The organism is Cryobacterium luteum, from assembly GCF_900110125.1.
GTDB lineage: Bacteria > Actinomycetota > Actinomycetes > Actinomycetales > Microbacteriaceae > Cryobacterium > Cryobacterium luteum.
This window is the reverse complement of sequence record NZ_FOCN01000007.1, coordinates 114040-170990: the sequence shown is the minus strand read 5'-3', so window position 1 is coordinate 170990 and position 56951 is coordinate 114040. Positions and strand designations below refer to the sequence as shown.

Below are 56951 nucleotides of genomic sequence, written 5' to 3'. Positions count from 1 at the left end.
GCGGCAGCGCGCTGGGCCGGACGGGCCTGGCCGAGTGCCCGGTTGCACGCCCACGTGCTGTCGCCGTTGCCGTCTGGCACCTTTCCGGGGGTTGACGACTCCGAGGTGTATGCCTTTCTGGAGGCGCACGCAGCCGAGTAGCTCGCTGACGCTTTCGTTTGCTGCGCGCGCCCGCCGCCGCTGCCCGCGCGCGTGGCAGGCCAGCCGCGTGAGCAGGTTTCGGCCGCGCGAATGCCCCCACTGCCTATAGTGGGGGTCCGGGTTGTGCAATACGAGGAGAACACTATGCGCCTGATCCAGGCACCAGCCAGCCCAGCCTCCCCCACCCGGGTGCGCCAGCCCGATCGCGGCCCCCTGCGCGTCGGCCTCGTGCAGCATCGCTGGCACGGCAACGACGCGACGCTTCGCGCCGAGTTGGCCGAGGGCATCCTTTTGGCGGCCGAGGCCGGCGCGCGCATCGTCTTTCTGCCGGAGCTGACCCTCAGCAGATACCCCGGAAACGTGCGCGCCACCGGTACACCGAAAGCGGATGCCGAGCCGCTCCGGGACGGCCCGACCTTCGCCTTCGCGGCCGCCCAGGCCCGGCAGCACGAGGTAATCGTGCACGCGTCACTGTTCGAACAGCCCGCTGAAACCGACGAACCGAACGACCCGCGCGGCTACAACACGGCCATTCTGGTGTCGCCGAGCGGTGATCTGCTCGGCCGCACCCGCAAGACGCATATCCCGGTCACCGCCGGCTACTACGAAGACACCTACTTTCGGCCTGGTGCGGCCGACGACGCCTACCCGGTCTACGAGGTGGCAGGCGCCCGCCTCGGCCTGCCCACCTGCTGGGACGAATGGTTTCCCGAAGTCTCCCGGCTGTACGGTCTCGGCGGCGCCGAGATTCTCGCCTACCCCACCGCGATCGGGTCGGAACCGTTGTTTCCCGACTTCGACACCCAGCCGATCTGGCAACAGGTCATCGTGGCCAACGGCATCACAAGCGGCCTGTTCATGGTCGTGCCGAACCGGCACGGTCACGAGGGCGACCTCACGTTCTACGGCTCGTCGTTCATCTCCGACCCGTTCGGACGCGTGCTCGTGCAAGCGCCGCGCGGCGAGTCCGTGGCGCTCGTGGCCGATCTCGACCTGGCGCAGCGCGAAGAGTGGCTCAGCCTGTTCCCGTTCCTGGCCACCCGCCGGCCCGACAGCTACGGCCGGCTGACGGCGGCGGTCGACCCGGCGCATCCGTTCGGCGCGGCCGACACCGGGGCGACGGCATGACCTGGCGCATGCCGGCCGAGACGGCGCCGCAAGACCGCGTCTGGATGGCGTTTCCGGCCGGCGGTTACACCCTGGGCGACACCGCGGCCGAGGCCGACGAGGCCCGCCGCACGTGGGCCGCCGTCGCGCACGCGATCGTCGACTTCGAGCCGGTGACCATGGTCGTCGACCCGTCGGCCCAAGCCGACGCGACGCGCTACCTGTCGGCCGCCATCGAGATACTCGAGGCTCCGCTCAACGACAGCTGGATGCGCGACATCGGCCCGAGCTTCGTGCACGACGCAGACGGCCGCCTCGGCGCCGTCGACTGGACCTTCAACGGCTGGGGCGACCAGGAGTGGGCCAGCTGGGACCTCGACGCCTCGATCGGCCGGTTCGTTGCGGAGGCCGCCGGTGCAGCCGTTGTCGGGTCGTCGCTCGTGAACGAGGGCGGCGGAATCCACGTCGACGGCGAGGGCACCGTGCTGGCGACAACGAGCGTGCAACTCGACCCCGCACGCAACCCCGGCGCCACGCACGCCTCTGTCGAGGCCGAACTACGGCGCACGATCGGCGCCGAGCACGTGGTCTGGCTGCCGCGCGGCCTCACCCGCGACCACACCCGCTTCGGTACCCGCGGGCACATTGACATGGTCGCCGCGCTGCCGTCGCCGGGCACAATCCTGCTGCACGCGCAAAACGATCCGGCGCACCCCGACTACCCGCTCACCCGCGAATTGCGCGCCCTGCTGGCCGACGCGCACGATGCGGCCGGGCGCTCATTCACCATCATCGACCTGCCGGCGCCGGCCGTAGTGCGCGACGACGAGGGCTTCGTGGACTACAACTACGTCAATCATCTCGTGGTCAACGGCGGTGTCATTGCCTGCGGTTTCGGCGAGGATCGGGCCGATGCCCAGGCTCGCGACGTGCTGGCCGCCACCTATCCGGGTCGGCGGGTGGTGTCGGTCGAGGCGCGGCCGCTGTTTACGCGCGGCGGCGGCATCCACTGCATCACGCAGCAGCAGCCGTCACAGCGGGCCTAGCCGATTAGGCCCGCGCGGCGACCCGCCGGTTGTGCCAGGTGCGAATGACAATGAACGGAACCAGTACGGCCGCGATGAGCAGCACGAAAGCCCAGGCGCCAATGTCGGGCGTCATGAGGTTGGCTCCCCAGATGACCAGCGCGACGGCTCCGACGTTCAGCAGAACGGATGCCCGCGGCCGGCTGGGCGGGCTGGTGAACAGGGGCAGCGAAGCCGTTGGGTTTGCCCAGGCCACGGACAGAACACCGAAGATGCCGCAGGCGAACCCGGCCAGAACAAGGATCGTACCGAAGATGACTGCCATACCTCGACCCTACAGTCCTACTTCGGCTGCATTCGAATCGCCCCGTCCAGACGGATAGTTTCCCCATTGAGCATGGGATTCTCGACTATATGCCGCACCAGGAATGCGAATTCCTCGGGGTCGCCCAAGCGGGACGGATGCGGCACCTGGCCGCCCAGCGAATCGCGCACCGGCTGCGGCAGGCCCTGCAACATGGGAGTGTCAAAGATTCCGGGCGCAATCGACACCACCCGAATCAGGCTCTGCGCGAATTCGCGGGCGAGCGGCAGGGTCATCGCGGCCACGCCGCCCTTGGACGCGGCGTACGCTGCCTGCCCGATCTGCCCGTCGAACGCGGCGACCGAGGCGGTATTGACGATGACGCCGCGTTCGGCGCCGCCGTGCCGACCCGGGTCACCGCGGGGTTCGGTGCGCTGCATCGCCGCAGCGGCCAGGCGCACGACGTTGAAGGTGCCCACGAGGTTGATGCGTATGGCCCGTTCGAAATCTTCAAGCGGCAGCGGGCCGTCGCGGCCGATCGTGCGGGCGCCGGGCGCAATGCCGGCGCAATTGACCACGATACGCAGCGGCGCCAATGCCACCGCGGCGTCGACGGCGGTTTGCACGTCGCCGGCGCTTGTCACATCGCCGGCCACGTACCGGGCCCGGTCGCCGAGCGCTGCGGCGATCAGCTCGCCGGGAGCGCCCGGCAGGTCGAGGAGCACGACGGAGGCCCCGGCCTCGTGCAGCGTGCGAACGCAGGCCAGGCCGAGGCCGGAGGCGCCTCCGGTAATGAGCGCGGAGCATCCGTCTATGTTCATCAGAGCCTCTCGATCAATGTGGCGTTGGCCATGCCGCCGCCCTCACACATGGCTTGCAGGCCCCACCGGCCGCCGGTCATCTCGAGGTGATTGAGCAGGGTGCCGAGCAGTCGGGTACCCGAGGAACCGAGCGCGTGGCCGAGGGCGATGGCGCCGCCGCGCGGGTTGAGGCAGTCGGGGTCGGCATGCAGCTCGCGCAGCCAGGCCAGCGGCACGCTCGCGAACGCTTCGTTGATCTCGTAGGCGTCGATGTCGTCGATGCCGAGCCCGGCCCGCGAGAGGATGCGCTGGGTCGCCGGAATAACACCGGTCAGCATGAGCAGCGGGTCGCTGCCCACCACGGTGAAGCTGTGAAAACGGGCCCGCGGGTTGAGGCCGAGCTGCGCGGCCCGCCCGGCGCTCATGATCAGGGTGGCCGAGGCGCCGTCGGTCAGCGGTGACGAGTTGCCGGCAGTGACGTGCCAGCCGAGTTTCGGAAACCGGGCTGCGAGGGCGTCGGTGCGAAACGCGGGGCGCAGGCCGGCGAGTGAGGCATGCGAGGTGCCGGCGCGGATGGTCTCGTCCTCACTCACGACGGTGCCGTCCGTTCGGGTGACGGCCACGATTTCGCCACCGAAGTCGTCGCGGTCGGCCGCCGCCGCGGCGAGCCGGTGCGAGCGGGCCGCATAGTTGTCGAGAGCGTCGCGGCCGAGGTTCCATTTCTGGTTAATGAGTTCGGCGGAGACGCCCTGGTTGACGAGGCCGTCGGGGTAGCGCTCGTGCATGAGGGTGCCGAATGGGTCCTGGGTGCCGGTCGATGACCCGAGCGGCACCCGACTCATCGACTCGACGCCGCACGCGATAACCACGTCGGCGCTGCCGCTCATCACGGCCTGGGCGGCGAAGGCGGTGGCCTGCTGGCTGGAGCCGCACTGCCGATCGATCGTGGTGCCGGGAACGGTGTCCGGGAATCCGGCGCTCAGCAGGGCGGTACGCGTCACGTTGTTGCTCTGCTCGCCGACCTGGCTGACGCAGCCGCCGATCACGTCGTCAACGAGCGCCGGATCGAGGTTGTTGCGGCTGACCAGTTCGCGCAGCACGGTGGCCAGCAGGTCGGCCGGATGGATGCCGTCGAGGGCTCCGCCAGGCTTACCGCGGCCCGACGGGGTGCGCAGAACGTCGATGATGACAGCTTCATTGCTCATGACCCCAGCCTAGGCCCGCGGGGTCGGGGTGTCAGAAAGCGCTACCCGGACAGCGCCCACATCGCGACGGCACTCGCCGCGGCAACGTTGAGCGAGTCGATGCCGTGCTTCATCGGAATCTGCACCACACTGTCCGACGCGGCGAGCGCCTCCGGAGTGAGCCCCTCACCCTCGGCGCCGAGCAAAAGGGCCAGGCGCTCATGCCGGGTGCCGTCGAAGTCGCGCAGGCTGACCGCGTCGGGCGTTAGAGCGAGGGCGGCCACCTGGAATCCGTGCCGGGTGAGCAGGGCGCGGGTCTCGGTCCAGTCGCCGACCCGGGTCCACGGCACCTGCAGCACGGTCCCCATCGACACCCGGATGGCCCGGCGGTAGAACGGGTCGGAGCAGCGCGGCGTGATCAGGATCGCATCCGCTCCGATGGCGCCGGCCGAGCGAAAAATGGCGCCGACATTGGTAGGGTCGGCCACGTTTTCAAGGATGACGATGCGGCTGGCACCGGCCAGCAGGGCGTCCGCGTCGGGCAGCTCTGGCCGGTTCATTGAGGCGATGAGGCCGCGGTGCAGAATGTAGCCGGTGAGGTCGGCCAGCAGCTCGCCGGGACCGACGAACACCGGCACTGCGGCCGCGTAATCGCCGAGCACCGCGAGCGCCTCATCGGCGGTATTGCCGAGAGCGAGCACCGACCGCGGAATATGACCGGCGCGCAGGGCCCGCTCCAGCACGAGGGCCGATTCGGCGATGTACAGCCCGTGTTCGGTGCCGCGGGCCTTCTTGAGGGCCACATCGGTGAGGTGGGCGTAGTCGACCAGTCGGGCATCGCTCAGGTCGTCGATCGCGATCAGGGGCATCCGCAAAGTCTAGCCAGCGCCCCGCCGCCTGCCTCCCGCGCGTCCCCCTGCCTCCCCCGCGTCCCCCGGCCTCCCCCGGCTCCCCCGGCTCCCCCGGCTCAGTGTGGGGGCTAATTCAGGAAAACTTCCGGCGCCGGCAGCCGCCGCGCCCGGAAACACGCGGCACGGCGGATGCACACAGCGGGATTTCCTGAATTAGCCACTGGAGCGGGCGGGTAAACACAGACCCGAACGGCTCTAGCGGCCGAGTGTGGGTCGTGTCACGAACTCCGTCATCCGGCCCATCGGGGGCCAATTCAGGAAAACTGGCGGCGCCGGCATCCGACACGCCCGGAAACACCCGGCACGACAGATGCACCCAGCTGGATTTCCTGAATTAGTCCCCGGCGAGTGTCATGTGACCCGACTTCGGGGGCTGAAGCTACCGGGTGGGCACCGTCTGCACGGCCAGCGCCAGGGTTCCGTCGGCAAGGCTGCCCCAGGCATACACGATCGTGTTGGTGCTCGCGGCGATGGCCACGTCGGCCGGGCCGATGAGCGCCGCCGTGGTACCGGCAGCGGCAACCGCGGCCGAGATGGTACCGACCGGCAGCACGAGCACGGACTCGTTCGGGTTGGTCAGGCCGGTGATGGCCGGCACGCCGTCAGCGAGCACGTCAACGGCCGGCGCTGCTGCCACGTGGCGCACCGTCAGGCGGCCCTGCCCGTCGCCGGGTGCCGACGTGTCGTTCGTGAACAAGGCGGCGGTCGGAGCTCCCGCCTCGCTCAGGTGGGCCACCGCGGTGTAGTTCAGGCCGGACGCGACCGCGAGGTCGACCGGACCGATCACGGGGGCGCTCGCGTCGGCGGCATCCGCTGCGGTGATGGCGAGGGAATAGCTGCCGGCCGGAATGCGGAACGTCTTCGTGAGGGTGCCGGGTTCAAAGTCGTTGATGACCAACGTGCCGTCGACGTACACGTCGACCATGACGCCCGGAATGGCGTGCAGCACCGAAACGGATGCCGGCGCAGCGGCCCGCGTGCGCACCGTCTGCACGAACAGGGCGAGGTTGCCGTCGGCGAGGCTGCCCCAGGCGTAGACGACCGTGTTGGTGCGCGGTGCGATCGTGACGTCGGCCGGGCCGAGCAACGGCGCGGTGGTTCCGGCGGCGGCCACAACGGCGCTGATCGTACCGACCGGCAGGTCGAGCACCGCCTCCGACGGGTTGGTCAGGCCGGCGACGGCGCCGGCGCCGTTCGCGAGAACGTCGACGGCGGGTGCCGCCGCTACGTGACGCACCGTGAGGCGGCCCTGCCCTGCAGCCAGCGGCGTGGTGTCATCGTTGAACAGGGTGGCGGTGGGCACGCCGGCGTCGGTGAGGTGGGCGACGGCCGTGAAGCTGCGCCCGGCCGTGACGGTCACGGTGGCCCCGCCGTTCAGGGCGATGCTCGCCGTCGGGGATCCGTTGGCGCTACCGCCGATCTCGAGGGGGTTGGAAGCCGAGATGTCGACGGTGTGGGTGCCGGCCGCGATTTTCAGCGGGCCGAGCAGGGTGCCCGGCTCGAAGTCGTCGATGACGACGCGGCCGTCGATCGAGATGTCGAGGGTCAGGCCGGGAATGGCGTGCAGCACGGACACCGACGCGGTACCCGGCGCAGCGGATGCCGCGGGTACGGCCGCCTGCGCCGGCGCGAGCCCGGCGAGAGCGATGAGGAGACCGGCGGATACTCCGACGGCGATGGACTTGCGCATTGCTACCTCCATGGGTCGTTACGGAAGGCCGCTTTGCCTCCCTCGGTAACAACTTCCCCGGCCTGGCGGGTTACGGATGCACCGTCCGGAAATATTTGTCAGGTATCCGGGTGCAGTTCGCCGCGCACGATGGAGTCACCGGAGTGCGCCGGGTCGCCGTCGGCGGGTTCGGCCGACACGTCCACGAGGGGGTACTGGGCCAGATCGACGGACGCGGGGAGGGCGAAGCGGCCGGTGGAGCCGTCGAGGAATCCGATGCTGACCAGGCCGGACGCATCCGCTTTCAACAGCCAGACCTCGCGCAGGCTCGTGTCGGCCGGCGCATCGAGGTCGACGACGACGACGCGACGGCCGTCGGGAGTCTGCTCGACCCGGGCCGATCCGCTTGCGGTCCACCCGGGCAGGGCGTCGAGGGCAGCTTCGGCCACGATCTGCTCCCGGGGCACGCCTCCGGTCGTGGTCGCGACGCCGATGGCAATGCCGCCGAGCAGCCCGACCACGCCGGCGGCTGCCGCGATGGACACCCAGCGTCGGCGGGGCCGGGACGACAGGCCGCCCGCGACTGGCTCCAGGCCGTCGATAGCGGATGCCTGCGGCCGGGTTGCGGCATCCGTCTCGGTCGGGGTGGGGGCGCTGGGCGCACGGCCTCGCTCAGTCCGAGTGCTGCGTGGATGCCGGCCCAGACTCCCCCGGGCGGCGTGAGCAATCGTTCAGGCCCGGCCGCGCGGCCGAGGTACACGACGTTTCGCAGTGCGCGGTATTCCTCGGTGCACGCAGCACAGGAGTCGAGGTGGGTGCACTCCCGGGCGCTCGCGCCCTGTTCGGCCAGCGCCAGCAGGTGCAGATCGTCGGCTCCGATGTGGGCACCGTCAATGTGCGCGACCTCGAGGTGGGCGGCCTCAGTAGGAGTCATCAGACACCTCCAGTCGGGTGCGCAGGCGGGTCAGGCTGCGCCGCATGTGGCTCTTGACCGTGCCCAGCGGCAGACCGAGGTTGTCGGCGATCTGCACCTGGGTGAGGTCGTCGAAGAGGGCCAGGCGCATCACCTGACGCGGTACCGGCTCGAGCCGGTCGATTTCGTCGCCGACCAGCACCCGATTGACCACGCTGATGCTGTCGTCAACATGCTGGGTCGGAATGGTCGCCGCGAGCGCTTGCTCCAGCCGCCGCCGTCGGCTTCGCGCTTCATGGGTGTCGGCAATCACGTGCCGGGTGATGCCAATCAGCCACGCCGGCAGCTGGGAGCGGCCCGAATCGAACCCGGCACGACCGCGCCACGCCGCAATGAACACTTTCTGGGTGACGTCTTCAGCATCGGCCGCGTTGGCGAGCGAGCGCACCGCGATCGTGAAGACCAGCGGACCCCAGCGCGCGTAGGCCGCAGCCAGGGCGCGCTCGTCACCCTCCCGAAAGGCGCCGGCCAGCGCCGCGTCATCGTCGGTGAATGCACTCACGTGGGGGTGGGTCCTTCGGGCCGAAACACGAACCGGGCAGGGTGGCGGCGTCCACACCCCTCGAGTGTTTACCTCCGCGCGCACCAGCATAGTGAGTTTCCTTCGACTCGGTGGCGGGTTCCCGCCCGCGAAAGGCCACAGCACAAACCCGACGTCGCCTGCCGTGACCTCCGAGCGCGAACCACTTACCTGTTAGTTCTCCCGTCGACAGCGAAACGGATGCACCCGGCCGCGATTCACCGCGCGGTCACGGACCAACTCCCTCTGTCGTGTTGGCTAGGACACCGGCGTGAGCGTGTACTTCGTCGAGAGATATTCCTGGATGCCCTCGAGCCCGCCCTCGCGGCCCAGGCCGGACTGCTTGACGCCGCCGAACGGGGCGGCTGCATTGGAGACGACGCCCGTATTCAGGCCCATCATGCCGGTCTGCAGTTTCTCGATCATGCGCTGGCCGCGCGCGAGGTCGGTCGTGAACACATAGCTGATCAGGCCGAACTCGGTGTCGTTGGCGAGGCGGACGGCATCCGCTTCGTCGGAGAAGGTGCTGATTGCGAGCACCGGTCCGAAGATCTCGTCGCGCAGGATGTCGCTGCCCGGCCTGACGTCGGTGAGTACGGTCGGCGCGTAGAAGGTGCCCTCGCGCTCGATCGCGTTGCCGCCGGTGAGCAGGGTCGCGCCGCGGGAAACCGCGTCTTGTACGAGGGAATCCGCCTTGGCGACGGCTTTGCCGTCGATCAGCGGGCCGATGGTGATGCCGGCTTCGGTGCCGCGCCCAATCTGGAATGCCTCGACCTTTTCGGTGACGCGGCGGGCGAACTCCACGGCGACGGACTCGTGCACGATGAAGCGGTTGGCCGCGGTGCAGGCCTGGCCGATGTTGCGGAATTTGGCGATGATGGCACCGTCGACGGCCTTGTCGAGGTCGGCGTCGGCGAAGACGACGAACGGGGCGTTGCCGCCGAGTTCCATCGAGGTGCGCAGCACGTTCTCGGCGGAGAGCTTGATGAGCGACTTGCCGACTGCGGTCGACCCGGTGAAGCTGAGCTTGCGGAGGCGGGGGTCGGCGATGATCGGTTCGGAGACCGCACCGGACTGCGATGTCGTGATGACGTTGACGACGCCGGCAGGCAGGCCGGCCTCTTCGAGCAGGGCCACGAAGTGCAGTGTGGTCAGCGGGGTGAGCGCGGCAGGTTTGACGACGACGGTGCAGCCGGCGGCGAGCGCGGGGGCGATCTTGCGGGTCGCCATGGCGAGCGGAAAGTTCCACGGGGTGATCAGAAAGCAGGGGCCGACCGGGTGTTGGGTGACGATCATGCGACCGGTACCCTCGGGGTTGGCACCGTAGCGGCCGCTGATGCGCACGGCTTCTTCACTGAACCAGCGCAGGAATTCGCCGCCGTAGGCGACCTCACCGAGCGCCTCGGGTAGCGGTTTGCCCATTTCAATGGTCATGAGCAGGGCGAATTCCTGCTTGCGTTCCTGCAGCAGGTCGAAGGCTCGGCGCAGAATTTCGCCTCGCACGCGGGCTGGGGTCGCGGCCCAGTCGGCTTGCGCTGCGTCGGCGGCGTCGAGGGCGGCAGCGCCGTCCGCCACGGTCGCGTCGGCGATGGTCTTAATGACCTTTCCGGTGGCCGGATCGGTGACATCGAGGGTGCGGCCGCCGGTTGCGGCAATCCATTGGCCATTGATGTAAAGCTGGCCGGGCACTCGAGCGAGCAACTCGGATTCGTGCGTGCGCGCGTCGGTAATTACTGTCATTGCATCTCCCATGCTTATGTCTGCCCGTCGATCTGACGGTAATAGCCTATCTGCGCCCACCGACACGGTCGCTGGACGCGCATGTTTCTTGGCTTCGACGAGTGTGGGGCGAGGAACCGGTCTACATCTCACCTCATGGTGTCGTTCGACATAACCGGGTCTATCGACTCAGGCGTCGTTTCGTGCGGGAGATTTGAGGAATGCGGCCACGGCGAGGGCGGTGATGAGGCATAGTCCGGCATTGACCAGAATGGCAGTGGAGACTCCGTCGAGCACCGTCAGGGATGTTTCGGCCCCCAGCCGGTGAACCCGGGCTGCGACGATGGCACTCATAATCGGAATACCCATTGTGATGCCGATTTGCTGGCTCATGGTCGCCAACCCCGTAGCCAAACCTTGTTCGTGATCCGACAAACCCGATGTCGCGGTGACCATAAAACCGACGATTGCCACAAGGTTCGCCACCCCTCCCACGAAGGTGGCGATGAGCAGCAGGATGATGGACTCGCCATTGGTCCCGAGCAACACCAGCGATCCGGTGGCAGCGGCCTGCACGGTGAAACCGACGATGATGGTCTTCTTGGTGCCCCACCGACCGATGAGGCGGGGCCCGACGATGCCGCCGAGAACCGTTCCCAGCCCCAGAACGGCGAAGGACAACCCGGCACCAAGGGGAGTGTAGCCAAGGGTCTTTTGCAGATAGAGGGTCAACAGGAAAACCAGGGATGTTTCGGTGACGAAGGCCAGAGCCCCGGCGATGTTTCCCCAAGCAATGGTGCTGCGTCGCAGAATAGCCACTGGAACGAGGGGGTGAGCTGTATTGCGTTCAACGAACCAGAAAACGACGAGCAGGAGCGCGCCAAAGAGGAGTGGTCCCAGCGTCATCGGGTGGACCCATGAGGTTTCCGCTGCTGAGGACAGGCCGTAAACGATGGCGAGCAGACCAAGGGTGACCGTGATAGCACCGGGCACGTCCAGTCTCGTTTTCTGCGCAGGACGGGATTCAGCCAGGATGGCCGGTGCAAGCATGACGACGGCTATCGCTATAGGTACGTTGATAAAGAATGCCCAACGCCAAGACAATAGATCGGTCAATACGCCGCCGAGGATGGCACCCGTGGTGAACCCGGCTGCCATCAGGGCGCCATTGAGTCCCAGCGCTTTCTCGCGAAGTTTCCCTTCAGGGAAGGATGTAGTCAGCAGGGACAACGCTGCGGGTACGACGGCTGCGGTTGCCAGTCCCTGAGCGACCCGGGCAATGAGCAACAGCGCCGGTGTGGTGGCGAGTCCGCCTACCAGGGAAGCGATCCCGAGCACGGCCATCCCGAGGATGAATAGCCGACGCCGGCCGAACAGGTCCGCGACCCGGCCGAAGAGCAGAGTGAACCCGGCCGCGCACAACGCAAACGCGGTGATGATCCACTGCAGGGTGTCCAGCCCAAAGCCGATCTCAGATCCGATTACGGGTAGCGCAACGTTGAGGATGGAAAAATCGACGGCGAGGGTGAAACTTGCCGTCAGCAGAAGAACGAGGATCAGTCGTTGCTTGCCGGTCATTGTTGCTGATGACGTGGCCGGGGGTGAAACTGTTCCCGGCGGTATTGATGGCGTCTCCTGGACGTCATTGGTGCTGGCCATGGCGGTGGTCCTTCCGTAAGCCCGAAACGGGATGTGTACCCTCAGCCTGCGATCTTCGCTCAAGCACAACCAGACCGTGCTGTGGGTAGCACTGGCGGGGTTAGGCAGGTGCAGTCCCGATAAGCCAGACTTAAGAGCATGAGTAGCCCCACAGAACTTGGTGAGTTCCTGCGTAACCGACGGTCCGGACTGCAGCCAGAAGATGTTGGTTTGCGCAACTATGGCGTGCGGAGAGTACCTGGGCTGCGTCGGGAGGAACTGGCCATGCTCGCGGGGGTCAGCAACACCTACTACACCCGACTCGAGCAGGGTCTAAGCAGCAACGCGTCCGAATCAGTCCTCGAAGCCATCGCCCGCGCGCTCGACCTTGACGATGCAGAACGCGCCCACCTGATGGACCTCGCGAAGCCGGTGAAAACGAAGCGTCGTGCGAACGTGAAGCCTGATCATGCGCGTCCGGGAACCCTGCGCCTCATCGAATCGATGTCAACCACTCCAGCGGTGGTGTTAGGTCGTCGCAGTGAAGTACTCGCTTGGAATGCCCTTGGACACAAACTCGTTGCGTCGCAGCTGGCCTTTGACAGTCCGTCCTGCTTGGCGGAGCGTCCCAACATGACGCACATGTTGTTCCTGGATGCTCATACTCGCGAGCTGTATGAGCGGTGGACCGAAGAAGCCAACCGCGCCGTCGCTTCGTTACGGCTGCTGACCGGTCGTTTCTCCGACGACCAGGAGCTGACTGCCCTGGTCGGTGAATTGACCATGAAGAGTCCGGAATTTGCCTCGATCTGGTCGAAGCATCCGGTGGAGAACTGCATATCTGGCTTGAAGTATTTCAGGCACCCGTTTGTCGGCTCCCTGGAGCTGAACTTCGAGGTTTTGTCCTCTCCAGATGACTCGGGCCACCGGATCCTGCTCTATACGGCTGATCCGGGCTCACCCAGCTCCGAAGCGCTGCAGCTGTTGACCTCCGCGAACACCGTCGGCCAGTTCGACCACGACTGGGCACGTCCGTAAGAACCGCCACCGGGATAAGAGAAGAGGGTGGCCCCACGCAATCCGTGGAGCCCCCTCCGTGAGGGCGAGGATCTTTCTCCAGGTTTGATCGGGGAGTCACGCCGCCGGTTCTTTCCGTCTGGGGCGGGCCCACCTGTCCATAGCCGGTTTTTCCACCAGCGCGTAGAGAGCCCATCCGCCCAAGATCGCTGCGATGAGAAACCCGACGATCATCAGGAAAGCAACCGGCGTCGGATAGGTCGCGTTTCCCATGAGAATGCGTCCGTAGAAGATAACGATTCCCTGGCAGAGGTAGAACCCAAAGGATATGTTTCCGAGCCACAACATGATGCGGCTTCCCAGAAACCGATTTGCACCGCGCATATCGGCGGTAGCAACGGTGCAGATCAAAGCAGAAATTGGAATGATCATCGCGACATTGAACGACCACACGAAAGGTACAGTCAGGGCAATACCGTAGCCCGCCGCGCAGAGGATCAGTGCCTGATAGGTCTTCATCGGGATCCAGCGTCCCGACAGAACGATAAGAGCCAGAATTGATCCGAGGACGAATTCGAAAAGCCGAGTCGGCGGAAAAATGTAACCAAACCAGAATTGTGTCGCGGAAACCGGAGTCAGTGCCGAAACCGGCGTATCCGGGATTAGGTATAGCGTGATGAGCTGCACGACGACCATGCACAGGCCCATCACTCCCGCCCACCCCCAGAGCCAGTTCCGGGGAATTTGCCGCAGGAGGTGCATGATGAACGGGAAGAGCAGATAGAAAAGCAGTTCGCTGCACAGCGTCCACGCTGGGGGATTGACCGCGACGTACACGGATTCGTCCGGCGAGTAGGAGTTCACCAGAAAGAAGCTGGTGATGGATGCCACCGGGCTGGTGATCGCCGCTGCGAACAGCACCATAGACAGCACCCACATTACGATGTGGTTGGGAAAGATCTTCACTATCCGGCGACGCCAGAAGCTGACCAGCCGCTCCCCTGGTTTCGACGCCCAGGCCAGGACGAAGCCGCTGAGCACGAAGAAGAACGACACTCCCACGTATCCGGTCTTGTTGAAGGCCGCCTCCAGGGTTCCTCCCAGCTGTACATCCTGGAAAGGGTTGACAGCGTTGTTTGGTGGGATGGGAGAGTTGAACAGCGTGATGTGGAAGAAGAAAACGAGCAGCGCGGCAAAGAAACGCAGCCCCGTCAGCGACGGCAATTTGCTGCGAACGGACACCTCGACCCGATCTGGGGTCAACGTCGTCGGCATAGTCATCACTGGACCGACTCACTGTTCGCGGGTTCGCGGGGAAGTTCGATACTCAGTTTGTGACGAAAGAAATCAGTCGGGTCCCAGGCAAGCTTGGCCTTTTGCAGACGAGGATAGTTGTCCTTGAAATACAGCTGCTGCCAGCCGATGCCGGAACGGTTATGCGCTCTTTCTGCAACGTCGGTGTCCGGATAATTGATGTAACAACCATCCGTGTCTTCGCCGGGGACGGGAACTCCCCCGGTTGCGGCGAACATCCCCTCGAAGGTTTCGCGCTCCCACCCCAGGTAGTAGGCGTCATCCTTGGCATCGGACCAGAACGTCTGCAAGCATAATTTGTAAGCGGAGCGGCGCTGTGCGTTGGCTGTTGAATGCTGTTCGACAGCGTTGACCTGGCCACCGAAGGAGAACAGCACCATCATCGTGTTCGGGTTAGCGAAACCAGGTTTAGTCATTTGTCCGTACAGGACGCCGATCTGGGCTGCAGAAAAGCGCTTGTTCATGTAGGCAGACTTGTGGGCTCCACGGCTTGTTGGATTGGTGATTGTGGGGTTGTCCGTTCCGACCAACCGAGTTGCTTGCAACCACGGAATGTCCTGCGGGGTGAAGAAGGCGGGAACGGCCGGTATCTCGCCGTTGGCGGTGGTCACCGGGGCAGGTTCGATGGCCACTCCTTCGAGAATGGATGCGATGTAGTCGTTTAGAATCCTGCGCGCCTGCGGGGCGGCGGCGTCAACCTGGGTGAACATCCCCAGACTTCCATGAGCCTTATGACTAACGTTGAAGAGGCTGCTCAGATTGGACTCCGCCGTGCCGGGGCCGCTGTGTTTCTCATGCCAGGCACCGAAGTTGGTGATGAGGCGGGCAAATTTTCGTTCATCCAACTGGTTCCAAGGCAAGCTGATCGCACTGACCAGGACCCTCGACGGAGCAGCGATGAGTTGATTCTTCGGCTCGGTTCCACTAGCGCCGGGTGATCGAAACCAGTATTTCGTGATGAGGCCGAAGTTACCACCCCCGCCACCGGTGTGGGCCCACCACAGGTCTTGCTTTTCGCCTGCGTCATCCCGGGTCGCAACTACGGTTCGGACCTTTCGGTCGGACGTGACGGTGACGACTTCGACCGCGTAAAGGTGATCTACCGTCAGCCCGTGGGCGCGGGAAAGTAGTCCGTATCCTCCCCCAGCGATGTGTCCGCCAATGCCGACGCTGTAGCAGATACCACCGGGAATCGTTACTCCCCAGTTCTTGTAGAGGGTTTCGTAGACGTTCATGATGCGCGCACCGGGCTCGATGGCGAAAGCGCGCATCTTCGGATCGTAATAGACAGCGGTCATGGGTGACAGATCCAAGATGACTCCGACGTCGGGGTTGCAAACGAAGTCGGCAAAGCAGTGGCCTCCGCTGCGGACCGACACCCGTTTCTTTTGGGATAGAGCATCCTGTAGGGCTGCTGCGGCATCCTCCGTGGTCGTGATCAGCCTGACGTAGTCGGGGTTCGCCACGAAGCGCTGATTGTTCCCCGTCATGAGATCGGCATATCTGCGGTCTTCTGGTTTGACGATGGATCCGGCTGGGACGACCGGCCCTGACCCGAAACCTGAATCGGAGCTGAAGCCCGTCGGCGACGTCCCCAGCGCTGCTGCAGGTGCCACTCCGTGCGCAGCCAGGAGCAGCGTTCCCGCCACCGTACCGGCGGAGCCAGTCATGAACAGACGTCGATTCACTGGGGAGTCTCTTTTTCGTGTCATGACTATTCCAACCTTCGTTTCTCGTGCGGCGTGAGGTTATGGTGCAGGGTGATCTGCGCTTTTGGCGCAACGAAGTAGTGCTCGACCGAGTAGGAAATGGTGGCAAAGTCCTGTATTCCGCGACCCGTAAAGTCACCGGCTACGATGCGAGCCACTGATTCGCCGGACACCCGCCACTTGAGAAACAGACCTCTGGCTGCGTCGACCGCCTTGTAGTAAATGGCCCCCTGCCACGGGTTCGGCCCGCGCAATCCGACAAGGAATTCGTCATCGCCGTCCCCATCAAAGTCGCCACACATAACCGTGTGACCAGGCCCCTCACCGCTGTCGTTCGGGTCGCCGTAAATGTCCAGGACATGCCTCGTCCACCTCGCCTGTTCGCCCGTCTCGGGTGTGGCATCGCGCACATACACGGCGACGGTATTTCCGTGAAAGGGTTCCACTGCGGCGACGTACGCCAGCGGGTCCTCGCCCAATCGGCCGCCGTCCAGGTCACCGCTTCCCTTGAACGTGGTTTGTTCGAACTGGGACTCCTCGCCGGTACCAATGTGCTCCCAGGTCCACGCACGAGCCGCCTCGTCAAAATAGAGCCAGTTAACCCCTTCATCCGAAGCCATCAGGATGGAATCAAGATTTGACCCCGGAACAATATTCTCTTTCCGTGCAACACCGTGAATCATGCGAAAATCGCGGTTCGTGATGACTTCCATCGGCCATTCCGTAGCGTTCCTGACGTCATCGGGCTGGGTAAAGATGACCACCGGGAGAACGGCGTGGACACCTTCCACTGCGACGATGGGGAAGCCGATGATTTGCATCACATCGGTGCGGGTGAAGTGCCCCACCCGCAAACGGTGCATACCGGTGGCGCGCCCAACGTAGTGACGCACCCACTGATCCGTGGTTTCTGCGGCGTTCCCCGGGTTTTCAAGCCAGTCGATCTTGCCGCCCTCCGGGTCTGCATGGTGAATCGTTCCGCCGGGACCATACAGCTGGTAGCAGACCGCAAGATCGGAGACCCCGTTGCCGGTGATATCCCCGAAATCCATGCCTACTGGTTCCTTGATCTTGTCCACCACCAGGCGCTTCTGCCAGCCCGGATTTTGATACCAATAGATTTCTCCGAGCGACAGTCCGTAGCCGACGAGATCGGGCTTGCCGGTCCCTGTTATGTCTGGAGCTTCGAGCCAGTATCCGTCCCGAAGGAAGTCGGTGACAGTTTCGGAGCCGAAGCTTGGTTCGGCGATTGCCAGAGAGTGTAAGGGCATGTGTATTCCTTTTCGATGACGGTGGAGTCAGTGTCGAATGGACAGATTTTTGGGAAGTGGCAGGGTTTCAGCGTGGGCACTGGTCGTGGCGCGACGGTTTTGCCTGCCCTCAAGCCGCGACGAGAGGAGCATCGTGACCACTGCCGCGCCCGCGAGGGCTGCTCCGACCCAACTCGGTGAGGTGTAGCCGAGTCCCGCTGCGATTGTCAGACCGCCCAGGTGGGCTCCGATCGCGTTGCCCAGGTTGAAGGCCGAGATATTCACACCGGAGGCGAGAGTCGGGGCCTCGGCAGCGAAGTGCAAAACACGCATCTGCATGCCCGGCACGGCTGCGAATCCGACGCCCCCGAGTAGGAACAGAGTGACAATGCTGGCCCACTGGTTGTGTGCGGTCAGCGTAAAAGCGGCGAGGATGACGGTGAGCGCGACGAGTAGGCCGATCAAAGTGCGATTAAGATTGTGGTCGGCCGCCCGGCCCCCGATGAGGTTGCCGACGAAGAGCCCGACGCCGAAGACCACGAGAAGCCAGCTGACCATTCCAGGCTGGAATCCCGCGACTTCGATCATCATTGGGGCGATGTACGTGAAGGCGCCGAACATTGCTCCGAAGCCGAAAATGGTGACCAGAACCGACAGCCATACCTGAGCATTCTTAAAGGCGCGCAACTCGCTTATCAGCCCAATTCGCGGACTGCTCGAGTCAACCTCCTTCGGCACAAAGAGCACCAGGCCGATCAGGGTGACGACCCCGATCGCGGAGATTGCCCAGAATGTTGTTCGCCACCCCGTTGACTGGCCCAAAAATGTTCCCAGCGGGACACCCAGAACGTTTGCCGTGGTTAGGCCGGCAAACATGACCGCAATGGCCCGGGCCTTTCGGTCCGGAGTAACGAGCTGGGAGGCCAACACGGCCCCGATTCCGAAGAACGCACCGTGACAGAGCGCGGCGATGATGCGGCCGGCCATCATGAGTGAATAGTCGATTGAAATGGCCGAGATGAAGTTTCCCGCGATGAAAAGGCACATCAGACCGACGAGTACCGTTTTGCGGTTCATCCGTGCCGTCGCCGCAGTCAGGATGACACCACCCACGGCCACGCTCAAGGCGTATATCGAGACCAAGTACCCGGCGACGGGAATACTGACGTTGAAGTCTGCTGCTACCTCGGGGAGCAGACCGAGTATGACAAATTCGGTCAACCCAATGCCGAATCCGCCGGCGGCAAGAGCTAAGAGGCCAAGAGGCATATCACAAGGTTCCTTTTAGGGAGTATGAACAGTCGCGCCGGGGAGTCTGTCTTCACGTCACTCTGCGCGACGGCGCCTGCACGCGAGACCACTATGCCGCGATGCCAACACGTTCTGCCCCGGGGACGAAAGGCGTGACCGCCGGCCCCATTCCGAAGAAATGAGCGACCGCGGCAATGGTGCGCTGGGTCGCACGGCCATCTCCGTATGGGTTTATGGCCGTGGCCATTTCCCGGTACACAACCTCGTCGTGAAGGAGCCGCATCACTTCGGCAACGATCACAGGCCGAGAACGACCAACCAGTTTCGAGCTGCCCGTCAGGATGGACTCGTGTCGTTCGGTGATGTCCCTCAGCACAAGCGTCGGTTTTCCCAGCGCAGGGCCCTCCTCCTCCGCGCCGGAGCTGTCCGAAAGGATGATGTCGCTGCGGACTAGCAGCCTGCAGAAGCTCAGGTATGGGAGCGGATCCACGAGGGTAACGTTTTCCAGCCCGGAAAGGACAGGAATCATAACGCCACGCACCAGCGGGTTCAGGTGCAGCGGGACAACGATCCGTACCTGGTCATTCTGGGCGATGTCGAAGAGGGCTCCAGCGATCTCCGCCATCGGCTGCCCCTGGGACTCACGGCGGTGGGTCGTGGCAACGATAACCTTCCGTGGATCCTGATCCAGGTCTTCCAAGGCTGGGTCACCGTAGCCTGCAAGATTGTTCATGCCCCATTCCAGGGCGTCGACGATGGTGTTACCGGTGACGACAATACAGCTTTCCCGGATTCCCTCACGAATAAGGTTGGCGCTGTTTCCGGGCGTGGGGGCCAGATGAAGTGAGGCGATCTGTGCAACCAGCTTCCGGTTGGCTTCCTCAGGATAGGGAGACTCGTTGTTTCCGCTACGCAGACCCGCTTCCACGTGGATGATCGGCACCTGGTTGTGCAGGCCAGCCAGGGCTCCGGCGAGAGTGGAGGCGGTGTCACCATGAACCATGACCGCATCCATGTCCCCCAAGTAGTCGCCGTCGCAAATGCCGGCCAGGATCCGGTGCGTAACCTGGCTGAGGGTCTGCTTGTCTCGCATGATCCTCAGCTCGACGTCCGGTTTGATACCGAATTCGTGCATCGTTGAATCCAGCATTTCGCGGTGCTGACCGGTTGAAATCAGAACCGGTCTGAACCGGCTGTCTTCCTGTAGGGCTTTGATGATCGGGGCGAATTTCACGGCCTCTGGCCGGGTACCAAAAACAAGTCCAATGGTTTTCATAACGCTCCCTGAGAGATCTTGATGGCTGATGTGTCGACACAATCGTCCGTGACGGTTTAATTCCGGTGGTATTCGATGGCCAGCCAGACACAGTCCGTGTCGGCTCGGTACTGGTGCCAGGGGTATTGGAACGCCCCCTCGGCCTCCCGGCAGAATGGAGTTGGGTTTGTATTTCCGGGGCTAAGCAGTTGGTCTTCGTACACGGTTTTTGCTTCGTTCTCCATGAACTTCTGCATGCGTCCGTATCCGTGTATCTGGGTGTGGACCTCAATGAAATCGTGTTCGTTATGGATCCCGCAGTCCGTGCCTTTCGGACTGAACCACAGGTTGGCCCGAACACCAAAGGTCGTCGATCCCCGTGAATCGCCCAGCTGCCCCGGGATCAGATTGCTATCGAACTCGACATATCCAAGTTCGTCCTGCGCGGACTTCAGTAACACTGGGGCATCAGGAGAGTCCCCGTAAAAGTTTGCCCAGCCCAGAGCGGCGATGCCGCTTTCGTCGACGCCGGTCTCTCCTAATTGCAGGACGATGAGCTTCTCCCCGGTGACCTTTCCCTGACGAAGAATCGTTGATGAGAGTGGGGGCAACGGACTGATCTGTGATCCCTCGATATAGGCCGCACTCGGGGCAGCGTTCACGATGATGGACGAATTGTGGAGGATTACTCCCACCGCGTCATCGAGCAGCTGCGCCTTGATCAACGTGCTGCTGAAATTTAGTATTGTGGATTCATCGATTTCATTCACATCCTCCAAGTCATTGAGACAGTAGGGATGCAAGCGCCACTTGTCGGCGCAATCTACAGCCCAAAGAGAAGTGGCTACCCGCATCGGATAACCACTCTGGCCCAACGCCACCAGCTTGGGGGATAGACCCTCTGACATCCATACCCTGTCAGGGATAGGCACGGCAGGGGCAGGCGACAACATGCGAACCTGAGCATGATGAAGGGATGAACACCGGATCAACGACCATGCGCAACGTCCGATGGGCTAAGTCCAGCGTGATGGCGGACGATGGCCATCGCATTCCGCTGAGGATCTATGAGACCGAGACGGCCGTTCGGAAAACCCTGGTTTGGGCCCACGGCGGTAGCTGGATCCGCGGTTCGCTCAACGACTGGCATGCTGCCTGTTTGTCCGTGGCCGCCCTGTGCGGGATGCGTGTTGTCAGCGTCGGGTATCGATTAGCCCCTGAATGGACCCACCCAACCGCCCTTCACGACCTTCTCGCTGCACTCGATTGGGCATCGTCGCTCCTCGATGATCCAGGGACCCAGCTATTCGTGGGCGGCGACAGCGCGGGCGGTACGCTCGCTGCATCCGCTTCTCTGTGGTGCCGAGATCATGGCAAGCCGCTGGCGGGGCAGGTATTGGCCTATCCGCCGCTGGACCCTGACTGCCGGGCTCCCTCGTACTTTAAACTCAGACCAGGATTTCCTGATCGTGTACAGCTCCAACAGTCATGGGCCCTGTATCGCGGAGCAGCGAAGCTGCCGGACGAGGAACGGTACCTCACCCCGCTGAATGTCGCCGACCTCTCCGGCGTGTGTGCCACCGCAATTCTCACCGGAAGTCTTGACCCGGTCGCAGACGACGTGCGGATCTACGCCGGCGAACTACGGCGGGCAGGAGTCCATGCGACGCTCCGCATCGACCCCACCGTTGGTCACGGCGACTTCCTTGCTCTGAGCGGAATGCGACCAAACCCCGTGCACGCATGGATTGCTTCCACACTGAAAACCGGATTCGACTCAACCAAAGACACCGAAAATCGGAGACACCAGAATGAATGAGAAAATCCACATTTCCCCCTCCGGAACCGGCTACGTTTCGGCCTTGCTCCGGCACTTCGCGGACCTGCGCGACGGAACCCACGGCGATGCTGTCAGCCGTTCCGAAAAAGAACATCTGTTCAGGAATACGGTCGCGCTCCTGGACCGACAGAGCCGATGCGCATTGCACGAGGTGAACGCAACACTACTGCTGGGCTCGGGCACGATCACCACCACCACCACGATCCGCACCCCAGACGGCGGGCTCAGCTGCTGCTGGATGCTCACCTGGCCCGGGCAATCGGCGGCAGGTATTCCGCCGATCACCCTTGAGGCGTACTACGGCCGCGGATTCCACCACCCGCATCTTCGAGGCGGAACAGTTCGGGACTGGCCCCTGAACGTGTTTACGCCGGAACAGGCTGCCGAGGAGCTTCCGACACTGCGGGCCATCGTGGCAGCCGAACTTCACAACCTCGTCTTTCTGGCCGATTTCAGCATTGTCCCCGCAACAGCAGCCAGGAACGACCGTGCGCACGAGGCCTTGAACCGGAAGTCATGAGGCTCTCCATCCCGGACCAGTCCTCGGTCGGTAGCACTTCAATAGACGATAGTTTCCGGCACACCGGCCCAGGTCCGGTGCCGATGGGAATTCCTCGCAGAACGCAACGTTGTTGACGAGCTAGTGACCAATAGTCCGATAGCTGCTTGGACAGACCGTTTGACGTCTTACAGTCTGCTCGCTGCAGAGTTTCACCGCCGTTTCCTCTGACCGTCCCAATGTCACCGATGAGAATCATTACCTTGGAGGCCGGGGCGGCGGCTCAGCGGACGGGACACAGCGGCGAATTCTGACGAGGGTTGCATCCTCCGCGAGATCGTATATGATTTCAAATACACACGCAGCGCCGCGAGAGGACATCACATGCAGCACCCCACACCGTTCACCGGCACCCCCGGCAAGGTGATCGCCCTGCACCTGAATTACCCCTCCCGCATCGCTCAGCGCGGCCGCACGCCGGAACAGCCGTCCTACTTCCTCAAGCCCGGCACCTCGGTGAGCGCGTCGGGTACCCCGATCGAACGCCCGGCCGGCACTGAACTGCTCGCCTTCGAAGGCGAGATCGCCCTCATCATCGGCCGCAGCATCCGTCGGGTAACGCCGGAGGACGCCTGGGCAGCCGTCTCGGGCGTCACCGCCGCGAACGACTTCGGCGTCTACGACCTGCGCTACGCCGATAAGGGCTCGAACCTCAAGTCCAAGGGCGGCGACGGTTTCACCCCGCTCGGCCCGGCCGTGATCAACGCCGCCGACATTCAAGCGGATGCCCTGCGCGTGCGCACCTGGGTCAATGGCGAGCTCGTGCAGGAAGACACCACGGCTGACCTGGCCTTCCCGTTCGGCCGTCTGGTCGCCGATCTCTCGCAACTCATGACGCTCGAACCGGGCGACGTGATTCTCACCGGAACTCCCGCCGGGTCCTCCGTCGTGCAGCCGGGCGACGTCGTCGAAGTCGAAGTGGACGCCCCCACCGCGCCCGGCGCGCCGAGCACGGGCCGCCTGGTCACGCCGGTCGTCGCGGGCACGGTCGCCATGGCCGGCTACGGCGCCGCACCCAGGATCGACGACCTGCAGCGGGCCGAGGCCTGGGGGTCCGCTGAGGCGGCCGGGCTGCCGGCATCGACCGGCATCCTGACCGACGAACTCAAGGCGAAAATCAACTCGGTCGGGACGGCAACGCTCAGCTCCCAGCTGCGTAAGCGCGGCCTCAACAACGTCTCGATCGACGGACTCCGATCCACTCGTCCAGGCATGCGAATGGTCGGCCTCGCCCGTACCCTGCGCTTCATTCCCAACCGCGAAGACCTCTTCATCTCCCACGGCGGCGGCTACAACGCTCAAAAACGCGCCTTCGACTCCCTCCGCCCCGATGACGTGCTCGTGATCGAGGCCCGCGGCGAGACCGGCACCGGCACGGTCGGTGACATCCTCGCCCTGCGCGCCCAGGTCAACGGCGCCGCCGGTCTGGTGACGGACGGCGGGGTGCGCGATGTGGCCGCCGTCACCGCCCTGGCGATGCCCACCTACTTCGCCAATGCGCATCCGGCCGTTCTCGGCCGAAAGCACGTGCCGTGGGATACCGACCTCACCATCGCCTGCGGCGGCGCGGCGGTGCAGCCCGGCGACGTGATCGTCGGGGATGCGGACGGCGTCCTCGTGATTCCGCCGGGATTGATCGAAGAGGTCGTCGCCGAGGCCATCGAACAGGAACACGAGGAGACCTTCATCGCCGAGATGGTTGCTGCGGGCGAGGGCGTCGACGGGCTGTACCCAATGAACGCGAGCTGGAAGGAACGGTACCGGGAATGGCTGAAGTAACCGGCCAGGCCACCGGCCTCAGCAAGTCGCAGCTCTCCTACCAATGGATCAAGGCGCGCATCTCCGACAGCACGTTCACCCCGGGCTACCGTCTGGTGCTCGGTGCGATCGGCAAAGAGTTGGGCGTGAGCGCGGTCCCGGTCCGCGAGGCCATCCGCCGCCTCGAGGCGGAGGGTCTGGTCACCTTCGAACGCAACGTCGGTGCCCAGGTCGCCATGATCGAAGAGACCGAATACCTCTACACGATGCAGACCCTGAGCGTCGTCGAGGGCGTCGCGACCGCCCTGTCGGCCCCCTTCATCACCGGCGCCGACATTGCCCGGGCCCGCACGGTCAACCAGGAGATGATCGCCTTCCTCGAAGACCTCAACCCGCACCGGTTCACCGAACTCAACCTCGAATTTCACTCCATCCTGTTCGAGAACTGTCCAAACCCGCACATTCTCGACCTGGTGCACCGCGGCTGGAACCGCATGCAGGTGCTGCGCGATTCCTCGTTCAGCTTCGTGCCCGGCCGTGCCCGCGAGTCCGTGGCGGAGCACGAGAACCTGCTGCAGCTGATCGAGGCGGAGTCGCCCGCCCTCACGCTCGAGCTGGCCGCGCGCGCCCACCGCACCGGCACAATGGATGCCCTCCTCGCGTACCAGAAGTCGCATCACCCCCACCAGACCCCCGAATCGTCCCCGAGAAAGAGATCCTGACCATGACACAGACGTCTGTCCAGACCACGCACTACGTTCCCGCTGACCTACCCACCAGCATCCGTCATTTCATCGGCGGAGAATTCGTCGACAGCGTCGGCGGGGAAACCTTCGACGTGCTCGACCCGGTGTCAAACCAGACCTACGCCACCGCGGCCGCCGGCCAGCAAGCCGACATCGACCTGGCTGTCGCCGCCGCGAAGGAAGCCTTCGACAACGGTCCCTGGCCGCGCATGCTGCCGCGAGCTCGCGCCCGGGTGCTGCACCGCATCGCTGACGCCGTCGAGGCGCAGGATGCCCGACTCGCCGAGCTCGAGACTTTCGACACCGGGCTGCCGATCACGCAGGCGCTCGGCCAGGCGCAACGGGCCGCCGAGAACTTTCGTTTCTTCGCCGACCTGATCGTGGCGCAGGCCGACGACACCTACAAGGTGCCGGGCCGGCAGATCAACTACGTCAACCGCAAGCCGGTCGGCGTCGCCGGGCTGATCACCCCGTGGAACACCCCGTTCATGCTCGAAAGCTGGAAGCTCGCCCCGGCGCTCGCCTCCGGCTGCACCGTCGTGCTGAAACCCGCCGAATTCACGCCCCTGTCGGCGAGCCTGTGGGCGCAGATCTTTCGCACCGCCGGGGTTCCCGACGGCGTGTTCAACCTGGTCAACGGCATCGGCGAGGAGGCCGGCGACGCGCTGGTCAAACACCCCGACGTGCCGCTCATCTCCTTCACCGGCGAAACCACGACCGGCCAGACCATCTACCGCAACTGCGCCGCGAACCTCAAGGGCATGTCGATGGAACTCGGCGGCAAATCCCCCGCCGTGGTCTTCGCCGACGCCGACCTCGACGCCGCCATCGATTCAACTCTGTTCGGCGTGTTCTCCCTCAACGGCGAGCGCTGCACGGCGTCGAGCCGCATCCTGGTGGAGCGCTCCATCTACGATGATTTCTGCGCCCGCTATGCGGCCCGCGCCCAGAGCATTGTCGTCGGCGACCCGCACGACCCGAAGACCGAGGTCGGCGCGCTCGTACACCCCGAGCATTACGCCAAGGTCATGAGCTACGTCGAGATCGGAAAATCCGAGGGCCGTCTGCTCGCCGGCGGCGGCCGCCCGGCCGGCCTGCCAGAGGGCAACTACGTCTCCCCCACGGTCTTCGCCGATGTCGCCCCGACCGCCCGCATCTTTCAGGAGGAGATCTTCGGCCCGGTCGTGGCCATCACCCCCTTCGAAACGGATGCCGAAGCGCTCGCCCTGGCCAACGGTGTGAAGTACGGGCTCGCCGCCTACATCTGGACCACCGACCTCACCCGCGCGCACAACTTCGCCCAGTCGGTCGATGCCGGCATGGTCTGGTTGAACTCGCACAACGTGCGGGACCTTCGCACCCCGTTCGGCGGCGTCAAGGCCTCCGGCCTCGGCCACGAGGGCGGCTACCGGTCGATCGACTTCTACACCGACTCGCAGGCCGTGCACATCACGCTCGCGCCCGTGCACACGCCTCGCTTCGGCGGCCGGTAACCCGCCCCTGTGGACGGGGCCCGGGCCCCGTCCACAGGCCCAGTTTAGAAACTGGGCCCACGTTCACACCGTGGGTCCGGCATCCGTTTCACCCAGCAGAACCCCTGCACCTACCTTGCACCTACCCCGCGTCACCCTCAACGAGGAGAACCCCATGACCCATCCGATTCCCACCCCCACCGCGACCCCGCCCGACATTCTCCGCTGCGCCTACATGGACATCGTCGTGACCGACCTGGCCCGCTCGCGCGAATTTTACGTCGACATTCTCGGCCTCGTTGTCACCGAGGAGAGCGACACCGAGATCTACCTGCGCAGCTTCGAAGAGTTCATCCATCACAATCTGGTGCTGCGTCAGGGGCCCATCGCCGCCGTCGCCGCGATGGCCTTTCGGGTGCGCAGCCCCGAAGACGTCGACCTCGCCGAGGCGTACTACCGGGAGCTCGGCTGCCGCACCGATCGCCGCACCGAGGGCTTCGTGAAGGGCATCGGCGACAGCGTGCGCGTCGAGGATCCGCTCGGCTTTCCCTACGAGTTCTTCTATTCGACCATCCACGTGGAACGTCTCGCCTGGCGTTACGACCTGCAGGGGCCGGGCGCGCTCGTGCGTCTCGACCACTTCAACCAGGTCACCCCCGACGTCGGCCGGGGCCGCAAGTACCTCGAAGACCTCGGCTTTCGCGTCACCGAAGACATCAAAGACGAAGACGGCGTCACCTACGCCGCCTGGATGCGCCGCAAGGACACCGTGCACGATACCGCCCTCACCGGCGGCAACGGGCCGCGCATGCACCACATCGCCTTCTCGACCCACGAGAAGCACAACATCATCTACATTTGTGACAAGCTCGGCGCGCTGCGCAAGAGCGACCTGATCGAGCGCGGACCCGGCCGCCACGGCGTCTCGAACGCGTTCTACCTGTACCTGCGCGACCCCGACGGCCACCGCGTCGAGATCTACACGCAGGACTACTACACCGGCGACCCCGACAACCCCGTCGTCACCTGGGACGTGCACGACAACCAGCGCCGCGACTGGTGGGGCAACCCCGTCGTGCCCAGCTGGTACACGGATGCCTCGCTCGTGCTCGACCTCGACGGCAACCCGCAGCCGGTCATCGAACGCACCGAGCCCCGCGAAATGGCCGTCACCGTCGGCGCCGACGGCTTCTCGTACACCCGCAAGGATGACGAGCTGGCCGGCTTCAAACTCGGCACCACCCTCTAGAAAGCAGCGCGCATGCTTGAGCAGTCAGTCATCGAAGAGATCGCCGACGAACTCGTCGCGGCCGGTCGCACCCGGTCGACGGTTCCGCTGTTGACCACCCGATACCCCGGAATGACCGTCGACGACGCCTATGCCGTGCAGAGCCTGTGGAAGGAGCGCGGCATCGCGGCCGGCCGCCGGCTCGTCGGCCGCAAAATCGGCCTGACCTCCAAGGTGATGCAGGTCGCCACCGGCATCACCGAACCCGACTACGGGGTGATCTTCGCCGACGAGGTCTACGAGAATGGTGCGAGCATCCGTTTCGACAGCTTCTCGAACGTGCGCATCGAGGTCGAACTCGCGTTTGTGCTCGGCAAGCCGTTGTCCGGCCCGAACTGCACCCTGTTCGACGTTCTCGACGCGACGGACTATGTGGTTCCGGCGCTGGAGATTCTCAGCTCGCGCATCGAGATGACCGGCCGCACCATCGTCGACACCATCTCCGACAACGCGGCGATGGGCGGCATGCTGCTCGGCGGCAGGCCGGTGAAGGTCGGCGACGTGGACCTGCGCTGGGTGTCGGCGTTGCTTTACCGCAACCAGACCATCGAGGAGTCCGGGGTGGCCGCGGCCGTGCTCAACCACCCCGCTGCCGGCGTGTTCTGGCTGGCGAACAAACTCGCCCAGCACGGCACCAGCCTCGAGGCCGGGGAGATCATCCTGGCCGGTTCGTTCACCCGCCCGATGTGGGTGGAACAGGGCGACACCGTGCACGCCGACTATGGACCCCTGGGAGCCATCACATGCCGATTCGAGTAGCAGCAGAGCCGACCTTCCGCGACCTTCTCGCGGACAGCGAACGTGCGCAGATCGGCATGTGGGTGTGTTCCGGCAGCGCGTTGGTGGCGGAAATCTGCGCCGGCAGCGGTCTCGACTGGCTCCTGATCGACACCGAACACAGCCCCAACGGCCTCGAGTCGACGCTCAGCCAGCTGCAGGCCGTGCACGGCTACCCGATCGTGCCGCTGGTGCGGGCACCGATCGGAGACCGGATCATCGTGAAGCAGCTGCTCGACCTCGGCGCGCAGAATCTGCTCATTCCCATGGTCGACACCGCCGAGCAGGCCCGCGACATGGTGGCGGCGGTGCGCTACCCGCCGCTCGGCGTTCGTGGCGTCGGCAGCGCCCTGGCCCGGGCGTCCCGGTGGAACCGCATCGACGACTATCTGGCCAGCGCCAACGAGACGATCTCACTGTTCGTGCAGATCGAGACAACGGATGCCGTCGCCAACATCACCGAGATCGCCAGCGTCGACGGCGTAGACGGCCTGTTCATCGGTCCGTCCGACCTGGCCGCGTCGATGGGTTTGCTCGGCCAGCAGGACCACCCCGACGTCGTCGCGTCGGTTGAGCAGTGCATCCGCACCGTCACGGCGCTCGGCAAACCGGTCGGCGTCAATGCTTTCGCTCCGGCGACCGCGAAGCGGTACCTGGCGGCGGGTGCCCGTTTCGTGCTCGTCGGTGCCGACGTGGCCATCCTCGCCCGGGCGTCGGAGACGCTCGCCGCGACCTTCATCAGGCCCACTGGGCTGGCCGGGCCCGACCTTTCGCGGCCGAGTTACTAAAGCAACGGTCAGCCGAATGCGAGAATAGGACGGTGTCGATCCCAGAATTCGCCGAGACCCCCGGCAGCCAGCAGTCGGCACCCGCCGCGCACTCGCAAACCCTGTCGCGTGGCATCCGCGTGCTAGAGATTCTCGCTGACCGCACCGAACCGATGAGCATCGTCGAACTCGCCGCCGCCCTCGACGTGCACCGTTCGATCGCCTATCGCATCTTGCGCACCCTCGAAGATCATGGCCTCGTCGTTCGTGACCCGGCCGGGCTGGTGCGGCTCGGCGCGCGACTGGCCGCCCTGGCCCGCGGGGTGTCCCGCGATCTGCAGGCCGCTGCACGGCCCGTTCTCACCCGCATCGCCAACGAGCTCGGCATGACCGCGTTCGTCGCGGTGCTCGACCAGGGCGAGATCTTCACTCTCGTGAGTATCGAGCCGCGGCAGGCCCACGCGACGGTCGCGCAGCAGCCCGGCACGCGGCATCCGCTGCACATGGGCGCGCCGGGAATCGCCATCCATTCCGGCCTGAGCGCCACGCAATGGGCCGCGCTCGGCCACCCGGCAACTCGCCGCAGTGAGGCCGGGGAGGTCGCTGCCCTCGGCTACGCCTCGAGTCACAACGAGGTCATTGACGGCCTGTCGTCGATCGCCGTTCCGCTACTGGTGCCCGGTGAACCACCCGCCTCCCTCGCCGTCGTCTATATCTCGAGTCTGCACTCCCCCACCGACATCGGTGCCGTTCTCACCTCTTCCGCACGAACGATCGTCGCCGAGCTCGGCTAGTCACCTGGCCACGCAGAGGCTCTGCATTCCCACCCGCACCGTCGATCCCACGTGGCGGGCGCGCAGTTGGGACACGAGGCTCGGCTCGTCGGCGTAGGCGAGGAACTCGCTGTTGTAGGTCTGGCTGGGGTAACCGTCGGCCGCCCAGCCAGCGGTGATGCGCAGAAACGCGGCCGCCGCGGCGTCGTAATTCACGTCCCAGTCGTCGACAGCGGCGCTGGAGAAGGTGAGCTCCATACCGTAGCCGATCCCGGTATTCAGGCAGTCGAACGCGTACGGCGCAGCGGCTACGGCGAGGTCGAGCGCCGGGCCGGGGACCGCCCCCTGCCGTTCCGGTTCCGCGAACGCCGGCCCGAAGCGAGCGCTCGTCTGGGCGACGAACGCCGCAAATTGCGCCTCGAGCTCGGTCGCCGTCAGCGCCGTCGAGGGCGCGTCGGGAAGTACGACCGGCGGCAACTCGGGTGGCAGCATCAATTGCACGTCACCCGCTGACGGGGGCGCGGTTATTTGCGCGCTGCCGGTCGTTGCCGGCACGAACCGTTCACCGACGGTAATGACCTTCGCGATTGCCCCGAGACCCAGCGAGAGCGTCAGAGCGAGCAGCATCGTCCCGGCGACCAGTCCGGCGACCGCAACGGATGCCCGATCAGCTCGCCCGGACCGCGCGCGAGCCCGCAGCACCCAGCCGGCCAGTCCCGCCGCGACGGCGAGCAGTGGAATGGCGCCGGCCACGACGAGCTGCGCGGCATAGATCGGAATTTGGGTGTACGGGTCGGGTGCGCCCGACCCGGCCTGGCCGACGCCGAAGCCCAGATACAGCATCCAAGCCGGCGAGAGCACAGACGCTACCGCAAGCAACCCGCACAGCCGCCGCAGTCGACGAACCAAGAGCGATGGCACGGTCCCGGCCACATAGACGAAATTCACACCGAGTGCCACTGGCGCCAGCGTCGGCACCGCCCGCACTCCGGCCACGACACCGACTACCATGGCGGCAACGCCGAGCACGAGCACGACGGAGAAGCCGACAGTCACGCCCGCAGGGGTTGCGCTCGCCCACTCATTCGTCCCGGTGGAACAGAGCATCCGCGGCGGAAAGAAGTCGTAGCGCACGAGGTCGCCGGAGCTGTGAACCCGGGCGCAGGTCTCGCCAACGTCCCAGGCGCTGAGCACGAAGATGGCGGTCACGACCGGCCAGAGCAAAATCCCAACCACACCGATACTCAACGTTGCGAGCGCTGTGCGGCCGTGCACCGAGGGCACTTTCGAGGAGGACATCCCCTCCAAACTAGCGCCATCGCTTCGGATGCACTCGCCAGCACCCCCATGCAGGGCGCAATTCCACACTCTGAAACACCGAAAAATAACAATCCCACACAATACTGACCAATAGGTAGGTAATCGTCGATTTTGCTGCCATACTGCCCGAGTGCCGGTTTTTCCCGCATGATCCACACACACTTTGCAACAGCACCCGACCCAGCACCGCAGTGAAATACGAGGGAGTATTCCATGGCCTTTACGACCGAGCGCACACCGGCGACCAGCGCTAAACGCAACGAAGAACGGCGGGTGCTCGCCGGCACCATGGTCGGTACCACGATCGAGTGGTACGACTTCTTCATCTATGCCCAGGCCGCTGGACTCGTGCTGGCCGGCCTGTTCTTCGCCCCGCTGGCCGGGGAGAACGAACCGCTCGCCCAGCTCATCGCTTGGGCCTCGCTCGGCATCAGCTTTCTGTTCCGCCCGCTCGGTGCCATTGTGGCCGGGCACCTCGGCGACCGGATCGGCCGCAAGGCCATGCTGGTTTTCACCCTCGTCATGATGGGCGCGGCCACCGCGCTCATCGGTCTGCTGCCGACCTTCGACCAGATCGGCGTCTGGGCGCCCATCCTGCTGATCGTGCTGCGCATCCTGCAGGGCTTCTCGGCCGGCGGTGAATGGGGCGGCGCCGCCCTCATGTCGGTCGAACACGCACCCATCAACAAGCGCGGCTTCTTCGGCGCCTACCCACAGATCGGCGTACCGGTCGGACTGATCCTCGCCACCGGCGTGATGATTTTGGTCACCACGTCGATGAGTGAAGAGGCCTTCCTCAACTGGGGCTGGCGCATCCCGTTCCTCGTCTCCGTGCTGCTCATCGTCGTCGGCTGGGTCATCCGCCGCGCGGTCGCCGAGAGCCCGGTCTTCAAGGAGATGCAAACCCGCAAGAAGGAATCTGCCGCCCCGCTCAAGCAGCTGTTCAAAAACCACTCGCGTCAGGTCATCCTCACCGCCCTCATCTTCATCGCCAACAACGCGGCCGGCTACATGCTCATCGCGTTCTTCAACTCCTACGCCACCAAGCCCGCTGACGCCGGCGGACTCGGCATGGAGCGCACCCCGGTGCTCATCGCGAGCACCGTCGCGGCCGTGTTCTGGCTCGCCTCGACCATGCTCGGCGGCATCCTGTCCGACAAGATCGGCCGGGTGCGCACCTTCCAGCTCGGCTACGCGTTCCTGTTCATCTGGGCCATCCCAATGTTCCTGCTCATCGACACCGGCGACATCGTCTGGTTCGCGCTCTCGCTGATTGTCCTGGCCAGTGGACTCGGCTTCTCCTACGGTCCACAGGCGGCGCTGTACGCCGAGATGTTCCCGGCCCAGGTGCGCTACTCAGGCGTGTCGATCGGCTATGCGCTCGGCGCGATCCTCGGTGGCGCCTTCGCCCCGCTGATCGCCCAGCTGCTGCTCGATGAGACCGGCCAGACCTTCTCCATCGGCATCTACCTCATGGTGCTCGCGGCGATCTCCTTCGTCGCGGTCACCCTCGTGAAAGAGACCCGCGGAATTCCGCTGGGCGTCAGCACCCACGAGTAGTTTCCTGCACTGCCACACCGTGCCGCCCGGATTCCGATCCGGGCGGCACGGTTTTGTCCGTCGTCGTTTCTGGACGGGGCGCGGGCCCCGTCCCCGGGCCCAGTATAGAAACTGGGCCCGTGTTCATAAGGTGGGCCGCGACTTGCCGGTGCGGCCGGTCGTGGGGCTAATTCGGGCCGGGTGCACCGCGCCGGCAGATGTGCCGCGTGTTCGTGCGGGCCAGGTGCACGCATCCGTTCATTTCTCCTGAATTAGCCACCGCCCGGCCCGGCAACGGGCGCAGCAAAGAGCCCCCGTCGACGACGAGGGCCCTTCTGAAGCGGATGCTTAGCCGTTGATGACCTGCGGCACACCGAGTGCTTTGAGGCCCTCGACGCCGAACTCGAGCCCATAGCCTGACTGCTTGGCCCCGCCGAACGGAATCATCGGGTGCACCGCGCCGTGCGCGTTGATCCACACCGTTCCGGTCTCCAGACGTGCGGCCACAGCTCGGGCGGCGACGAGGTCGCTCGACCAGACCGATCCGCCGAGACCGACGTCAACACTGTTGGCGCGGGCGATGACATCGTCGAGGTCGGTGTAGCGCAGGATCGGAAGCACCGGACCGAACTGTTCCTCCCGCACCAGCGGGTTGTCATCGTCGATGTCGGCGATGAGGGTGGTCGGGTAGAAGAAGCCGGGCGCCTCCAGATCGGGGTTGCCGCCGATGAGCACGCGCGCTCCGGAGTCCTTCGCGGACTGCACCAGACCGGCAACGATGTCGAACTGCGCCTGGTTCTGCAACGGGCCGAGCACGTTGCTTTCATCCATTCCGACACCCATCGGCATCCTGGCCGCTACCGCTGTCAGCTCTTCGCAGACGGCGTCGTAGATGTCATCGTGCACGTAGAGGCGTTTGAGCGCGGCACAGGTCTGGCCGGTGTTGATGAACGCACCCCAGAACAGTCCCTCGGCGATGGCCGCCGGGTCGGCGTCGGGCAGCACGATACCGGCGTCATTGCCCCCCAGCTCGAGCGTCAGACGCTTGACCGTGTCGGCCGAGCTCTTGATGATGGCCTTACCGGTCGCGGTCGAGCCGGTGAACATGACCTTTCCGATGCCGGGATGCACGGCGAGGCCGGCACCGATCGCGCGGCCGCCGGAGACGACCGTCACGAGCCCCTCCGGCAGTACCTGGTTGACCACAGCAACCAGGGCGAGCACGCTCAGCGGCGTGTACTCGGAGGGTTTGACCACGACAGCGTTGCCCATTCGCAGGGCTGGGGCGATCTGCCACATGGAGATCATCATCGGCCAATTCCAGGGGCCGATCGCTCCCACGACGCCGATCGGGCGGTAGCTGATCGCGGCGTGGGTGGTGCCGTCGTCGATGAGCACCTCGGATTCCAGCGGGGTCGCCGCCGCAGTGCGCAGCCAGGCGGATGCGCCGCCCACCTCGAAGCGCGCGTTGGGTCCGTTGAGCGGTTTGCCCTGTTCGCGGGAGAGCAGCTGGGCAAGGGCTTCAGCCGCGGCGTCGATCGCGTCGGCGGCCCGCACCATGACGGCGCTGCGCGCGTCGTGACCGAGCGCCGCCCAGGCCGGCTGGGCCAGGGTTGCTGCGGCGATGGCGGCTTCGAGGTCATCGACGGTGTGCACTGGGGCCAGGCCAACGACCGCGCCCGTCGCCGGATCAAGAATCTCGCGCGTGTCGCCGGCTGAGGGGGTGATGGCGGCGAGCAGCCCGTCGTAGGTGTCGAGTTTCGGGGTTACCAGGGTGTCGTTCGATGTCATGAGTCCTCCACGTTGAGTGCGGCGCCTTGAATCACGCCGTGGCTCCACCGTAGGCGGGGGCATTCCAAACGACTTGCACGAGAGCGCTGCCCATCCACCATCCCGCGCACAGCAGCAGGCTCGAGCCTCAGGCCAGAAATTGCAGGGAGGCCTGTTGGAAATCGTGCGAAGTCAGCGCGTTGAGATGGGTTCGGCCAGGAAGCTCCAGGTACTGTGCGCCGCGCTTCGCCGCGAGGGCGGTCACCCCGACCGGAATCGGGTCGGCCCCGCCGGCGACGAACAGCTGCGGGATGCCCGCAGGCACGTCGAGCGTGCAGCCCGCGACCCCGCGCACGCACGCCAGCAGCGCCTCCCGGTCGGCTCCGGCCGTGATCGCCGGGCCGAGCACCGCAGCGATGGTTGGGTCGGCGGGCCGGTCGCCGGAGACCACATACCGAGCCACGGCGCCCTGATCCCAGGTCTCGAACAGTTCGAGCGGGCCGGCCCCGCCGAGCACCAGACGGCGCACGCGTTCCGGCGCCAGTCGGGCCAGGGCGGCGACCACCCGTGAGCCCATGGAGTAGCCGATCACGTCGACCCGGTCGAGTTCGAGGGTGTCGAGCACGGCTACCAGGTCGGCGGCGAGCTGCCTCGGTGCGTAGTCGGCGGTGCGGTGCGGCTTGTCGCTACGGCCGTGACCGCGCAGGTCGGGCGTGATAGCGCCGCGCCCGGCTTCCTCGAGCACTCGCACCCAGCCCGAACTCCGCCAGGTGGCCTCGGCGGTCGATGCGAAACCGTGCACGAGCAGAACCGGCAGCTCCCCCGGTGTGGCATCGAAGGCCACACGTACACCATCGAGCCGTCGGGCGAACTGAGTCACTCGACGACGTCGCTCGCGGCGAACACCGCGCCGGCATGCGCCATCTCGGCGAGGGCGGTCGCGGTGGATTCCGCGGCGACCCCGGCCACCAGATCCGTCAAAACACGCACGTGCTGGCCGTGTTCGAGGGCGTCGAGGGTGGAGGCTCGCACGCAGTAGTCGGTCGCGAGGCCGACCACGTCGATCTCGGTCACCCCGTGTTCGCTCAGCAGCGCTCCCACGGTCTCCCCAGCCTCAGTCGTACCTTCAAAGATCGAGTAGGCGGGCTTGCCCTGGCCCTTGCGAATGTGAAACGTCACGGCATCCGTTGTGAGGGCGGGGTGGTATTCGGCGCCCGCGGTGCCGGCCACGCAGTGCACCGGCCAGGTCGTGACAAAGTCGGGGGCCGCGTCGCGGGCGAAGTGGCCGCCGTTATCGTTGCCGATATCGTGCCAGTCGCGAGAGGCGAAGACATATGTGTAGGCGAGCGGATGCTCCGCGAGAAGTTTGCTCACGCCGGCAGCTACTGCCCCGCCGCCGTCGACACCGAGGGCCCCGCCCTCGGTGAAGTCGTTCTGAACGTCAATGATGAACAGGGCGCGGGTCACGATGTCTCCTTGTGAGCAGTCAGTTGATACGCGGTCAGTTGTTAGAGAGATTATCGCCGCATTGGAAGAAACCGGTGGCCAGGGTGTCGATGGCGATTTTGGCATTCGAGCTCACGTTACCAATTGCCGCGTTACTGATGGCATAGATGGCGAAGGTGAGCGGGGTGCCGTCGGCAGCACGGATGACGCCGGCAAGGGTGTAGCCGGTGTCGATCCAGCCGGTCTTGGCGAAAACGGCGCCGGCAGCGGCGGAATTGGCCCCGGCGAAACGGTCGCTGTAGGAGAGGGAGCCACGCGGTCCCCCGGCGATCGGCAGGCCGTCGAACAGAACGCCGAGGTTGCCCTCACGGGCATTGACCTTGACGAACAGAGCGGTCAGGTAGGCCGGCGACACGGCATTGTGCGGGCTGAGGCCCGAACCGTCTTTGATGATCATGCCGGTGGTATCGATGCCGTAGGCGGCGAGGCCGTTGACGATGCCCGCCTGCAGAGCGGAAAAGCTGCTACCGGCACCGTTTTCAATGGCCAGGAGGCGGGCGAGCATCTCGGCGATGGTGTTGTCGCTCACAATGAGGGACTGCTGAACCAGGGTCGACACCGGCGCCGACTGCACGGCGCCGAGCTGCGCTGACCCGGCCGGAGCGGTGGCCTGGCTGATCGTGAGCCCGCCGCCGAGGGCGTCGGCGAAGGCCTGGCCGGCCCGTGCAATCGGGTCTTCGCTACGGGCGGAGGTGCTGCGGGTGGGGTCGTCACGGTCGCCGTCGACCATCAGGGCGGTGATCTCGGGCATGTAGCCGAGGCCGAGTTCGGTGCGGGCCCAGCCCTCGTCCCAGTCGGGCCCGGAGAAGTACGAGGAGTCGAGCACGAGGGAGGTGATCGGCGGGTTGGCCGGATCGGCGGCCCAGGCGACCATGGTTTGGGTGGCGAGGTCGTCGAGGTGCGCGGCACCGGTGTAGAACGGTTCCTGGCCGGTGGGCAACCGGGACAGAGTGAGGTCTCCGCCGCCGACCAGCACGACCTGGCCGGGTTCGGCGCCCTTCACGACCCGGGTCGTAGCCCGATAGTCGCTGCCGAGCACGTTGAGTGCGGCAGCCGAGGTGAGCACCTTCATAACGCTCGCCGTGCGCGACGACGTCGTGCCGCCGCGGTCGAACAGCACCTCACCGGTGTTGGCGTTGACCACCTGGGCCTGAAAATCGGCGAGGCGAGTGTCGGCGGCGAGCCCGGCGACGGAGCAGGTGCGCAGCCGGCTGGCTGTCGTCGCCTGGGCTGGCACCGGACGGGCCGGGTCGACCGTGGGCGTGGGGCTTGGTGTCGGGGTGGGCGTGGCCACAGCGGATGCCGCCGCCGGAGCAGTCTCGCCGGTCTGGGTTCCGGCGAATACGGCCCCACTGCCCAGCAGCACGAAAACCAGGGCGCCAACGGCAATCAGCCAGGCCCGGCGGTGACGGCTGAAGACGGCTGCGATGCCGCCGCGCGCGGCAACGTCAGCCGTGCCGGCTTCGGGTGTCTGCACTGGTTCTTCCACCTCCGTATGGTAACCGACGCACCGTACAGCGGGCTATTCGCCCGGGTAGCGCAGACCGATCTGAGCCCGCACCGCATCGAGCGTGCGCAGGACGGCGACCGATTCCTCGGCCGGCATAATGTCACTTGAGATCTTTCCGGCGCGGATCAGCGTCTCGGCTTCGAGCGCTTCGAAGTGCATGCCCCGGCCGGTGAACTCGGCCGGCTCGAACGTTTCGAGCACGGCGCCGAGATTATCGAGCACCCGAAAACCGGTTGGCGCGTACCAGACACCGTCGATGTCGATGCGCCCGCGGGTGCCGATGATCGACGCCGTCGTCGGGCCGAGGGTGTCACTGGCCGAGAACGTCGTGGCGATCTGGCCGCCGACGTACCGAAAAATCGTCGCGACCTGGGCATCCGCTCCGGTGGTTTTGAACGAGGCGCTGGCCAGAATCGTATCGGGCGCGCCAAAGACGGCGTGCGCGAAACTCACCGGATAAACACCCAGGTCGAGCAGGGCTCCGCCCCCGAGGGCGAGCGCATTCAGGCGGTGTTCGGGGTCGTCGGGAAGATCTTGCGTGTGGTCGGCGAGCAGGCTGCGCACGTCGCCGAGCGTGCCGCCGACGAGAATCTCGCGAATCCGCGCCATGTGCGGCAGAAATCGGGTCCACATCGCCTCCATCACGAGCACGTTGCGACGGGCGGCGAGGTCCACGATCTGCCGGGCCTGCCCGGCGTTGAGCGCAAACGGCTTCTCGATCAGCACGTGCTTGCCCGCGTTCAGCGCGAGGGCAGCATGCTCGGAGTGAAAGGGGTGAGGCGTCGACACGTAGACAACGTCAACCTCGGGATCGTTCACGAGAGCCGCATAGCTCGCATGCGCGGTGGGGATACTGAATTCGGCAGCGAAGGCATCCGCTGACGACTGGCTGCGCGACCCGACGGCCTGCACAGTGTGGCCGTTCTGCACCAGATCGTTCGCGAACATGTGCGCGATACCGCCGGTGGCCAGGATTCCCCAGCGAATGAGAGCCGTCATGCCTGCAGTTTATCCACGGGCACCGACACGCGGCGGTGAGCGAAAAAATCGGCGGCCGAAACGACGGCTCCTATATATAGGTCACACTAGAGCAATGATCACCCTGCAGCAGGATGCCGATGGCTTCATCCGCATGAACCGGCACTTTCCCGACAACTCACTCATCAGCATCCGCTTCACCGACGGGGCTGCGGAGCAATTCACCGGCGCCCAGCTCAACGCCGTCTTCGACGATGCGTTGGCGGAGTTTCGCGGCCTGAACCGTCTCGAGGGCGCGAAAGGTTTCTCCCGCGCGCCGGCCAAAACAGTGCACCCGACGAAGAACATCACCTTCGTCAAGGTGCACCCCAAAATGGCCGCCTAACAACTAGTCCGGATCGGTGGGGTCAAGCGGCGCGTGATGGTCGAGGTTGTCGACGCCGAGCTTCCAGTACCCGCTGACCTGCGCCTGGTCGCGTCCGAGCCCCAGATGCTGCCGCAGGTGGCGGCGCAACGGAATGAGCGAGCCCGCCTCCCCCGCCGCCCAGACCAGGGTGCCATCGTCGATGACCAGGTCGTTCAGTAGTTCGATCAGTGCATCGGCATGCGAATTCGCATCGACGGCCTGAATCTGCGTGCCGGGCCGTTCCCCCTCAGCGAGATACTCAGCGAGCGCCGGGTCGTTCCCGACAATGAGCACGGTGACCGCCACCTTTGCCGGCAGGGCTTCCAGCCAGCGCGCCGTGGCGGGCAGAGCTGTGGCATCAGCAATAAGCACGGCCGAGCGGATGCCCTCCGGCAGCAGCTTGGACCGGCGCGGCCCGCCGATCTGCAGCCCATCACCGACCCGGGCCCGGGAGGCCCAGCCGGTGGCGGGGGCATCCGTTCCGTGCAGGGCGAAATCCAGGTCAAGCGCGGCTGGCACGCCTGCTCGGCCGGCTCGGAAGGCGCGCGGGGTGAAATCGCGAGCCGCGGTGTCCTCCCCGACCGCAAAGAACACCTTGATGTGGTCGTCTGGCCCGTCGGCGGTGAACCCGTCAAGGTCGGTGCCGGTCAGGGTCACCCGGCGCAGGGTCGGTGACAGGTCGCGAACGGCGTGCACGGTGAGGGAACGCCGCACCAGAGGGTGTCGAACGAGGAGCCGCACGGGAAAATCGGTGAGAAACATGTCAGCCTTACTCATAGGGTGTGATCAGGAGTAATACACGCCGATGCGGTGCCCGTCGATGACGTGCACCGCCACATCGATGCCGAAGATCTCGCGCAACGGCCCCGGTTCGATGACGTCGGCCGGTGGCCCCTGATGCAGCACCCGGCCGTCCTTCATCGCCACGATGTGGTCCGAATAGGTCGACGCGAAGTTGATGTCGTGCACGACCATGACGATGGTCTTGCCGAGTTCGTCGGCGGCGCGCCGCAGAATGCGCATCATCTCGACGGCGTGGCTCATGTCGAGGTTGTTGAGCGGTTCGTCGAGCAGCACGTAGTCGGTGTTCTGGCAGAGCACCATCGCCACGAAGGCACGCTGGCGTTGCCCGCCGGAGAGCTCGTCGAGGTACCGGTCGGTGAGCGCGTCGAGGTCGAGGTAGTCGATCGCCTGCTCGATCTGGGCCCGGTCGAGCGTCGTGAGGCGCCCCCGCGAGTGCGGATACCGCCCGAACGCCACCAGATCACGCACGGTCAGTCGGGCCGCGAGGTGGTTCTCCTGCCGCAGAATGGCGAGGCGACGGGCGAGTTCGTCGCTCTTCGTCGCCGCCACATCGTGTCCGTCTACGGTGATCGTGCCGCGCTCGGCCGTGAGCAAACGCGACACCATCGAGATAAGCGTGGACTTGCCGGCACCGTTCGCGCCGATGATCGAGGTGATACCGCCGGCCGGAATCCGCAGGTCGACGTCATCGACCACCACCACGCTGCCGTAGGTCTTGGTCACACCGACGATGTCGATCATCGCCGAGTTCCCCGGGTCACGAGCAGAATGAACACGATGCCTCCGATGAATTCGATGATGACGCTCAGCACGGTGGCCAAGCCGAACACGTGCTCGAGCACGGTCTGACCGCCGACCAGCGCGATGACGGCGAGCGCCACGGCCACGGGCAGGTTGGCCGCGTGTCGGTGGGTACCCGTAATTTGGTAGGTGAGGCTCGCAACGAGCAGGCCGAAGAAGGTGATCGGCCCCACCAGGGCGGTCGACACCGAGACCAGTACCGAGACAACGATGAGAAGACGCAGCACGAGGTGGCGGTGGTCGGCGCCGAGCATCGTTGAGAGGTCCCGGCCGAGGGTGAGCACGTCAAGGTCGTGCCGCATCCGCCAGAGCACCACGCTCGTGACGACGAGAATTATCGCTGAAATCAGCAGCAGGTCGGGTTCGACGGCGTTGAAACTGGCGAACAGCCGGTCTTGCAGCACGGTGAATTCGTTCGGGTCGATCAGTCGCTGCAGAAAAGCGCTGATGCTGCGAAAAAACACACCCAGCACAATGCCGACGAGCACCAACAAGTGGATGCTGCGGCGCGCGCCCCCAAACAGCCACCGAAACAGCAGGGTCGACAGCACCACCATGACGACGATCTCCCCGAGGAACTGCGCCACCGGGGGGATCCTGCCGAGCGCGGAGGACCCGATTTCGAACACCAGCACGGTCTGGATCAGCACGAACAGGGCGTCGAAACCGAGGATCGACGGCGTGAGGATACGGTTCTCGGTGATGGTCTGAAAGATCACCGTCGAGACGGCGATCGCAAAGCCAACCAGAACCAGCGCGGCCAGGCGGCGCCCGCGAAACGGCAGCACGAAGCTCCAGCTGCCCTCCGCTCCGACGACGACGAAGGCGACGATGGTCAGCAGCAGCAGCGGGGCGAGGATCCCGGCGACCCGGCGCATCCGCTTATCTGGCCGTCGAACCTCAACCGACACGGGCACTCTTTCGCAGGAGCAGCACCAGGAACAGGCCGGCACCGACGACGCCGACGACGACCCCGATCGGTATTTCGTAAGGAAAGCGGATGATCCGCCCCGCGATATCGCAGACCAGCACGAACGCCGCGCCCACCACCGCCACCCACGGCAACGATTTGCGCAGGTTGTCGCCCATGGCGAGGCTCACGATATTCGGCACGATCAGCCCAAGAAAGGGCAGCGCACCGACGACGACCACCACGACGGCGGTCACGATCGACACCAGGAACAGCCCGATTGCCACCGTGCGGCGGTAGTTGAGGCCCAGGTTGGTGGTGAATTGTTCGCCGAGGCCGGCCACGGTGAAGCGGTCGCCCGCCACATAGATCGCCGTGGTGAGCGCGGCGACGATCCAGAGCAGTTCATACCGGCCGGCGATGACGCCGGAGAAGTCCCCGGTCATCCACGCCGACAGGGTTTGCAGCAGGTCGTGGTCGAACGCCACGTAGGTAGAGATCGAGGCGATGATGCCCGAGAGCATCAGCCCCACGAGCGGCACGATCACGATCGAGCGCAGCGGGAGCGAACGCAGAATGCGCACGAAGACGAGGGTCGAGACCAGAGCGAACATCGCGGCCACGAGCATCTTGCCGATCAGCGGCAGGCCAGGGGCGAGAATCGTCACGGTCAGCAGCCCGAGGCCGGCCGCTTCGGTCGTACCGATCGTCGATGGTTCAACGAAGCGGTTGCGCACGAGCATCTGCATCACCAGTCCGCAGATGGCCATCGCGGCGCCCGCGAGCACGATCGAGATGGTGCGCGGCAGCCGACTGAGCAGAAAGATCTGCCGGGTCTGGCTGTCGGCACCCACTTGCAGCAGGCTGAGCGGCGTGACGTCGCTGACGCCGACGAACAGGCTCAGTACGGCGAGCAGCAGAACACCGGTGACCGCGAGCGGCAGGGCAGCGCGGCGGCGCGGTTGCGTTGTCAACGCCGCCGGCCGGCCAGGCGGCGCGGCGGTCACCGAGCGAGTCATGCTGTGAGGGCCGCGGCAACCTCGTCGGTCATGGCCTGCAGGTTGACCAGTCCGCCGTTGACGATGTACCAGGAGACTGGGTTGAGGTAGACGATGTGGTCGTTCTGGGCGGCGGCGGTCTGTGCGACGAGCTCGTTGTCCAGCACTTCTGCGGCGTTGCCGGTTCCCGATGCGGTGGCCGAGTCACGGTCGACGACGAACATCCACTCGGGGTCGGTCTCCAGCAGAAATTCGAAGGAGATCGCTTCGCCATGGGTGGCCGCTTCGACGTCGGCGACGGCGGGAACGATGCCGAGGGTGTCGTGCAGGTAGCCAAAGCGCGAGCCGGCCCCGAAGGCGGTCATCTCTCCGGCGTTCGTCATGACGATGAGGGCGTCGCCGGCGTCGGCGGCGAGCTCAGTGACCTCGGTGATCGACTCGTTGAGGGTGTCGACCAGCGTCGCGACCTCGGTCTGCTTCTCGAAGATCTCACCCAGGCTTTCGGTTCCGGCGATGACCGAAGCGGTGAAGTCCACCGCCTCGTTGCTCAGGTCGATGGTCGGGGCGATTTTGCTCAGTTCCGGGTAGACGGCGGCGGAGCGGCCAGCGACGATGATGAGGTCGGGCGCGGCGGCATTGACGGCCTCGTAGTCGGGCTCGAACAAAGTGCCGATGTTGAGGTAGTCGTCGCTGGCGAATTTGGCGAGCTCTCCGGGAAGGTTCGCTTTCGGCAGGCCCAGAACGTCGACGTCGAGGGCGTCGAGCGTCGTCAGGGAGGCGATGTCGAAGGTGAGCACGCGGGTGGGATTGACCGGAACGACGGTGTCGCCCTGGGCGTGGGTCACGGTGATTTCGGTCGCGGCCTCCTCGGTCGCGGTCGGCGTCGGCGTCGGCGTGGCGGCGCAACCAGCAAGAAGAGCGGTGAGCGCTGCGATGGCCGCGTAGGCGGTGGCTGTTCGTGGTGCGGGGAAGGGCACGGTGCTCGATTCGAGAAAGGGAAGGGTTGACTAACTTAGGATAGCCATACCTAACCACGTAAAGCGAATGCGGCATTACAAACGGTGGGTGCCCCGAACGCTGCTCAGGCGACCATCGGCGGCTCGCGCGGCCGGCCCGCGGCGAGCAGCCAGTGGCATCCGCTCGAGCGTGCACAGTGCAGCGCCGCAAGCGGATGCCGGCGCTCAGACCGGTTGCGGGGTCCGAGCGGTCAGCGCGGCGAGCTTGTCGACGCCGATCGGCTCCTCGGCGAGCAGCGGCACGATGGCGACCCGGTCGGCGCGGGCGAAGACCGCGTCGATCTGGGTGGCTTCGCTGGCGGCGCGCGCCTGCAGAAACGGGGTCTCGGGGTGCGCGGCAGCGATGGAATTGTTGACGACCCAGCCCCAGGGCTGGATGCCGGCACGCTGGAGATCGTGCTGCAGGCCCTCGGCCTCGAGCACGGGCGTCGTCTCAGCGAGGGTCACCAGCAAGACCTTGGTCAGCGCCGGATCCTGCAGCCGCATCAACGGGGTCACGAACGCCATGCTCTCCCCCATCTGGCGGGAGATCTCGCGGTGATACGACCCGGTGGCATCCAGCAGCAGCAGGGTGTGGCCGGTCGGGGCGGTGTCCACGACGACGAATTCGTGACGGGACTCGTGCACGGCCTTCGAAAACTGCCGGAACACCGCGACCTCGTCGGTGCACGGCGAGAGCAGGTCTTCAGTCAGGGCGGCCCGGCCATCGTCGTCGAGGTTTTTCCCCTTGGTGGCCATGACGTGGTCGCGATACTCGCGAATCGCCTGCTCCGGGTCGATGCGCGACACGCGAAGCCCCGCCACGCTGCCGTGCAGGGTCTCGACCAGGTGGGCGGCCGGGTCCGTCGTGGTCAGGTGCACGGCGTGGCCGCGCTGGGCCAGGGCAACGGCGAGCGCCGCCGCGATCGTGGTCTTGCCCACGCCGCCCTTGCCCATGCAGAGGATCAGGCCGTGCCCGGCCGGTTCCAGCTCGTCGACGAAACGGCCAAGCGGAGCCTCCGGCACGACGACCGGCAGCTGCGGTTTCGAGGCGCTCTCGCCCTCGGCCTGAAACAGGGTGCGCAGCGCGTCAACACCCATCATGTTGCCGGCCTTGAGCTCAAGAACATCGCGTGGCAGGGCGGCGAGCGACGTGGGAATGCCCTCCAGTGCCGCCAACTCGCGGTGGCGCACCGCCGCCGCGATCGATTCCGTTCCCGCGGCGAGGGGCAGCACGCCGTTGATCACGACGAAGCCGCCGCGAATGCCGATCTGCGCCAGCTCGCCGAAGGTTCGATCAATCTCGCTCAGAGCGGATGCCTGCGCCCGCGCGACCAGCACCAGTCGCGTGCGTTCGGGGTCGGCGAGGGCGGCGACCGCGGCGGCGTAGACCGTTTTGTGCTTGTCCAGCCCCGACAACGGGCCGAGGCACGACGGATCGCCCTTGCCCGCATCGAGGAATTCGGTCCAGGATCCGGGCAGCTGCAGCAGGCGGATGGTGTGGCCGGTCGGGGCGGTGTCAAAGACGATGTGGTCGTAGGTCGCCAGCAGACTGTCATCGGTGAGCAGGTTGGTGAACTCGTCGAAAGAGGCGACCTCGGTCGTGCACGATCCCGACAATCCTTCGGCGATGCTCGCGAGCTCGCGCTCCGGGAGCAGTCCGCGAACCGGCGCGATGATGCGTTCGCGGTAGGCATCCGCGGCCTGTTCGGGGTCGATTTCCAGGGCACTGAGGCCGGAGATCGCGGCGATCGGAGTGACCGTGTTGCCGATCGTGAGGCCGAACACCTGCCCGATATTCGAGGCCGGGTCGGTGCTCACGAGCAGCACACGCCGGCCCCGATCGGCGAGATCGATGGCCGTGGCACAGGCCACGGAGGTCTTTCCCACGCCACCCTTGCCGGTGAAGAACAGAAAGCGGGGCGGGTCTTCCAGGAACTTCATGGTGCTAGCAGCAGCCGGTGGCGCCGCCGCAGCATCCGCTCTCGGATTTCTCGGTCAGGCCGAGCTCCACTCGGGCGGCTGGCGCAGCGAGGCCGGCAAAGGCGAGCAACTGAGCCTTGGAGGGGTAGCTTCCGGTCGCCACGGTGACGCCGTCGACAACGGTGAGCGGCAGCCCGGTGGAACCGACGACGTGCATGAACGCGCGAACGGTCTCATCCGTGGTGAAGGCGAGCGGGTCGGTGGCCAAATTGTGGCGCTGGATATCTGCGCCCTGCTCCTGCAGGCTGCGCACGCTCGCGGTCACCTCGACCAGGGACTGGTCGACGTCAACGCCACAGACCCCGGTGTCGCAGCACAGGGCCGGTTCGTAGATTCGGATGGCAACCATGTCGATCTCCCTCGTTGTTTTTCACGCACTCGCTATATCGATAAGTATCAATGTAGCAGTAGGCTGGTGCCGCCACCTATGGGAAGGAACAAAAATGACCGAGAAATCGGAGATCACGGAGTTGGTGCGCGAGCGCTACGCCGCCGCCGCGCTGCAACTGACGGATGTCTCGAGCACGTCCTGCTGCGTGCCCACCGATCTGGGCAATGGCACCGTGTTCGGATCCGTGCTGTACACCGAGGCAGACAACGTGCAGCTCCCCGAGGAAGCGCTCCTGGCCAGTCTTGGCTGCGGCAACCCCACCGCGGTCGCCGACCTGCGCGCCGGGGAAACCGTGCTCGATCTTGGCTCGGGAGGCGGCATCGATGTGCTCCTCTCCGCACGCCGGGTGGGCCCGACCGGCTTCGCCTACGGGCTCGACATGACCGACGAAATGCTCTCCCTGGCCCGCGCCAACGCGGTGAAGGCCGGCGTCAGCAACGTCAAGTTCATCATGGGGCAGATCGAGGCGATCCCCCTAGCCGATGACAGCGTCGACGTCATCATCTCCAACTGTGTCATCAACCTCTCGGCCGACAAGAACGCGGTCGTCTCCGAGATGTTCCGGGTATTGAAACCGGGTGGGCGTCTCGGCATCTCCGACGTCGTCGCGGAAGACCAGCTCAGCGCAGAAGACCGCGTCGCGCGCGGCAGCTACACCGGCTGCATCGCCGGAGCCCTGACGAACCGGGAGTACCTCGACGCCCTGGCTGCGGCAGGTTTTGTCGATGCGAGCGTGGAATACACCCACGAGGTCGCCCAAGAAATGCACGGAGCCATCGTCAAGGCGGTCAAACCTGCCCTGGGCGCCCGGAGCTGAAGCCACCGCGCTGGACAATCCCCGTGGCCCGCGACCATAATCAAACTCATGGGGGCTACATCGAGTACGACGCAGCGCACCACTATGCAGTGGACGGCGCTGAATCTGGGAATTGTTGTTCTGGGACTTGTGCTGGTCTGGCTGTTCAGATTCAAATCCACCGTCTGCGCCGTCTCCAGCTTTGCACCGTGCCCCGGACCGGAGGCGAGGCTGCTTCCCGCGGTGGTGTCATCGGTCGTTCTGGTTCTGTTATTGTGTGGCGCCGTAGTCGCCGCCAATGTCGTACCAAGCGATCGGCGCGTCGCAGTGATGAGCTGGGTGGCCTTGCTGCTGGCCGTCGCGGGGTTTGTCGGCAGTCTCGTCGTGTTGTTCTCTGCCGGTTTCGTCGTCTGGCCGGTGTGGGCATGACGGGCCCCGGTGGCGGCTGCACGGTGAGACGGATGCTCCGGCGAGTGGCGCCGGGTCTGGCGGCAGTACTCGTGCTCGCCCTGACGGCGTGCGCGCAGGGCCCGGATGATCCGGGCGCGCGAACTTCGAATTCGCCAGCTCCGCCCGATCCCGGCACGGGTGCGGCATCGACCGCAATCCAGCTGGTCAATCTGTGGCGGGTCTCCGGCGCAGAAGGCGAGGGCGCGGACACCTGGCTGCGCCTGGACGTCCCTGAGTTCCAGTTGTGGCGAGACTGCGGCATGATCCAGGGATCGTGGCGCGCGACAGACACGTTCTTCCTGGCGTCCACATACGGGGCCAGCGGGGAATGCGTCACGGGGTCGACCTTGCCTCGAGTGGTGTGGCTGGAATCCGTCAGCGAGTATCGTGCGGTCGGAGACGGCTGGGAGCTTCGCGATTCACAGGGTGCGGTGGTCGCGACCCTGACGCTGGACGGCGGGCCCGATCCGATCCCGACGGCGGCCGAGTCCTTTACCGAGCCGCCGGCGATCACTGACCGGATGCGGGAGGAGTTGCGGCAACCGGCACCCCTGCCGATCGGGCTGACTCCGGCCACGCCGGAGAACCTGGCCGCACGATGGGCGCCGGTCGGCGGTACGAGTGACCCCCATGTGGTCTTTGACGCGAACGGCGCGTGGACGGGTTCCGACGGGTGCAACGGCGGCCAGGGCCGATGGGCAGCCGATGGCGCAGGGGCATTCCTGGCGACTCCTGGGATATCGACCTTGGTGGCGTGCGAGGGGACGCCGGTCACGTCCTGGGTCTCCCAGGCCAGATGGGCCGTCATCGACAACGGGGCACTGCGACTGCTCGATGCGAATGCATCTGAGCTCGGCCGGCTCGGACGCGATTGACGACAAACCCGGTTGCGGCCATGCATGTCGCAGGCACAAGTTGAGACGCGAGTACAAGTTTCGTCGGCGATGCGTATCTGACTGCGTCGACCCGCCCGCGCGAAACCGGCGTCAGCCGCAGGCCGGCGGGACCGTCGTGCGCATCACAGTTTTGCTCTTGCCGATGTGACGCTCGAACGAAAATCCCGCCTTCTCGAACATGGCCCTCGTACCGTTGTGGAGAAAGGAGGACGACGTTCTCTTGCCGGGCGCGAGTTCGTTGGGAAACGAGACTACCTCGCCCCCACCGGCCAGCGCGATCAGCTCGAGCGCGCCATCCAGTGCTTCCCGTGCCACTCCGGAACGTCGATGGTCGCGGTCGACGAAGAAGCACGTGATGCGCCACGGCGCCGGTTTGTTCTCGCCCGCGTCGTACTCCTTGCGGTGGTAGATGCGCGGCAGTTCGAGCGGGCTGCCGTACTCGCACCATGCGATCACGTCGTCGCCATCGAAGACGAGCGCGGCATGTGCGACACCCTCCGCCACGAGTCTCTGCTTGAATGTCGGCCCGTCGTACTCACTCTTAATGGTGCGCTCCGTGTCGCCGTGAAAATACGAGCAGTAGCACCCACCCCAGACCCCGTTGTGCTTCTGCACGAGCGACAGCCACGCCCGAAAGGTGTCGGCGGTCAGCGGTTTGATCATGTGCGTCGTCGTCACGGCCACCTCCGTGGCTGTCTCGGGAAGGGGTTCAACAACGGCTGCCGCTGTTTCACTGCCCGACCCAAGTCGCGAGGCTAAACGGGCAGCATCGACAGTTATCCGAATCTTGCTCAATTCTAGGCTCGGATGCCGCTGGTATGGCCGAGTAGTGTTCGTGAGCTTCCCGAAACTCGTCACGAGCGTCCGGATGGTCCCGCCAATCGACAGTCACTGGGTCCCTGCAAGCTGCCCGGTGAGAAAGCCCAGTGAGAAAGCCCAGTGCCGAGCACGCATGTGGTCATTTACTATGGGATTTCGGGTGTTCCAACGAAGGTATCTAGCCTGGTAGAAAGCTAGGATGGTGATATGTCACTTAACACTCCCGGCCTGCGGGCCTACGAGATCTCAATCCGATCGGATATCGCCGAACTCGTCGGCCAGCTCCGTGAGCTCTTGGGTGCCCAGCTTGTGGCTTACCTCGGTTCCGTCACGGAAACCCGCGCCGTGCGGCAGTGGGCTGACGGCACACGAAAGCCACCGGCCGAGGCCATTCGCCGGCTTAGGCTCGCATACCAGGTCGCCGGCTTGCTCACCGAGCGCGATCAACCGCGAGTGGTCCAGGCGTGGTTTCAGGGCATGAATCCGCAACTTGAAGACACGGCGCCTGCTCGGCTTATTCGCGAGGGCAACCCAGACGAGGTCGGCCCGCGCGTGCTGGCCGCCGCTCGAGCGTTCGCCGCCGTCGGCTAGTGGAAATCACGCCGGACACGGTCGGCCGATTGGCCGTTCGCACCGACCCTGGGGAGGTTTGGCGCATCGGGTACGGATCTGAACCGTGGAACTGAGTCGACTGGGCCCACTCCATCAACGGGCGATTTAACGGGCGCTGGGATGCACCCGACTCCGCGTATCGGACGATCTACGCAGGTTCAACCCTGCTGCCTGCGACGGGGCTGGGCCGCAGCCCGCTACTCTCAGCCCGCCGGCATCTCGCCAGGTCTCAGCATCGCGGCAGGGATATCGATGGAGATTGTCGGCGGACGGGTTATAGCTGCCGGGTCGATGTTTACCCTCATTGTTGCTCCTGGCTCTGGCTTCGATGTCGTGGACGTCTCCAGAGCGGCCGTTGCATGCTGACGGGTCTGTGCCTCAGTCGATACCGTTGTCCCCGGTGGTGGATGGCGGCGCTGCGGGTGACTCCACCCGCCACACGACACGGAGAACATCGATGACGTCGTCGGTGTTGACGCCGGTCGCGTCCGCCTCGGCGGCCAGGTCACGAATGCGCCGAATGACGGACAGTGGAAGCACTGCCGCTGACTCGGCGACGCGAGTGCCCGCGGCCGTGCGTGTTACGACCAGTCCGTCGCGTTCGAGCATTTTGTATGCTTTCCCGACCGTGCTCGGAGATACACGGAGGTCGCTGGCGGCCTGCCGCACGGTCGGCAGCCTTTCTCCCGAACCCAGCTGTCCGGACACGATGAGGCCACGGAACTGGCGGTAGATGCCGAGCGCCGGACTAGCGTCATCGGCCGCCGGCACGATCTGCTGGGGGGTCATCGCACTGATTCCGATAGGACTCGCTGCGGGCTGCCGTCTTGTGCGTGGAGGAATGCTTCTTTCAGCGGCACGCCGGTGACGACCAGGAGGAGGAGAACGAAGGCGGCGATCTCGAGGAGTGGCGCAAGATATCCGGCCGCCACCGCGAACTCCGCATATCGCCACGCCAAGTCGTACGAGTCGGTCCGACCACCGTCACCGCCGACCTGCAACCCCGCGATCGACCCGGCACGATCAATGAATCGAAAGGCACCGCCGAGTGCCAGTAACATGCTCGCGGTTGCAATCCGCACCACGCCAGTGGCGACCTCAACCCGCGCACGCTTCTCAACGACCAGGGTCTGAGGCCCCAGAAAGGGGCGCAGCGAGTTTCGGCGTAGTGCGGCCCACGTGACGACCATCAGCGCCGCCAGGCAGACCAGAACGGGCACACCGTAGGCCCAGCCGTAGAACCACGGACGGAGTGCGTCGATGGGCACGTTGGGTACGGGAATGGCCAGAAGAATGTAGCGGCCTAGATCGTCCGGCGATGACGCCAGTCCCGCAGCAACCGTCGTAGCGATTAAGGCCAACGAAGCGGCACCAACACCAACGAGGCGAGGGAAGGACGTGAAGCTGGTCCACGTGCGTCGGGCAAGAGACACGACGGGCTGTCCGGATAGGGCGCCTCGCTCCAGCGACAAGAAGCCGAGCATGAATATGAGGCCGACAGAAGCGGTGAAGAGGGGCATGGCGTATTGCCACCACTCGACGATGTCTGCGAGGTTCAGCAGGTATCCGCGCACCACGTTTTCGATCGCGTAGACGACGATCACCGTCAGTGCAGCCACGCTCAGAACGCGCCGTTCGGCAAGAAAGCGCCCGGGAAGCAACGTCCGGGCCTCGCTCGAACCTGGCCCTGTTCGACGGCGATGCGCCCACATGCCGATGAGCAATCCCCCAATGACGACAAGGGCGAGGACCAACGAGAACAATGGCAAAGAGAAGGCCGCTGTCACGAGTTCAGCGGGGCCAACTCGAGTAATGATGCTCTGCCACATGGCGGATCCTTTCAACGTTTGTGTGACATGTCTAACACAACTTGTATGGAAGCGCGAGTACAAGTGACTTTCTGTTGACTCATGCGCTCGGCGGCTGGCCACGCTGCTGCGAGCGTTTGCCCGGCCCGTGCGGGAACCCTGATCAGGTCCAACGACACCCACCACGTTGGAACCGAGTCCACCACGGCCCGAGGCGCTCGCGAGAAGAGAACCTCGGCGCACCACAGTGCTAACCCGGCCGAGGTCAATTCATGTCACCGGCGGTAGTAATTACTTGTTGGGCAGTGAAATGGCCTAGTTTCTGTAGTGGTACGTCGATTCGGCCACGGCGTGTTGGCGACAGAATCGGCGCGATTCTCGATTCGCCCGCGGAGTTCATGCCGACCATTTAGGGAGATCAACTTGCCGAGTGATCGTTTCGAGTGCGTCCGGACATGTCTGTAGTAACGCACCTTTCAGGCTTGGAGCAACACATGAACGCAACGGACCCACTCGACATGATGCTCGGCCAATCGTCACCAGGGACGGTGACGATAACGCCCGGAGTGCAGCGCGACCTCGAGGTGATGAACCAGGCAGCAGCACGCGAAGTCGCAACCAGAACTCCGTCTCGCTGGACCACTCGTCTGGTCGTCGGATTCGGCCTCGCACTGGCGCTGACAGGTACTGCCGGCGCTGCCACAGCCACCGGCGTCTTCGCCTGGCTGCCCTGGGCTGAGCATCCTGACATGGCGTACGCATTCGTGCTTCCCAGCGGTCGAGCATGTGAAGGCCGCATCGCCCTCCAGCACGAGGCCGCGGCCGGAGACTGGGACGCGTTCGTTGAATCGATGGGCGCTCTGCAGGTCGACCCCGCCGATATCGAACAGATCACAACGGAGCTCCGCAACGACTCTCTGGTCGTGGTCACCGATGACGGCACCATCGAAGACAGACCTCCCGGATCCGTACCCCAGACGGATGACGGCACCTACGCGGCAGCCAACCTGGTCGCTGTGAAAATGGCCATCACACGATTGTCAGCGACGACAGGTGTGGTCGTCTCCGACTTGCAGGTCCAGTGCGCCATCGTCGTGCCGTGAACGCCCGCCAAAAGGGCAAACAGCTGACGAAGGTCCTCGACCAGTGCGCTGGGGACGTACTGCGGTACCTGCAACGCCGCGTGGGGCCCGACGACGCCGCCGATCTCCTCGGCGACACCATGATGGTCGCCTGGCGCCGGGTGAACCTCCTTCCCGCCGACGCGGAAGGTGCCCGGATGTGGATCTTCGGTCTCGCCAGGGGAACCCTCCTGAACCATTCCCGCGGTGAACGACGTCGCCTCGCACTGTCAGAGAAGATTCGAACCCACGTCATGTCGGCCCGGACCGCGCCGGCAGCCGACGAGGGCAGCGACGTGCGGGACGCTCTCTCACAACTCAGCCCCGAGCTTCGGGAAATCGTTCAGCTCGTTCATTGGGAAGGGTTCACCCTCGCTCAAGCCGCCCAGGTCGTCGGGATTCCCGCACCGACCGCGCGTGGCCGTTACAAACGTGCGAAGGATGAACTGCGGGTCGCACTCGGGGTGATCGTGTGAACCGCCCCCAGCGCGTCCTCACGCAGCGCCGCGAACAAAACGGCCAGATGACTGCGGTCCGGACCGTCGCTCACGTCACCGATGGCACTGTTAGTGGTTGGACAAGAGTGCTCGGCCGATGATGCGGGCGCCATCGGTGAATGCCCCTGGGTTCGGCCCGGAGTAGTTGAGCCTGATGAATGGGCCGGCGGCCTCGGCCGGGAACCAACTCGAGCCGGCAGCGATCAGCACCCCGGCGGCTTCGCAGTCTGCGACCAGACGGTCAAGGTTGGTCCCGTCCGGCAGGCGCGCCCACAGGTTGAGACCACCCGCTGGAACGGCGGTGATGTGGGCGTCGGGAGCGTGTTCGCGCAAACTCGTCAGCAACAGGTCTCGGCGTGCCCGCAGTTGCGGGCGAAGGTTGCGCAGATGGGTTTGCCACCCCGGCTGCGTAATGACGTCGAGCGCTGCGGCCTGAAGTATCCCGCTGACGTACATGGACTCCGCCCCGCGGTCGGCCAAGATGCGTTCCTTGGCGGGACCGCGGGCAATAATTGCCGCCACGCGAAGGGACGGCGAGACGCTCTTCGTGAGGGATCGCACATAGACCACATGGCCGGCGTCATCGCGCGCGGCGACAGGATGCGGATCGGTATCGATGCCGAAGTCATGGGCCCAATCGTCTTCGACCAAGAAGGCGCCGTGCTCGCGAACGACGTCGAGGATCTGCGTCGTGGTGGACTCTGACCACTGCGCGCCCGTCGGGTTCGCATAGGTGGGCTGGGCGTAGAAGACCCGTGAGCCGGTTTCCTGGAACGCCCGAGCGAGCTCGTCGGGATCGGGCCCCTCGGGTCCCGAGGGAACCGGGACCACGTCGATGCCGGCTTGGGCGGCAGCCTGGATCGCTCCCCAGTACGTGGGCGATTCCATCAGCAGCGGCTGCCCAGCGGTGACCAGGGCACGGAAGATCGTGGCCAGGCCACTTTGACTTCCAGGCAGCACGATGACATCGCTCGGCAGGGGCGGAGTCACACCGACCGGTGTCGCGGAGCCAAGCTCTTGAGCGAACCAGGACTGCAGCTCCGGAAGGCCCGCGACCGGTGAACGCGTCAGCGCCGCCTCGCTTCGGGCCGCGCGAGCCAGCGCTGACCGCACCAAACGTTCCGGCAACAGCTCCCGGTCGGGATACCCGGAATGCAGAGCAATGCTTCCTTGCTGCGCGGCACGCAGCGCGGGACTCAAACCGCCGAGGTGGCTGCTCGGTGAACGCATGGCGGCGGTTTGCCAGCTGAAATCGAGCGGGCGAGCGGTCCGTACCGCGCGAACGAAGGTGCCGGCCCCTGGCCGGGTTTCAATCAGTCCCTGCGCCACGAGGGTGCGCAGAGCTTTCTGCACCGTCACCGGGCTCGCCCCGTACTCGGCGACGAGCATCCGGCTGGTAGGCAGCCGGGCGCCCGGCGCGCGACCAGCAATCCACTCGCGCAGTGCGGCCGCGATCCGAAAACTGCTATCGTTATCCATGTCATATGATAGTAGCGCTATCAAGCGGATGCCCACACCGCTATCCCCCTCCCGGGCTGGCCTCGCCTGGGGGCTGCTCGGTGTCGCCGCGTTTTCCTTCACCGTACCGTTCACCCGCGTGGCCGTCGAAAGCATGTCCCCGTTGTTCATCGGATCCGGCCGCGCCGTCATCGCTGCCGTGCTCGCCGCGGCCGCTCTGAGCATCACGCGGCAACGCCTTCCGCAGGGCATTCAATGGTTTCGTTTGACCGTCGTCGCTGGCGGTGTCGTCGTCGGCTTCCCCCTCCTGACGTCCTTTGCCCTCACGACGACGTCGGCCAGCCACGGCGCCGTGGTCATCGCGCTCCTGCCAGCCGCAACGGCCGTCATGGCTGTCCTCCGCGGCAAAGAGCGACCACTGCTCCCGTTCTGGATCATGGCCGCCGTCGGAGCGCTGGTGGCCGTGGCCTTTGCATCCATGCAGGGAGGGGAAAGCATCCGCTTGCACTGGTCAGATCTGCTCCTGTTCGGTGCCGTCGCAGCCGCGGCGATCGGCTATGCCGAAGGCGGCCTGCTCGCGCGCGAGATCGGAGCGTGGCAAACCGTATCGTGGGCCCTCGTTCTGGCCGCGCCCCTCATGATCACCCTGACCGCATTCGCCCTCGTCGACCAGCCACCCACCGGCACGCCCACCCAATGGGCGGCCTTCGCCTACCTCGGCCTGGTGAGCATGTTCCTGGGATTCTTCGCCTGGTATCGCGGGCTGGCCATCGGGCCCATGGCTCAAGTCAGCCAGGTACAACTCACCCAACCCGTCCTCAGTATCCTTTGGGCCGCACTGATCCTCCACGAAGAGCTCACCTGGCAGACCGTCATCGGCGGCATCGCCGTCATCCTCTGCGCCGGGATCGCCGTGCGAACACGCCTGGGCCGCGTCCGGCCGACAGCCTCCGCTCCAGACCGTGACGATGAGTCCTGACGAGCCGCCCTGCACTCACGGTTGGGGCGGGGCTCGCGGAGCTAGGTCAGTGGTTGGACGCGTGGAGACTGCCCGCAAAAACCGAAAATCGCATGAGTGTTGGACTTGTGGGCAAATTCGGCGCAACACACCGCTGAGACGGTCTTAGAAACCCCATCTGACCAGGAGTATTAGTGGAGCCGCCTGTCAGAATCGAACTGACGACCTTCTCATTACGAGTGAGATGCTCTACCAACTGAGCTAAGGCGGCGATACCAGAGCGCCCCATAAGGCACTCGGTGACACAGCAGCCAAGCCTAGTCGTTTCTCCGGGTGATTCTGTACACCTCGGCGAATGAGGCGTTCACACGCTCCGACAATGGGCTCGCACCGTCGCCCTCTGCCCAGCATCGCCAGGCGTGGCGGATAGCGGCCACGGCCACCAGGGTGAACAGCAGGGCGCGTTGGTTCAGCTCGGCGGGATCGTCTCCGCGAGCGGCGAGGGCGGTTTCGGGGGCGCGAGCGGCGGCATCCGCTCTGAAGCGTTTCTCAATGATCTGCTGCAGCTGGTCTTCGAAGTCGCGCAGGGTGGCCATGCGCATACCGAACAGGTACGCGTTCTCCTTCATGACCGAGCGGCGCAGCTGGTGGATCTCACGGTCTTCCTCGGTGCGCTGCAGGCTCTTGGAGAGCAGCACCGCGAGGTCGGCGAGCACATCGCTGTCGGGCGCTCCGGCGACGAAGGCCTCGATATCGTCAGCGGATGCCAGTCCCGGCGCGTCCCCGATCAGCGCCGCGTCTTTTGAGGGAAAGTAGTTGAAAAAGGTGCGCGGCGACACGTTGGCGACCCGGCTGATGTCCTCAACGGTGACGTGGTCGATGCCCCGCTCTCGGGACAGGGTCAGCACGGCGTGCTGGATGGCCCGTCGGGTGGCGAGGCGTTTACGCTCGCGCAGCCCCGGCGCTTCAGTTTCGATCGGCATGCCCAATTATTTCACAGCGTGCAAACTGCTGGCACTGCTGCTCTACTAGCACTGCTGTCGACTAACACTGGGTTCGACTAACACTGGGGGTCGGCCGCCGGCACGATTCCATCGACGAGATAGGAATCAACCGCGTCGTTCACGCAGGAGTTCGACTTGTTGTACGCGGTGTGGCCCTCACCGGTGTAGGTCACGAGGCTGCCGCGCTCGAGCTGTTCGGCCAGCTGCTGCGCCCAGACGTACGGGGTAGCCGGGTCGTTGGTGGTGCCGACGACGAGAATGGGTGCAGCACCGGCCGCGTGGATCTCGGCGCGGTCTCCGGTGAATTTGTACGGCCAGTCGGCGCAGCCGATGTCACCGAAGCTCATGAACCGGCCGATCACCGGGGCCGCGGCATCGAGCTCGGCGGCCTGCGCGCGCATCACGGTCGGGTCGGCGTTGTAGGCGTAGTCGATGCAGTTGATGGCCATGAACGATTCGGTCGAGTTGTCGGTGTAGTTACCGCTGTCATCGCGACCGTTGTAGGCGTCGGCGAACTGGAACGCTGCGTCGGCGCTGCCGCGCAGCACGGTGTCGAACATGGTGCTCAGTTGCGGCCACGCGGTCGCCTGATAGAGCGGGTAGATGATCGCGGTGAGCAGTGCGTTGGCACCCAGCTGACGGCCGTCAGCGGCCGTGATGGGGCTCACGTCCACCGATTCCAGCAGTGCGCCGATCGTGGTCATCGCGCTGTCAACGCTGCCGCGGAACGGGCAGTCCTGCCCGGCCAGGCAGTCGGCGAGGTAGGCGCGAAGCGCATTCTCGAAGCCCACCGCCTGCGTCTTGGTCACCTCGAAATTACTGGTCGAGGGGTCGACGGCGCCATCGAGCACGAG

56 protein-coding genes, 1 tRNA gene and 1 pseudogene (2 of these 58 only partly in view) are annotated in these 56951 nt (G+C 65.3%); 22 read left to right on the top strand and 36 right to left on the bottom strand.

The genetic code is table 11. The features are described 5' to 3' along the window. From BMW72_RS09615 to BMW72_RS09605, 3 genes are all read left to right on the top strand, one after another. Positions 1-141, top strand: partial view of a helix-turn-helix domain-containing protein gene (locus tag BMW72_RS09615; protein ID WP_092109955.1) — the final stretch only. 1302 nt of this gene lie to the left of the window's left edge; only the last 141 of its 1443 coding nucleotides appear in the window; its start codon lies beyond the left edge, outside the window; it ends in the stop codon at positions 139-141. Positions 142-285: 144 nt separating this feature from the next. Next, entirely contained in the window at positions 286-1269 is a 984-nt protein-coding gene (locus BMW72_RS09610; protein WP_092109953.1) for a nitrilase-related carbon-nitrogen hydrolase, read from the top strand. Next, entirely contained in the window at positions 1266-2294 is a 1029-nt protein-coding gene (locus tag BMW72_RS09605) for an agmatine deiminase family protein (RefSeq protein ID WP_092109951.1), read from the top strand. The genes BMW72_RS09610 and BMW72_RS09605 overlap by 4 nt, the downstream gene beginning before the upstream one ends. A 4-nt stretch (positions 2295-2298) precedes the next feature. On the opposite strand, the gene BMW72_RS09600 is transcribed toward BMW72_RS09605, so the two are convergent. From BMW72_RS09600 to BMW72_RS09560, 10 genes and pseudogenes are all read right to left on the bottom strand, one after another. Then, on the bottom strand, positions 2299-2598 hold the full coding sequence (locus BMW72_RS09600) for a hypothetical protein (RefSeq protein WP_092109949.1): 300 nt from the start codon (positions 2596-2598) through the stop codon (positions 2299-2301). Positions 2599-2615: 17 nt separating this feature from the next. Continuing rightward, complete coding sequence (locus BMW72_RS09595) at positions 2616-3398, bottom strand: 3-hydroxyacyl-CoA dehydrogenase (protein WP_092109948.1); 783 nt, start codon at positions 3396-3398, stop codon at positions 2616-2618. Further along, a complete protein-coding gene (locus BMW72_RS09590; RefSeq protein ID WP_092109946.1) occupies positions 3398-4582 on the bottom strand; it encodes a thiolase family protein in 1185 nt (394 codons plus the stop codon). The genes BMW72_RS09595 and BMW72_RS09590 overlap by 1 nt, the downstream gene beginning before the upstream one ends. Positions 4583-4623: 41 nt before the next feature. Continuing rightward, a complete protein-coding gene (locus tag BMW72_RS09585; RefSeq protein WP_092109945.1) occupies positions 4624-5430 on the bottom strand; it encodes a TrmH family RNA methyltransferase in 807 nt (268 codons plus the stop codon). A gap of 421 nt (positions 5431-5851) precedes the next feature. Next, a complete protein-coding gene (locus BMW72_RS19690; protein ID WP_422386296.1) occupies positions 5852-6472 on the bottom strand; it encodes a DUF4397 domain-containing protein in 621 nt (206 codons plus the stop codon). A gap of 213 nt (positions 6473-6685) precedes the next feature. Then, positions 6686-7162, bottom strand: a pseudogene (locus BMW72_RS19685) (DUF4397 domain-containing protein); the annotation flags it as partial. A 98-nt stretch (positions 7163-7260) separates the two neighbouring features. Continuing rightward, positions 7261-7686, bottom strand: a complete 426-nt coding sequence (locus tag BMW72_RS09575) for an anti-sigma factor domain-containing protein (RefSeq protein WP_422386294.1) — start codon at positions 7684-7686, stop codon at positions 7261-7263. A gap of 375 nt (positions 7687-8061) precedes the next feature. Next, entirely contained in the window at positions 8062-8616 is a 555-nt protein-coding gene (locus tag BMW72_RS09570; protein WP_241983801.1) for an RNA polymerase sigma factor, read from the bottom strand. Positions 8617-8892: 276 nt separating this feature from the next. Beyond that, positions 8893-10374 carry an NAD-dependent succinate-semialdehyde dehydrogenase gene (locus BMW72_RS09565; protein ID WP_092109937.1) on the bottom strand — a complete coding sequence of 494 codons (1482 nt, stop codon included), beginning with the start codon at positions 10372-10374 and terminating at the stop codon, positions 8893-8895. A 168-nt stretch (positions 10375-10542) separates the two neighbouring features. Next, positions 10543-12012, bottom strand: coding sequence for an MFS transporter (locus tag BMW72_RS09560; protein WP_338419433.1), 1470 nt, complete (start codon positions 12010-12012; stop codon positions 10543-10545). A gap of 138 nt (positions 12013-12150) precedes the next feature. Here BMW72_RS09560 and BMW72_RS09555 point away from each other — a divergent pair, with 138 nt between their 5' ends. Beyond that, a complete protein-coding gene (locus tag BMW72_RS09555) occupies positions 12151-13029 on the top strand; it encodes a helix-turn-helix transcriptional regulator (protein WP_092109933.1) in 879 nt (292 codons plus the stop codon). 96 nt (positions 13030-13125) lie between these two features. Here the strand turns inward: BMW72_RS09555 and BMW72_RS09550 are convergent, their stop codons facing one another. The 6 genes from BMW72_RS09550 to BMW72_RS09525 all read right to left on the bottom strand — a co-directional run bounded on the left by BMW72_RS09550 (position 13126) and on the right by BMW72_RS09525 (position 20695). Beyond that, a complete protein-coding gene (locus BMW72_RS09550) occupies positions 13126-14283 on the bottom strand; it encodes an acyltransferase family protein (protein ID WP_092109983.1) in 1158 nt (385 codons plus the stop codon). Positions 14284-14288: 5 nt separating this feature from the next. After that, positions 14289-15992 (bottom strand): FAD-binding oxidoreductase, encoded by a 1704-nt coding sequence (locus BMW72_RS09545; RefSeq protein ID WP_092109931.1) that lies wholly within the window; start codon positions 15990-15992, stop codon positions 14289-14291. 44 nt (positions 15993-16036) lie between these two features. Next, the gene (locus BMW72_RS09540) at positions 16037-17302 is read right to left on the bottom strand and encodes a VCBS repeat-containing protein (protein WP_092109929.1); all 1266 of its coding nucleotides are present in this window, start codon (positions 17300-17302) and stop codon (positions 16037-16039) included. Between the two features lie 27 nt (positions 17303-17329). Further along, the gene (locus BMW72_RS09535; protein ID WP_092109927.1) at positions 17330-18550 is read right to left on the bottom strand and encodes an MFS transporter; all 1221 of its coding nucleotides are present in this window, start codon (positions 18548-18550) and stop codon (positions 17330-17332) included. A 91-nt stretch (positions 18551-18641) separates the two neighbouring features. After that, positions 18642-19808 (bottom strand): non-hydrolyzing UDP-N-acetylglucosamine 2-epimerase, encoded by a 1167-nt coding sequence (gene wecB / locus BMW72_RS09530; protein ID WP_092109925.1) that lies wholly within the window; start codon positions 19806-19808, stop codon positions 18642-18644. A 56-nt stretch (positions 19809-19864) separates the two neighbouring features. Beyond that, positions 19865-20695 (bottom strand): hypothetical protein, encoded by an 831-nt coding sequence (locus BMW72_RS09525; protein ID WP_092109923.1) that lies wholly within the window; start codon positions 20693-20695, stop codon positions 19865-19867. Positions 20696-20763: 68 nt separating this feature from the next. Between BMW72_RS09525 and BMW72_RS09520 the strand changes: the two genes are divergently transcribed. From BMW72_RS09520 to BMW72_RS09480, 9 genes are all read left to right on the top strand, one after another. Then, positions 20764-21606 carry an alpha/beta hydrolase gene (locus tag BMW72_RS09520; RefSeq protein ID WP_092109921.1) on the top strand — a complete coding sequence of 281 codons (843 nt, stop codon included), beginning with the start codon at positions 20764-20766 and terminating at the stop codon, positions 21604-21606. Next, entirely contained in the window at positions 21599-22147 is a 549-nt protein-coding gene (locus BMW72_RS09515; RefSeq protein ID WP_092109919.1) for a hypothetical protein, read from the top strand. Before BMW72_RS09520 ends, BMW72_RS09515 begins: the two co-directional genes overlap by 8 nt. A gap of 363 nt (positions 22148-22510) precedes the next feature. Then, on the top strand, positions 22511-23965 hold the full coding sequence (locus BMW72_RS09510) for a fumarylacetoacetate hydrolase family protein (protein ID WP_092109917.1): 1455 nt from the start codon (positions 22511-22513) through the stop codon (positions 23963-23965). After that, positions 23953-24666, top strand: a complete 714-nt coding sequence (locus BMW72_RS09505; RefSeq protein ID WP_092109915.1) for a GntR family transcriptional regulator — start codon at positions 23953-23955, stop codon at positions 24664-24666. The genes BMW72_RS09510 and BMW72_RS09505 overlap by 13 nt, the downstream gene beginning before the upstream one ends. 2 nt (positions 24667-24668) lie before the next feature. Next, positions 24669-26183 (top strand): 5-carboxymethyl-2-hydroxymuconate semialdehyde dehydrogenase, encoded by a 1515-nt coding sequence (gene hpaE / locus BMW72_RS09500; RefSeq protein WP_092109913.1) that lies wholly within the window; start codon positions 24669-24671, stop codon positions 26181-26183. A gap of 154 nt (positions 26184-26337) precedes the next feature. Continuing rightward, entirely contained in the window at positions 26338-27411 is a 1074-nt protein-coding gene (gene hpaD, locus BMW72_RS09495; RefSeq protein ID WP_092109911.1) for a 3,4-dihydroxyphenylacetate 2,3-dioxygenase, read from the top strand. Between the two features lie 12 nt (positions 27412-27423). Continuing rightward, positions 27424-28209: a 2-oxo-hept-4-ene-1,7-dioate hydratase gene (hpaH, locus tag BMW72_RS09490; RefSeq protein WP_092109909.1), complete on the top strand. Its 786-nt coding sequence runs from the start codon at positions 27424-27426 to the stop codon at positions 28207-28209. Continuing rightward, a complete protein-coding gene (locus BMW72_RS09485) occupies positions 28194-29015 on the top strand; it encodes an HpcH/HpaI aldolase family protein (protein ID WP_092109907.1) in 822 nt (273 codons plus the stop codon). Before hpaH ends, BMW72_RS09485 begins: the two co-directional genes overlap by 16 nt. 32 nt (positions 29016-29047) lie before the next feature. Continuing rightward, entirely contained in the window at positions 29048-29788 is a 741-nt protein-coding gene (locus tag BMW72_RS09480; protein WP_241983800.1) for an IclR family transcriptional regulator, read from the top strand. Here the strand turns inward: BMW72_RS09480 and BMW72_RS09475 are convergent, their stop codons facing one another. Further along, positions 29789-31066, bottom strand: coding sequence for a hypothetical protein (locus BMW72_RS09475; protein WP_092109905.1), 1278 nt, complete (start codon positions 31064-31066; stop codon positions 29789-29791). 234 nt (positions 31067-31300) lie between these two features. Here BMW72_RS09475 and BMW72_RS09470 point away from each other — a divergent pair, with 234 nt between their 5' ends. Beyond that, a complete protein-coding gene (locus tag BMW72_RS09470) occupies positions 31301-32647 on the top strand; it encodes an MFS transporter (RefSeq protein WP_092109903.1) in 1347 nt (448 codons plus the stop codon). A 327-nt stretch (positions 32648-32974) separates the two neighbouring features. On the opposite strand, the gene BMW72_RS09465 is transcribed toward BMW72_RS09470, so the two are convergent. The 5 genes from BMW72_RS09465 to BMW72_RS09445 all read right to left on the bottom strand — a co-directional run bounded on the left by BMW72_RS09465 (position 32975) and on the right by BMW72_RS09445 (position 38411). After that, positions 32975-34417, bottom strand: coding sequence for an aldehyde dehydrogenase family protein (locus BMW72_RS09465; protein WP_092109901.1), 1443 nt, complete (start codon positions 34415-34417; stop codon positions 32975-32977). Between the two features lie 127 nt (positions 34418-34544). Then, the gene (locus BMW72_RS09460; RefSeq protein WP_198416312.1) at positions 34545-35240 is read right to left on the bottom strand and encodes an alpha/beta fold hydrolase; all 696 of its coding nucleotides are present in this window, start codon (positions 35238-35240) and stop codon (positions 34545-34547) included. 32 nt (positions 35241-35272) lie between these two features. Next, positions 35273-35863, bottom strand: coding sequence for an isochorismatase family protein (locus BMW72_RS09455; protein ID WP_092109897.1), 591 nt, complete (start codon positions 35861-35863; stop codon positions 35273-35275). 34 nt (positions 35864-35897) lie between these two features. Then, positions 35898-37391 (bottom strand): D-alanyl-D-alanine carboxypeptidase/D-alanyl-D-alanine-endopeptidase, encoded by a 1494-nt coding sequence (locus BMW72_RS09450; RefSeq protein ID WP_092109895.1) that lies wholly within the window; start codon positions 37389-37391, stop codon positions 35898-35900. 33 nt (positions 37392-37424) lie between these two features. Further along, positions 37425-38411: a Gfo/Idh/MocA family protein gene (locus tag BMW72_RS09445; protein WP_092109893.1), complete on the bottom strand. Its 987-nt coding sequence runs from the start codon at positions 38409-38411 to the stop codon at positions 37425-37427. Between the two features lie 94 nt (positions 38412-38505). Here BMW72_RS09445 and BMW72_RS09440 point away from each other — a divergent pair, with 94 nt between their 5' ends. Then, entirely contained in the window at positions 38506-38775 is a 270-nt protein-coding gene (locus tag BMW72_RS09440) for a hypothetical protein (protein ID WP_092109891.1), read from the top strand. Between the two features lie 3 nt (positions 38776-38778). On the opposite strand, the gene BMW72_RS09435 is transcribed toward BMW72_RS09440, so the two are convergent. The 7 genes from BMW72_RS09435 to arsD form a co-directional block, all read right to left on the bottom strand. Further along, complete coding sequence (locus tag BMW72_RS09435; protein WP_092109890.1) at positions 38779-39573, bottom strand: siderophore-interacting protein; 795 nt, start codon at positions 39571-39573, stop codon at positions 38779-38781. 9 nt (positions 39574-39582) lie between these two features. Then, positions 39583-40341, bottom strand: coding sequence for an iron ABC transporter ATP-binding protein (locus BMW72_RS09430; protein ID WP_092109888.1), 759 nt, complete (start codon positions 40339-40341; stop codon positions 39583-39585). After that, the gene (locus BMW72_RS09425; RefSeq protein ID WP_241983799.1) at positions 40338-41312 is read right to left on the bottom strand and encodes an iron chelate uptake ABC transporter family permease subunit; all 975 of its coding nucleotides are present in this window, start codon (positions 41310-41312) and stop codon (positions 40338-40340) included. The genes BMW72_RS09430 and BMW72_RS09425 overlap by 4 nt, the downstream gene beginning before the upstream one ends. After that, the gene (locus BMW72_RS09420) at positions 41302-42318 is read right to left on the bottom strand and encodes an ABC transporter permease (RefSeq protein ID WP_241983798.1); all 1017 of its coding nucleotides are present in this window, start codon (positions 42316-42318) and stop codon (positions 41302-41304) included. Before BMW72_RS09420 ends, BMW72_RS09425 begins: the two co-directional genes overlap by 11 nt. 8 nt (positions 42319-42326) lie before the next feature. Next, positions 42327-43286 (bottom strand): siderophore ABC transporter substrate-binding protein, encoded by a 960-nt coding sequence (locus tag BMW72_RS09415; RefSeq protein WP_198416311.1) that lies wholly within the window; start codon positions 43284-43286, stop codon positions 42327-42329. A 204-nt stretch (positions 43287-43490) separates the two neighbouring features. Continuing rightward, complete coding sequence (gene arsA / locus BMW72_RS09410) at positions 43491-45248, bottom strand: arsenical pump-driving ATPase (RefSeq protein ID WP_092109884.1); 1758 nt, start codon at positions 45246-45248, stop codon at positions 43491-43493. A 4-nt stretch (positions 45249-45252) separates the two neighbouring features. After that, positions 45253-45636 carry an arsenite efflux transporter metallochaperone ArsD gene (gene arsD / locus BMW72_RS09405; RefSeq protein ID WP_092109882.1) on the bottom strand — a complete coding sequence of 128 codons (384 nt, stop codon included), beginning with the start codon at positions 45634-45636 and terminating at the stop codon, positions 45253-45255. Between the two features lie 94 nt (positions 45637-45730). Here arsD and arsM point away from each other — a divergent pair, with 94 nt between their 5' ends. The 3 genes from arsM (at position 45731) to BMW72_RS09390 (ending at position 47799) form a co-directional block, all read left to right on the top strand. Then, positions 45731-46495: an arsenite methyltransferase gene (arsM, locus tag BMW72_RS09400; protein ID WP_092109880.1), complete on the top strand. Its 765-nt coding sequence runs from the start codon at positions 45731-45733 to the stop codon at positions 46493-46495. A gap of 48 nt (positions 46496-46543) precedes the next feature. After that, positions 46544-46903, top strand: a complete 360-nt coding sequence (locus BMW72_RS09395; protein ID WP_134450313.1) for a hypothetical protein — start codon at positions 46544-46546, stop codon at positions 46901-46903. A gap of 71 nt (positions 46904-46974) precedes the next feature. Beyond that, complete coding sequence (locus BMW72_RS09390; RefSeq protein WP_166787661.1) at positions 46975-47799, top strand: META domain-containing protein; 825 nt, start codon at positions 46975-46977, stop codon at positions 47797-47799. Positions 47800-47910: 111 nt separating this feature from the next. Here the strand turns inward: BMW72_RS09390 and BMW72_RS09385 are convergent, their stop codons facing one another. Then, complete coding sequence (locus BMW72_RS09385; RefSeq protein WP_092109875.1) at positions 47911-48504, bottom strand: GNAT family N-acetyltransferase; 594 nt, start codon at positions 48502-48504, stop codon at positions 47911-47913. A 342-nt stretch (positions 48505-48846) separates the two neighbouring features. Between BMW72_RS09385 and BMW72_RS09380 the strand changes: the two genes are divergently transcribed. Further along, the gene (locus BMW72_RS09380) at positions 48847-49230 is read left to right on the top strand and encodes a hypothetical protein (RefSeq protein WP_092109874.1); all 384 of its coding nucleotides are present in this window, start codon (positions 48847-48849) and stop codon (positions 49228-49230) included. A 399-nt stretch (positions 49231-49629) separates the two neighbouring features. On the opposite strand, the gene BMW72_RS09375 is transcribed toward BMW72_RS09380, so the two are convergent. Further along, positions 49630-50040 (bottom strand): GntR family transcriptional regulator, encoded by a 411-nt coding sequence (locus BMW72_RS09375; RefSeq protein ID WP_092109872.1) that lies wholly within the window; start codon positions 50038-50040, stop codon positions 49630-49632. After that, entirely contained in the window at positions 50037-50870 is an 834-nt protein-coding gene (locus BMW72_RS09370) for a hypothetical protein (protein ID WP_134450312.1), read from the bottom strand. Before BMW72_RS09370 ends, BMW72_RS09375 begins: the two co-directional genes overlap by 4 nt. 683 nt (positions 50871-51553) lie before the next feature. Between BMW72_RS09370 and BMW72_RS09365 the strand changes: the two genes are divergently transcribed. Beyond that, positions 51554-52162 (top strand): hypothetical protein, encoded by a 609-nt coding sequence (locus BMW72_RS09365; protein WP_092109868.1) that lies wholly within the window; start codon positions 51554-51556, stop codon positions 52160-52162. Beyond that, complete coding sequence (locus BMW72_RS09360; protein ID WP_092109866.1) at positions 52159-52656, top strand: RNA polymerase sigma factor; 498 nt, start codon at positions 52159-52161, stop codon at positions 52654-52656. Before BMW72_RS09365 ends, BMW72_RS09360 begins: the two co-directional genes overlap by 4 nt. 90 nt (positions 52657-52746) lie before the next feature. On the opposite strand, the gene BMW72_RS09355 is transcribed toward BMW72_RS09360, so the two are convergent. Then, a complete protein-coding gene (locus BMW72_RS09355; protein WP_092109864.1) occupies positions 52747-54156 on the bottom strand; it encodes an aminotransferase-like domain-containing protein in 1410 nt (469 codons plus the stop codon). On the opposite strand from BMW72_RS09355, the gene BMW72_RS09350 reads away from it, so the two are divergent. Beyond that, positions 54155-55114, top strand: a complete 960-nt coding sequence (locus BMW72_RS09350) for a DMT family transporter (protein ID WP_241983797.1) — start codon at positions 54155-54157, stop codon at positions 55112-55114. The two genes, BMW72_RS09355 and BMW72_RS09350, sit on opposite strands and share 2 nt — an antisense overlap. Before the next feature lie 174 nt (positions 55115-55288). Here the strand turns inward: BMW72_RS09350 and BMW72_RS09345 are convergent. The 3 genes from BMW72_RS09345 to BMW72_RS09335 all read right to left on the bottom strand — a co-directional run. Continuing rightward, positions 55289-55364: transfer RNA gene (locus BMW72_RS09345), tRNA-Thr, on the bottom strand. Between the two features lie 46 nt (positions 55365-55410). Continuing rightward, positions 55411-56076 (bottom strand): TetR family transcriptional regulator, encoded by a 666-nt coding sequence (locus BMW72_RS09340; protein WP_092109861.1) that lies wholly within the window; start codon positions 56074-56076, stop codon positions 55411-55413. Between the two features lie 77 nt (positions 56077-56153). Next, positions 56154-56951, bottom strand: partial view of an alpha/beta hydrolase gene (locus BMW72_RS09335; protein WP_092109859.1) — the 3' portion only. Its footprint extends 735 nt past the window's final position; the window shows 798 of its 1533 coding nt (coding positions 736-1533); its start codon lies beyond the right edge, outside the window; it ends in the stop codon at positions 56154-56156.

Excerpts from the sequence above, each read along its gene's own strand:
- BMW72_RS09610 (WP_092109953.1), top strand. The coding sequence starts at position 286 with ATGCGCCTGATCCAGGCACCAGCCAGCCCAGCCTCCCCCACCCGGGTG.
- BMW72_RS09605 (WP_092109951.1), top strand. The coding sequence starts at position 1,266 with ATGACCTGGCGCATGCCGGCCGAGACGGCGCCGCAAGACCGCGTCTGG.
- BMW72_RS09600 (WP_092109949.1), bottom strand. The coding sequence starts at position 2,598 with ATGGCAGTCATCTTCGGTACGATCCTTGTTCTGGCCGGGTTCGCCTGC.
- BMW72_RS09595 (WP_092109948.1), bottom strand. The coding sequence starts at position 3,398 with ATGAACATAGACGGATGCTCCGCGCTCATTACCGGAGGCGCCTCCGGC.
- BMW72_RS09590 (WP_092109946.1), bottom strand. The coding sequence starts at position 4,582 with ATGAGCAATGAAGCTGTCATCATCGACGTTCTGCGCACCCCGTCGGGC.
- BMW72_RS09585 (WP_092109945.1), bottom strand. The coding sequence starts at position 5,430 with ATGCCCCTGATCGCGATCGACGACCTGAGCGATGCCCGACTGGTCGAC.
- BMW72_RS09565 (WP_092109937.1), bottom strand. The coding sequence starts at position 10,374 with ATGACAGTAATTACCGACGCGCGCACGCACGAATCCGAGTTGCTCGCT.
- BMW72_RS09560 (WP_338419433.1), bottom strand. The coding sequence starts at position 12,012 with ATGGCCAGCACCAATGACGTCCAGGAGACGCCATCAATACCGCCGGGA.
- BMW72_RS09555 (WP_092109933.1), top strand. The coding sequence starts at position 12,151 with ATGAGTAGCCCCACAGAACTTGGTGAGTTCCTGCGTAACCGACGGTCC.
- BMW72_RS09550 (WP_092109983.1), bottom strand. The coding sequence starts at position 14,283 with ATGCCGACGACGTTGACCCCAGATCGGGTCGAGGTGTCCGTTCGCAGC.
- BMW72_RS09545 (WP_092109931.1), bottom strand. The coding sequence starts at position 15,992 with ATGACTGGCTCCGCCGGTACGGTGGCGGGAACGCTGCTCCTGGCTGCG.
- BMW72_RS09540 (WP_092109929.1), bottom strand. The coding sequence starts at position 17,302 with ATGCCCTTACACTCTCTGGCAATCGCCGAACCAAGCTTCGGCTCCGAA.
- BMW72_RS09535 (WP_092109927.1), bottom strand. The coding sequence starts at position 18,550 with ATGCCTCTTGGCCTCTTAGCTCTTGCCGCCGGCGGATTCGGCATTGGG.
- wecB (WP_092109925.1), bottom strand. The coding sequence starts at position 19,808 with ATGAAAACCATTGGACTTGTTTTTGGTACCCGGCCAGAGGCCGTGAAA.
- BMW72_RS09525 (WP_092109923.1), bottom strand. The coding sequence starts at position 20,695 with ATGTCAGAGGGTCTATCCCCCAAGCTGGTGGCGTTGGGCCAGAGTGGT.
- BMW72_RS09520 (WP_092109921.1), top strand. The coding sequence starts at position 20,764 with ATGAACACCGGATCAACGACCATGCGCAACGTCCGATGGGCTAAGTCC.
- BMW72_RS09515 (WP_092109919.1), top strand. The coding sequence starts at position 21,599 with ATGAATGAGAAAATCCACATTTCCCCCTCCGGAACCGGCTACGTTTCG.
- BMW72_RS09510 (WP_092109917.1), top strand. The coding sequence starts at position 22,511 with ATGCAGCACCCCACACCGTTCACCGGCACCCCCGGCAAGGTGATCGCC.
- BMW72_RS09505 (WP_092109915.1), top strand. The coding sequence starts at position 23,953 with ATGGCTGAAGTAACCGGCCAGGCCACCGGCCTCAGCAAGTCGCAGCTC.
- hpaE (WP_092109913.1), top strand. The coding sequence starts at position 24,669 with ATGACACAGACGTCTGTCCAGACCACGCACTACGTTCCCGCTGACCTA.
- hpaD (WP_092109911.1), top strand. The coding sequence starts at position 26,338 with ATGACCCATCCGATTCCCACCCCCACCGCGACCCCGCCCGACATTCTC.
- hpaH (WP_092109909.1), top strand. The coding sequence starts at position 27,424 with ATGCTTGAGCAGTCAGTCATCGAAGAGATCGCCGACGAACTCGTCGCG.
- BMW72_RS09485 (WP_092109907.1), top strand. The coding sequence starts at position 28,194 with ATGCCGATTCGAGTAGCAGCAGAGCCGACCTTCCGCGACCTTCTCGCG.
- BMW72_RS09475 (WP_092109905.1), bottom strand. The coding sequence starts at position 31,066 with ATGTCCTCCTCGAAAGTGCCCTCGGTGCACGGCCGCACAGCGCTCGCA.
- BMW72_RS09470 (WP_092109903.1), top strand. The coding sequence starts at position 31,301 with ATGGCCTTTACGACCGAGCGCACACCGGCGACCAGCGCTAAACGCAAC.
- BMW72_RS09465 (WP_092109901.1), bottom strand. The coding sequence starts at position 34,417 with ATGACATCGAACGACACCCTGGTAACCCCGAAACTCGACACCTACGAC.
- BMW72_RS09445 (WP_092109893.1), bottom strand. The coding sequence starts at position 38,411 with ATGACGGCTCTCATTCGCTGGGGAATCCTGGCCACCGGCGGTATCGCG.
- BMW72_RS09440 (WP_092109891.1), top strand. The coding sequence starts at position 38,506 with ATGATCACCCTGCAGCAGGATGCCGATGGCTTCATCCGCATGAACCGG.
- BMW72_RS09435 (WP_092109890.1), bottom strand. The coding sequence starts at position 39,573 with ATGAGTAAGGCTGACATGTTTCTCACCGATTTTCCCGTGCGGCTCCTC.
- BMW72_RS09430 (WP_092109888.1), bottom strand. The coding sequence starts at position 40,341 with ATGATCGACATCGTCGGTGTGACCAAGACCTACGGCAGCGTGGTGGTG.
- arsA (WP_092109884.1), bottom strand. The coding sequence starts at position 45,248 with ATGAAGTTCCTGGAAGACCCGCCCCGCTTTCTGTTCTTCACCGGCAAG.
- arsD (WP_092109882.1), bottom strand. The coding sequence starts at position 45,636 with ATGGTTGCCATCCGAATCTACGAACCGGCCCTGTGCTGCGACACCGGG.
- arsM (WP_092109880.1), top strand. The coding sequence starts at position 45,731 with ATGACCGAGAAATCGGAGATCACGGAGTTGGTGCGCGAGCGCTACGCC.
- BMW72_RS09395 (WP_134450313.1), top strand. The coding sequence starts at position 46,544 with ATGGGGGCTACATCGAGTACGACGCAGCGCACCACTATGCAGTGGACG.
- BMW72_RS09380 (WP_092109874.1), top strand. The coding sequence starts at position 48,847 with ATGTCACTTAACACTCCCGGCCTGCGGGCCTACGAGATCTCAATCCGA.
- BMW72_RS09375 (WP_092109872.1), bottom strand. The coding sequence starts at position 50,040 with ATGACCCCCCAGCAGATCGTGCCGGCGGCCGATGACGCTAGTCCGGCG.
- BMW72_RS09365 (WP_092109868.1), top strand. The coding sequence starts at position 51,554 with ATGAACGCAACGGACCCACTCGACATGATGCTCGGCCAATCGTCACCA.
- BMW72_RS09350 (WP_241983797.1), top strand. The coding sequence starts at position 54,155 with ATGTCATATGATAGTAGCGCTATCAAGCGGATGCCCACACCGCTATCC.
- BMW72_RS09355 (WP_092109864.1), bottom strand. The coding sequence starts at position 54,156 with ATGGATAACGATAGCAGTTTTCGGATCGCGGCCGCACTGCGCGAGTGG.
- BMW72_RS09340 (WP_092109861.1), bottom strand. The coding sequence starts at position 56,076 with ATGCCGATCGAAACTGAAGCGCCGGGGCTGCGCGAGCGTAAACGCCTC.